The following is a 48,081-nucleotide window of genomic DNA, read 5'->3' on the forward strand; positions in this document are numbered from 1 at the left end:
AAAGTAATCTATTTGTTTTCTCGAGACCTTCCTCAGGGAGGCCTTTGGTCCTACTTTCATTTCAACGGCAGCATCTTGATAAATCAGGGGTGGCTTTGGTTTCTGCCGGTGCTGTTTTTGTTCGACATGGTTTATCTGGCAATGTCTAAAATCAATCTGCCCGTGCGGAACATCGGCCTGAAAGCTGTTGTTCCGGCCATGTTACTGATTGGATTTGTATACAGTTTTATAATGAGCAGGTATGGCCTTTACGGCTGGACCAAAACAGTTCTTTTGGATTTTCAGAATGAGAGACTTTTGATCTATTTCATGACCTTTCTGCTCGGAGCCTTATGCTATGAACTGGGCATTTTCAATGGAAAGCCCGCCGGTAAAAAACTCTACTACACTCTATGCGCGACCATCTGGATCCCAATGAACGTGTACATCATTTTCCTGTTGAATCTGATATTCAATCCGGGACAGTTTATCCTTTCAGGAACCATGGATGTATCTTTGACCTGGTTGGGTTTCCATCTGTCAATGCTTGGAATGATGTATATCGTCATCAATACATTCAGGTATTATTTGAATCGAAGCGTAAATTTTTTAGCTTGGTTGAACAAATGCTCTTTCGGTGTTTATGTTGTCCACTTTATCGTAATGGGTGTTGCCGCAACCATGCTGCTCAACGCCGCCGTACCGTCGCTGGTAAAGTATAGTCTTTTAGCCCTAATCACCTATGGAGCCAGTAGCTTGATGGTTTATTTTTATCATATGAGTATTCAAGGTTTGGGGCTCCTGAAGACGGACAGAGCATAGCCTGGGAACAGGACTAATATACCGCTAAATAAAGGGTAAAAAATGTTTGAAAAATTAGAGAAAATCAACGAAAGACCCGAACCGTTCCAATTTTACACCGCAAGCGACCTATGGACCGATGAGCATACGTCAAAACAGATGCTCGCATTTCACCTCAATGAGGTCATCGATGTTTCTTCGCGAAACGCGGAATTCATCACTCGATCGGTGGATTGGATCACAAACGAGATTAACATCGGCAGGGGCAATAAAATAATCGATTTTGGCTGTGGCCCTGGATTATACGCAGCACGTTTGGCGAAACATGGGGCGAATGTGACCGGCATCGATTTCTCGGGCAGTTCCATCGAGTACGCAAAGAATGTTGCAGCCCGGGAGCACTTGAACATTCGCTACGTGCATCAGAATTACATGGAGTTTGAAACCGAGGAACGTTTTGACCTTGTGTTAATGATCATGTGCGATTTCTGCGCTCTCAGCCAGATGCAAAGAAAGGGGCTTCTGCGAAAATTCCATGAGATCTTAAAACCGAGTGGGTCGGTTCTCCTTGATGTGTATTCCTTATCGGCATTTGAACAAAGGGAAGAGGTTGCGACATACGAGATAAATCAGCTCAACGGATTCTGGGCAGCAAACAAGTATTACGGGTTTCTAAATACTTTCAAATATCGAGAAGAAAAGGTTGTGCTGGACAAGTACACAATTATTGAACTGGGTCGCACCAGAACGGTATACAACTGGCTGCAATATTTTGCTCCCGAAGACCTTGAGAAGGAGTTTGTAGACGCTGGCTTTTCGCTTGATGGGTTTTATTCGGACGTGGCAGGAACCCCGTATGATCAAAATTCGAGCGAATTTGCAGTCATCGCCAACGCTTGATGTTAAGATCTACCATTATGATAACAATACCTAACCAGAATGTCTAGGGTGCTTTGTGAAAAATCATGCAAAGTTTTCTTAACTAATTGGAAATACGAAATAAAAATTGAAATCAGACTTGTTAAGAATTGCGTAGAAGGTAACGAGATTAGACGGGTTTCTGGAGCAACTTGAAGCGGATACGCAGGACACCATCCTCAAAGCTGGTGGTTGTTATCCGGAAAGAACCGATATCGCCGGTCGAGGATACATGCTCACCGATACAAGGGCAGGCATCGTAATCACCGACATGGACAATCCGGATGTGGTCATCACTAACATCCTCAGGCAGCTTGTCGGTGTTGTATAGACGGTCGGCATCTGCCCCTGTAACGAAGGACTCGGTCACCGGCATGTTAGACTCAATTACACTGTTCACAGCGGACTGAATTTCCCGAATCTCATCCACGGTCAGTTGATGATCAAAGCGATAATCGCACTTGGATTTCTTGCGTTCAATATGGGCAGAGAAACATCGTCCGCAGTCGTACATGCGCACCATTGTCTGGTTCAGGATGTGCTCTGCTGTGTGCATTCGAGAATCGGTTTGTCTCTTCATTGCCTATCCATTTCTATTATTTGCCCCCGGGGGGAGATACCTATGGGGGTAGGGGGGTGGCTCTCAGCGGCCGCATATGGGGACAAATACGGTACCTCGCATACAGGTTTTCCAGATTTTTTTTCACTTTCGCCTAAAATAAGCTCCTCTCACCTTTTTTTACATTACAGAGCCATACGCTATTCTATAAATCCTCGTTCCTGCATCAAATCGCTTTTAATAAATCGACCCATGCCCGTTTTCATCTTTCTGAATCCAAGTTTCTTATAGAACCCCTCCTTACCAGGAGATGCGTAGAGAATGATATTGCAGTGGGATAAATGAGCTAACACGCTCTTCATGATGATTTTTCCGATCCCCTTTCCCTGAAATTCAGGGAGAACTGCACAGTCATAAATCGCCGCTTGATAGCTGCCATCTGATATTGCTCTACCAATACCAATGAGTTGTTCAGAATTATAGACAAACACAGTTGTATGGCTCGCTTCAAACGCCTTTTTATGGATGCCAGAGCTATGGTAAGCCATGCCCGCAGATTTCAACAATTTCTGTACATCTTTCCAATCTACATCAGCACAGTCATATCGTATATCAAATTCCATATTGATCATTGCCTCCTTACTTCACCACCCACTTGCTGTCCTTGAGGTGCGAGAGATCAAGAGGGTAGGTAATCTTAGAGACAACCTCATCCAGTAGAACTTGAGGCTCAAACTGTTTACCATATAGATCCCAAGTGATATCCCCACGACCCTTGTGACCAAAAAATTCTTTCACGTATTGCCTATGCGCACCATTTTCTTGGAGGTAATTGATGCACGTTTGTCGTAAGCTATGAAAAGTCATTTTTTGTCGTTCTGCTTCAATATCACACCTTTTCCTAAACTTGGTGAACCATTGACCGGGTCCATGTCCCCAACGGTGTTTTATCGAACCAGTCTGGAGACTATAGCGCAATTCTTTCTTGCCGACAACGTCATGGAGATCTTTCGGTACAAACATGCTGAAACAGAAAGAATGGGCGCTTCGAATGAGGTAAGAGGGGGAGGTTCGTCCGGAATATTTCATGGTCAATCCTTTCACTTGGTGTAACGGATTAGTGTAAGTGATTGGTTTTGACCGTGGTGCCGAATATCCAAACAAAAAAGCCTCTTTAATAACAGAGGCTTAGCTTTATGATGGTGCCGAAGGCGGGATTTGAACCCGCACGACCGTAGGTCACTACCCCCTCAAGATAGCGTGTCTACCAAATTCCACCACTTCGGCATGATATGTTAATTTGTTCCGGCCTAATGCATCGAGGGACGCGGCCGTAGCCCTTTATTCGGTTTTCTCCTGATTGGCGTCAGGTTGCGCCGCCGGTTCGGCCGCCGGTGCCGGTGATGATTCTTCGACGGGCGCGGTGTTTTCCATTACCACGGATTTTCCACCGCCATGGTTGCCGGCGACGTAGGCTAGCGAAAGGGAGGTCAGCATGAAAACAATGGCGGCAACCGTGGTTGCCTTGCTCAAAAAAGTGGAAGCACCTGTGCTTCCGAAAAGCGTCTGGCTGGAGCCTCCGCCGAAAGCGGCCCCCATGTCGGCACCCTTGCCGGTCTGGAGCAAAACGATCATGATAAGCGCGATCGATACGATGACATGAATGATGATTACCAGTAATGACATATTATATCCCTTCCTAAGTTGAGCGTTTCAAATTTTAAAAATCACCCAAGTTAGGCTGCTGTTTAAAACTTTACGATCTGGCTGAACGAATCCGCATCCAGGCTTGCGCCGCCCACCAGCGCACCGTCTATGTCCGGCATGGACATCAGTTCGGCGATGTTTCCCGGTTTAACGCTGCCGCCGTACAGAATTCTGATGCGTTGCGCCAGGGCGTCGTCGAATTGCTTGGCAATGGACGCCCTTAAAAACGTATGAACCTCTTGAGCCTGCTCAGCAGTGGCTGTTTTGCCGGTTCCTATGGCCCAGATCGGCTCATAGGCGAGGACCAGGTCCTCCAGGTCACTTGAAACAAAACCCTTTAACCCAGCTTGAACCTGTTTGTCAAGCACAGAAAAGGTTAAATTTTCATCGCGTTCCGTTTCGGATTCCCCGATACAGAACACCGGTTTCAGCTGACAGGATAGGGCGGTGCGAATTTTCAGGTTGACGGTTTTGTCGGTTTCCCCAAAAAATTGGCGCCTTTCGGAGTGTCCGATGATGACGAACCGGCAGCCTGCGGACAGGAGCATGTCGCCCGATATTTCCCCTGTGAAGGCACCCTCCTTTTCCCAGTAGAGGTTCTGCCCACCCACCGCAATGGGTGAGCCCTTGACGACGTTGGCCACCGGGAACAGAGCCGTATAGGTCGGAGCGATCATGATGTCCGTCGACGTTACGTCGCCCACGAGGCTTTTCAGTTTCTGTGCGGTTTCCACTGACTCATCACAGGTTTTGTACATTTTCCAATTGCCGGCGATCAACGGTCTGCGATTTGGCATAGGTGACACTCCTGTTTTGACGTGTTGATATTTTAGCGTCTATTTTGCAGCTGCATGCACCGCAACGTCGCATGAACGGAGCCCGAGTGTGGAGCGGGAACCGCAGGCCCTATTTGTAGGAATAGCGGCGAAGCTGCGTTCAAAAAAGCATTGAACCGTTTCGGGAAACGGTTCGGTTCTTTTTTATAGCATGGAGCCGATCATGGCCGCCAGGTCCACCATTCGGCTGGAGTAGCCTGATTCGTTGTCATACCACGAAAGCACCTTGACCATGTCCCCGATGACGTAGGTCGTTTCGGCGTCGAAAATAGACGAAAGCGTATCGCCGTTGTAGTCCGATGACACCAGGGGCAGTTCGGAATACCCCAGTATGCCGGAGAGCGCGTTTTCGGAGGCTTCTTTCATGGCCTGATTCACATCGGAGCCGGTCACCCCGGATTTTTCAATGGTGGCGACCAGGTCAACGATCGAAACATTGGGCGTGGGCACCCTGATCGCAAGCCCGTTCAGTTTGCCGGACAACTCCGGCAGAACCAGGGACACGGCCTTGGCCGCACCGGTGGTCGTCGGTATCATGGAAAGGCCGGCCGCCCTGGCGCGCCGGAGATCCTTGTGCGGGAAGTCCAACAGGCGCTGGTCTCCGGTGTAGGCATGAATGGTGGTCATCAGGCCGGCTTTGATACCGAAGTTCTCCAGCAGCACCTTGGCCACGGGGGCCAGACAATTGGTGGTGCAGGAGGCATTGGAGACGATGTGGTGCTGACGGGGATCGTAGGTGTTGGCGTTGACCCCCATGACGATGGTCGTGTCGGGGTCCTTGGCCGGGGCCGAGATAATGACTTTGCGCGCGCCGGCGGCTAAATGCTTGGCCGCGTTGTCGCGGTCACGGAAAAGCCCCGTGCATTCGGCGACGATATCGACACCGTAGGACTTCCAGTCCAGCTTTTCCGGGTCCCGCACCGCCGTGTAGGCGATGGAGCGTCCGTCCACTTCAATGGCGCTGTCCCCGGCGACGACGTCATGGTCCAGCCTGCCGTGAACCGAATCATAAGCCAGAAGATGAGCCATGGTGGCGGCGTCGGTAAGGTCGTTGACAGCGACAACCTCCACGTCCGAATGCCGCAGCGCCGCCCTGAATACGAGCCTTCCAATTCTTCCGAAACCGTTGATACCAATTTTTATAGTCATGTCGTTTCCTCCCGGTTCGTTGTCTGCTTCCTAACGCTTTTATTTGTTTTTTTTGTTGCCCTTGAGTATGCCGCTGGCTGCCGAGATGCTTTTTTTCCCGTATGTTTCAAGGTGAGCGGCCAGTTCGGAAAGACCCATTTTTTCCCGCGAACCGACGGCCTTGATCAATACAGGCAGATTGACACCGGATATCACTTCCACTTTTCCCTCTTCGAGAAATGAATAACTCAGGTTGGAAGGGGTTCCGCCGAACATGTCGGTCAAGATCAGCACGCCCTTGTTTCGATTGACTTTTTTTATCGATTTGGCGATTTCCGACCGCAGAGCATCGACTTTTTCGTTGATGTCGATGGAAACGGATGTAACCGCTTCCGGCTCATACCCCAAGATAAACCCGGCCGCATCGATAAGCGCGTCACCGAGTTTTCTGTGCGTGATAATGGTTATGCCTATCATATTTACTTCTTACCTCTACTTCAGCTCTTAACTACTTGTTTATGCTTTAAATATGAAATACGAAATTTAGGTTAGCGTTTGTGATTCCTGATCGATATCCCTGTGCGAAAGGCTTATGTCCCTTTCATGCTTTTGGATATGGTTGTACAAGCTTTCGGCGATGGCGACTGAGCGGTGGCGTCCCCCGGTACATCCGACGGCTATCGTCAGGTACGCTTTTCCCTCATTTTCATATCTGGGTACCAGGAAATCGATCAGATCCAGATATTTTTGCATGAAAATCCCGGTTACCTGCCGGTCGAGAACAAAAGACCTGACCTCACTATCGCGCCCGTCCAACGGTTTCAACGACGGGATGAAATATGGATTTGGAAGAAACCGGACATCCATGACCATATCCGCGTGAAGCGGGATACCGTACTTGAAGCCAAATGACAACACATTAATGCGAAAGTTATTCAGCTTCGTGTTTTTTTTAACAATTTCAAATATCGCCGATTTCAGGTCGTGTACGGTAAAGGCCGAGGTGTCTACGACCAGGTCGGCATCCCTTTTTAATTCTGCGTACAGGCTTTTTTCGGTCCTCACGCCGGCAAGCAAGTCGCCGTTCGATGCCAAAGGGTGTTGCCGCCTGGTTTGCGAGTAACGCCGCACAAGCGTTTTTTCATCCGCCTCGAGGAAGATGATTTCAAACGGGTATTTCTTCGAGGCAAGTTCAGTAAAAACGGGTTTGCAACTGTCGAGAAAACCTTTCTCCCGCAGGTCCATAACAAAGGCAAAACCCGGTCGTTCCGCATTGACGGCTACGTATCGCTCCAGAAAAATCGGCAGGAGCGCCACGGGCATATTGTCGACGCAGTAAAAACCGGCATCTTCGAACGTGTCCAGAGCCGTACTCTTACCCGAACCCGCCCGTCCGGTGATGATGAATATTTTCTTGTTTTTCACGATTGCCCAATATTCCAGACCCGACCGGGTGCAGGGGGAATGGCAGTGGAGTCGTTGGCTGTGTGACGCAACTAACGGAGGACTGCAGCCTTTTACGCCCGGGTGACTTCACGGGCCGCACGTTAAAACTCTTCGTCCTCCTGCTGGATGATATTATAGATGTCGTCCCTGTCGGATGCGTTGAGCAGCTGCTCTTTGAAAGATTCATCCTTGAGCAGTCTCGATATGCGCGCCAGCATTTTGAGGTGCAGTCCGGTCGAGTTTTCGGGTGTCACCAGCAGAAAAAAGATGTGGGTCGGCTTGCCGTCCATGGATTCGAAGTTAACCCCTTTGCGGCTCAGTCCAAAACCCAGTACAATGTTTTCGAGATTTTTCAGTTTGCCGTGCGGAATCCCGACGCCGCCGCCAATTCCCGTACTGCCTAGCCGTTCGCGGTCCAACAGCACCCTGATGAGGCCGTCGACACCGACACCGGCCACCTTGGCCACCGGTGCGAGCAGTTCTTCCAGAACCCCCTTTTTATCAGTGGATTCTAGGTTTTCCAGAATGGCTTCCTTGTTCAGTACATCCAGAATCTTCATCTCGATTCACCATGTTGTCAATCAGGAGCTAGGCTGAATGAGTCCTAAGTGGCCGTCTTTACGGCGGTAGAGAACGTTTATGCGATCCGTGTGCGCGTTGGTAAAAACGAGAAAGCTGTCGTCGACAAGCTCCATTTGCATGACGGCTTCGTCGACGTCCATGGGTTTATACTCGATATTCTTGATTTTGATCTGTCTTTCGACATCGTCTTCCACCGGGAACCGGTCTTCTTCCTTTCTGCCCTTGTCCCTGAACTTGGCGCCGGTTCTTCTTTCGCGTACTTTTTCCTTGCTCTTTTTTATCTGCGATTCGAGTTTGTCCAAAACCATGTCGATGGCGGAATACATGTCTTCGGTTTCTTCCTTGCCGATGATGTTCATGCGGTCGCCGATGATATTGATTTCCGCTATGTGCCGAAACTTTTCAACGGCCAGAACGACATTGGCTTCTGCGGGATTGTATAGATATTTGTCTAATCTATCCAGCTTATCAGAAACATAGGTTTTTAAATTGTCGGAGGAATCCAGGTTTTTGAACGTCACCGATGTCTGCATAAAGACCTCCTTTATAGTTGTTTGCGTTTATTCGATGATAACACACCCAGCATTTCGCGGTATTTGGCCACCGTCCTGCGGGCGATGTTGATGTTTTGCTTTTTGAGCAACTCGGCCATCTTGCTGTCACTGTGCGGCTTGTGCGGGTTCTCGCTTTCTATTAATTTTTTTATTTTTTCCTGCACGCTTGCCGATGCAATGGCCTCGCCGTGGACACGCTTAATAGAACTGTTGAAAAAATATTTCAACTCAAAAATACCCTGTGGCGTGTAGGCATATTTGTTGGTCGTAACCCTGCTGATGGTCGACTCGTGCATGTTGATGTCTTCGGCGACATCCCTGAGCACCATGGGCTTTAAATGGGTGATGCCGTGATCGAAGAACGGCCGCTGGAACTTGAGGATGCTTTCCATGACTTTGTAGATCGTCTTCTGGCGCTGGTGGATGCTCCTGATCAACCAGGCGGCGGAACGCAGCTTTTCCTGAAGGTATTCCTTTGTGTTTTCGGAAACGGTTTCCCCGGTGGAAATGGCCTTCCGGTAATAGGGGTTGACCCTGAGTTTAGGCATGCCGTCATCGTTGAGAACGATGATGAAATCCCCCTCGGATTTGTACACGTAAATGTCCGGGGTGATGTACTGCGGCTCCTCCTCGCTGAACTGCCTTCCGGGCCGTGGTTCCAGCGTTTTGATGAGGTTGACGACGGCGACGACGTCGTCCATGCGCACTTTCAGGGTCTTGCAAATGATCTTGTAATTTTTGTTCTCCAGATGGTTGAGGTGGTTGGTAACGATTTCCGTCATCAACGGATCGTCGATGCCGAGATGCCGCGCCTGGATCAGCAGGCATTCGCCGAGGTTGCGCGAACAGACGCCGATGGGATCGAACGTTTGAAGAACCGCCAGCACTTCTTCCACCATTGACAGCGGGTATCCGGTGTTTTCGGCGATTTCTTCCAGCGCTGCATCCAGATAACCGTCCCTGTTGAGATTTCCAATGATCAGGCTGCCGACTTTCTCTTCCTCGGGCGTGGGAAAGGTCATGAGAAACTGCCAGAGCAGATGGTCGACGAGCGACTCCTTCTTGGAAATGAAAGCGTCGAAACGCGGCGAATCTCTGCCCTCGGTTTCGAAATTGACCCTGCCGGGAGAGTTGTATTCGTCCAGGTAATTGTTCCAGTCGATTTCGTCGGGGATTTTTTCATCGATGGTGACCTCTTTTTCCGACGCTGCCCCGTCATCGCCCGATTCGGCCCTGTCCGTTTTCTGATCCTGGGTGATATCCTCCTGCACTTCCTCCAGCGCCGGGTTCTCCTCCAGTTCCTGGCTGATTTTGTCCATCAGTTCCAGCCTTGAAAGCTGAAGAAGCTTGATCGCCATCTGCAGCTGAGGCGTCATGATGAGCTGCTGGGTCAGTTTTAGCTGCTGCCGAAGTTCTATAGCCATCTTACAACCTGAATTCGTCCCCCAAGTAGATTCGACGGGCGATTTCGCTGGAAGCGATTTTATTGGGCGATCCCGACTCTATGACCTGCCCATCATTTAATATATACGCCTTATCGCAGGCTTCAAGGGTTTCCCGTACGTTATGGTCTGAAATGAGAATGCCGATTTTTTTATTTTTCAAGTGGCCGATAATCTTCTTGATGTCAATGACAGCCAGTGGGTCTATACCAGCAAAGGGTTCATCAAGCAAAATAAAAGATGGATTGGTTACCAGGCATCTGGCAATTTCGAGCCGGCGTCTCTCACCGCCTGAAAGTACCCCGGCCTTCTGGTCCGACAGACGATGGATCCCCAGTTCCTCGATGAGCTTTGTCGCCCGTTCTTCCCTTTCCTTTCTTGAAAACGACATGGTTTCCAGGATAGCCATGACGTTCTGTCTGACCGTCAGCTTACGGAATACGGAAGATTCCTGCGGCAGATACCCGACGCCGCGTCGTGCCCGCTGGTACATGGGCAGGTCGGTTATCTCCATGTCATCCAGGTATACATGCCCCTCGTCCGGTTTTACCATGCCGACGGTCATGTAAAACGTCGTCGTTTTCCCGGCACCGTTCGGCCCGAGCAGCCCGATCACGTCTCCGGAATCGACCTCGAGGTCCACGGAATTGACGACCCTGCGGCCGCGATAGATTTTTACCAGCTTGCGGACAGATAATGTGGACATAATTTCTCCCGGCTATTGATCAAAAGACAGCCCTTTTTCACCTGAGAAGAACTGGGCCTCCACGCGCTCGTCGTCGTCGCCTTCGACCCTGATGCGGTTGTCCGCCTGATGAAGGGTGATCTTCGAGCCGGTGATGGTGTTTTTTCCACTGACTATCCTGGAACCCTTTCCGGTAAGCACGATCGTCTGTTCGCCGGGCGACCACTCGGCCCGATCCGTCGTCGCCAGCATTTCTTTGACGGTGATTTTCACGTTTCCTTCGGCCACGATTCGCCGAATGGATTCCACGCCCGGTTTGGCCTCCTTATTCCGGTCGCCGGAATCGGCATACAAAACTTTCAGCCGGTCCGACACAATGGTCATGTCGCCGCGTACGACCCGGACGCTCCCTATAAACTCCGCGGTTTGGGTTTGCGTATCCGTTAGCAAACGGTCCGCCGTGACATGGATCGCATTGTCGCCTGCGGATGCCGGGTTTGCGGCACGGAGGCATACCGGCAGGCACAAGATCACGGCCAGACACACGATGACTGCAAACATTGCCGGGTATACTCGATTGCTATAAGTTGAAGGCTTCACTGAGAACCCCCCTCACATTTCCCAGGAATTCGGATCTCCTGCTTTTCAGATCGACCGAAACGTTGTCGGCGCTCAATGTAAACATATCGCCCCACACCTTGACCGCTTGGTGCGTGTAAAGGCGCCGGGCCGTGTGGTTGTACGAGAGGGTCGAGGTTTCAAGGCGGTAGACGCCGTTGTCGACCACGACATTGCCCTCTACTTTGATGTCCTTGGTGTCCGTTTTCAGGTAACCCCGGTCGGCATGCACCGTGATCGCGTCACCGTCTTTCATGTAGAAAACCACTTCCAAGTTATTCAAAAAAGCCTGGTTTTCGCTGTCCATGTAGTCGGCGGAATCCGCCGTCAACGTCCATTCTCTGACGCCGTCCCTGGTGGCCGTGTGGTGTACTTTGCCGATGGAAATGGTGGCCTTGCCCCGATCACCGTGCAGGGTCTCCTCGCCGCCCTTCGTGTGTCGGCGGTACCTTACGAAGATCGTGACCACGGTGGCGATGGTAATGGCGATGGCCAGTATAAGTGCGAATTTCAGCAATCGCTTTTGTTTGTTTATGCCGACCAAAGAATCAGCGCTTCCTTCCGCCGGCAGCCCACTTTTCAATTATCTCATCGTAAAGGCCTCTGGCCTTCAGGATCGCGTCACATATCTCGCGAACCGCACCATGGCCTCCGGGGGCTTGGGTAACCCAATCGACTCTTGGTATGACCGACTCATGGGCGTCCGCCACCGCAATGGAAACGCCCACCAGCCTCAAAAGCGGAAGATCCACCAGGTCATCGCCGGCAAATGCCATCTCGAGCGGATCGACGCCCGTTTTTGCACGGATCTGCTTAAAAACGGACGCCTTGTCGACAACGCCGTCGAACAAAAGATCGATTTTCAGGTTTTCACAGCGGTGGCGCAGAACGCCGGACGTTCTGCCCGTGACGATGCCCACCTCTATACCCGCGTCCTTCAGCAGGCGGATACCGAGGCCGTCGCGGGAATTGAACACCTTTACCTGCTCGCCGCTGTCCGTGTAAATGATGCCGCCGTCGGTCAGCACACCGTCAACGTCCAGGAGGAGCAGTTTAATTTTCTTGAGTTTTTCCGGGTTCATGATCTAAGGGAAACCTTTATGGAGCAAAAAAACACGAAACTGTGAAACCACGAAAAAGGCATTCAAACGATTTCACGGATACGTTTCAAGGTGGTCAGCAATTCCTCCAGGCTGTCCAGATACAGGGAGTTCGGTCCGTCGCAAAGGGCGTTGTCGGGGTCGGGGTGGACTTCCATAAAAACACCGTCCACACCAACGGCGACGGCCGCCTTTGCCAGGGCAGGAGCATACTCGCGTTGCCCTCCGGAGCGTTCGCCGCTTCCGCCGGGGAGCTGCACGCTGTGAGTTGCATCGAAAACAACCGGGCATCCGGTTTGCTGCATCATTCCGATCCCGCGAAAATCGACCACCAGGTTGTTGTACCCGAACGTGGTGCCCCTTTCGGTCAATAAGATATCGGCGTTGCCCGTGGATTTCACCTTGTTGACGACATTGTGCATATCCATTGGAGCAAGAAATTGTCCCTTCTTGATATTGATCGGCCGGCCGGTTCGGGATATCTCGAGGATGAAGTCCGTCTGCCTGCACAAAAAGGCCGGCACCTGGATGATGTCGAGAACTTCCGCCGCCTGGGATATCTCGCTGATACGGTGAACGTCCGATAAGATGCTGATGCCCAACTCCGATTTGATACGGGACAGAATGGCGAGGCCCTCGTCGATTCCCGGCCCCCTGTAGGAATTGATGGACGTGCGGTTGGCCTTGTCAAAGGACGCCTTGAAAACAAAATTGAGCCCCATGCTCCCTGTCAGCGCTTTTAGAAAAGAGGCGATGCGGAAGGTTGTCTCATAATCCTCGATCACGCACGGCCCCGATATAACGAGAAGCGGATGGGACTTGCCTATTTGTATGCCGTTAATTTTCATTTTGCCTTTGTATATCGGTGGCCCGAATATTGCAAGAGCAAATCACCATCCGCCATAGGTGGGCAAGCCTCGAAAATCGTTCAGTTCAGGCCAGGGAAAAGCGCTTTCCGCGACCACCGGGGTTTTTTCACGACACACCATTTAGCCTTGATTCCGGGATGCGTAGCTGTTATTGTTTCTGTTCTATTTCGAAAAAGAAAGGACAAGGGTAACTCATTGAAAGAAAAAAGCAAAAAAGGAAAGGGCTGGCTGCTTATCCTGCTGACGGCGGTTGTTATGGTAACGGTTGCGGGGGTACTGGTCGTCCGCATGGAGGGGGAAGCCCCCCAGGTTGAACTGACTCTCGGCACCACTGCATTCGGGCTGACGAAGGAAGTGAAGATAACCGTCGCCGACGGAAAAAGCGGGCTGCAGAAAATTTGGGCCGGCATTATCAAGGACGGCCGGGAAGTCGAACTTCTGAAAAAGACCTACGCTTCGTCGGGAATTTTAAGAAAGGGGAAGGTAAGTCGGGATTCCTTCGATTTCAGCGTAAAACCCAAGGAACTGGGGCTCACGGACGGGAGCGGGATGCTGCGGCTCGTGGTGACGGACTATTCCTGGAGAGGTTGGGGCAAGGGCAATCGGACCTATATTGAAAAACCAATTAGCATAGATACGCAAGCGCCCCGCATCGACGTGCTGACCCACGCCCACAACATCAGCCCGGGAGGGTCCGCCCTCGTTGTCTACAAATTGTCGGAACCGTGTGAAACCAGCGGGGTTGCGGTGGGGGAGCACTTTTATCCGGGGTATGCCGCCGGTGAAACGGAAAAAGATCTGTACATAGCATTTTTCGCTCTGGCCCAGGACCAGGCCAAGGGTACGCCCATCAGTCTCGAAGCGACGGACCCGGCCGGCAACCTGTCCAGGGCCGGGTTTTATCACTACATCAAGAAAAAAAATTTCAGAAAGGATGTCATCAGAATAAGCGATGGTTTTCTGGATGCCAAACTGCCGGAGTTCGAACCGCTGCTTGCCGGGCAGACCGGCAAAGAGCCCATCGAGAAATTTCTGTATGTCAATCGCGAGATCAGGAAGCAGAATAAAATCGTCATCGACAAGATAACCGCCAGCAGTGACCGGCAAGTCCACTGGAAAGGCACTTTCATCCGGCTGCCCGGCTCCGCATCCCGGGCCCAGTTCGCCGACCGGAGGAGCTACCTTTACAAAGGCAAAACCATCGACCACCAGGTGCACCTCGGGCAGGACCTGGCGTCGCATTCCATGGCGCCGGTTCCGGCTGGCAACAGCGGGAAAATCGTATTCAACGAGTATTTGGGAATTTACGGCAACACGATCATCATCGACCACGGGTATGGATTGTTCAGCCTGTATGGCCATCTCAGCAGTTCAAACGTCCGGAAGGGACAGATGGTGACCAAGGGGGACATCATCGGGCACACGGGAAAATCGGGTATGGCCGGAGGCGACCACCTCCATTTCAGCATGCTGGTACACAACACCTTTGTAACGCCGCTGGAGTGGTGGGACGCAGATTGGATCAGGAACAATGTTACGGACAAATTGACGGAATTCGCAAAGAACTAGCTCAGGGGACGGGCCATGAAAAAATTCAAAGTTGAAAAGACCTACCGGGAGATCAATACCAGAATCAAAGCGGGAGAGGCCGTTGTCGTGACAGCGGAGGAAATGATCGGCATGGTCCGGGAGGCTGGGCCGGTCGAGACCGCCAGACACGTCGATGTGGTAACCACCGGGACATTTGCACCCATGTGCTCGTCCGGCGCGTTTATCAATTTCGGGCACACCAAGCCTGGCATCAAAGCCTCGAAGGTCTGGTTGAACAACGTGCCCGCCTATGGAGGCATCGCCGCCGTGGATTGTTACATCGGGGCCACCGAGCCGTGTGAGGACGATCCCCTGAACAAGGTCTATCCCGGCGAGTTCCGGTACGGCGGCGGACACGTCATCCAGGACCTCGTGGCCGGTGAAAAAGTGCATCTGAAGGCCACGGCATACGGCACCGACTGCTACCCGAATCAAGGCATTGAAAAAGAGATAACCCTGCGGGAATTGAACAATGCCGTCCTGTGCAACCCGCGGAACGGTTACCAGAATTACAACTGCGCCGTGAGCCTGAAAAAGCACACGGTGTACACCTACATGGGGGCCCTGCGGCCGAACATGGGGAATGCCAACTTTTGCTCGGCCGGGCAGTTGAGCCCCCTGTTAAACGATCCCTACTACCTGACCATCGGACTGGGAACGCGCATTTTCCTTGGGGGTGCCGAAGGGTATGTCACCTGGAGCGGCACCCAGCACAAACCGGTTGTGAAACGCACGTCCAAAGGGGTGCCGGTCAGCCCGGCCGGAACGCTGTTCGTAATGGGCGACCTCAAGAAAATGAAACCCAAATGGCTCACAGGGGTCAGCATTCAAGGGTACGGCTGTTCGCTGGCGGTTGGCCTGGGCATCCCCATCCCCATCCTGAATGAAAAGATGGCCCAATACACGGCCGTGTCCGACGAGGAAATCTTCACCCAGGTCATCGACTACGGCAACGACTACCCCAAAGGGGAGGCCCGGAGCCTGGGGCAGGTGAGCTACGCGGAACTGAGGAGCGGCTCCATCAAGGTGAAGGGTAAAACCGTCCCGACGGTCCCGCTCTCGAGCATGGTGCGCGCAAGGGAGATTGCCGACCTGCTGAAGCGCAGGATCGAGAGCGGCAATTTCCTGCTGGGAGAACCGCAGTTTACCCTGGGGCGCGGCTCGTTATAGCGGCCGCTTTGGGTTAGCGAGTTTGTTGAGTTGGCTGGTCATTGGGTTGCTTGAACTCGTTGGGTTCACCGGTTCATCGGGTTGCCCGCATTTTCCGATAACGCAATGAACGCAACAAACGCAATTAACAAACAACCCATCAAATTTGAATTTGTTTCGAATTTCGATATCGGGATTTAGGATTTACCTGGAAGCGGGGGGCACAGCGGCCTGATGCGTGCATTCATTGCGTTCAAACTTCCTGAGGGGGTCACTGCGTCGCTGGGTTCCCTTCAGTCCCGTTTGAGACAATACGGTTTGAACCTGCGCTGGGTGCGACCGGAGAACATCCACCTGACGTTGAAGTTTCTGGGAAACGTCGACCCCGACCGGCGGGAAAGCCTGGCGGCGGTCCTCAGACAGGTTTCAGGAAACCATCAGGGACTCTCCCTGCAAGCCAAGGGACTGGGCGTTTTCCCCACGATCAGGAAAGCGCGGGTGTTGTGGAGCGGCGTGCACGGCGATACCGACCGCCTGCATGACTTTCATGACGATTTGGAGCATGCCCTGGCGGCGGAGGGGTTCGAGCCCGAGAAACGAAGCTTCCGGGGGCATCTCACGCTCGGCCGCGTCAAAGGCCGCATACGGCCGCAGCAACTTGCAGGTGCCATCGAGTCGAACGGCTCTTTTTCTTCATCGCCGTTTTCCGCCGAAAGGGTGACGCTGTTCAGGAGCGAGCTGAAACCCTCGGGGGCGGAATATACGGAGATAGCCGGGGCAGACCTGACGGGGATGCCGCCGGGTGTTGGAAATGACTTAAATTGAGCGATTTTCGGGTCTGCCGCTGAAAATAGTTTCATTTTGATCATTTTTATAATTTGAAGCGCTCAACATAGGAATGAATATTTTAAGGAGGGTTATACATGAGCATCTCACCTGAAAAAGAAAAGGCGGTGGACAACGCCATGTTGCAGATCGAACGCCAGTTCGGCAAGGGGTCCATCATGAAATTGGGAAGTCGGCCGATCATCGAGGTGCCCGTGATATCGACGGGTTCCATCGCGCTCGACAAGGCCCTGGGAGTGGGGGGGCTCCCGCGGGGAAGAATTATAGAGATTTACGGACCGGAATCTTCCGGCAAGACAACCTTGGCGCTCCATGGCGTGGCCAACGCCCAGAAACAGGGAGGCATCGCCGCCTTTGTGGACGCGGAGCACGCCCTGGACATCGGTTACGCCAAAAAACTGGGCGTAAATTGCGACGAGCTGCTGGTTTCCCAGCCGGATACCGGCGAACAGGCGCTGGAGATCGCGGACATGCTGGTCCGCAGCGGCGCGATCGACGTGCTGGTGATCGACTCGGTGGCCGCTCTCGTTCCCCGGGCCGAGATCGAAGGCGAGATGGGGGATTCGCACATGGGGCTTCAAGCCCGGCTCATGTCCCAGGCCCTCAGGAAACTGACCGGAACCATCAGCAAAACCATGACGTCCATCATCTTCATCAATCAGATTCGCATGAAAATCGGCGTCGTTTTCGGGAACCCCGAGACGACCACGGGCGGCAACGCCCTCAAATTTTACTCTTCGGTACGCATGGACATCCGCCGGTCCACCGCCATCAAGGACGGGCAGGAGGTTACCGGCAACCGGACGCGCGTAAAGGTTGTGAAAAACAAGATGGCGCCGCCTTTCAAGAATGCCGAATTCGACATCATGTACGGTGAGGGCATATCCAAAACGGGCGACCTACTGGATGTCGGCGTCGAGGAGGGCATCATCGAAAAGAGCGGTTCCTGGTATTCCTACAACGGTGAACGGATCGGCCAGGGACGCGAAAACGTCAAAGTCTTTCTGGCCGACAACCCGGATATTTTCGAGGACGCCTACAGACGGGTAAGGGAATCCGTGGGGCTGGTTCCCAAGAAAACGCCGGATGAAGAGCAGGACGGGGAAAAATAGTGGCATGCCACGCACCAAGGTACGTGGCCTCCTCATATCCGTATGCCAAAAAAATCACATGACCATTGCAATTAACGTTGGGGGTACGCATGACCGGCAACGAAGTACGCAGCACGTTTCTAAAATATTTTCACAAACACAATCATCAGATTGTCAGGAGCTCCTCCCTGGTTCCGCAGGACGACCCGACCCTGCTTTTCACCAATGCGGGCATGGTACAGTTCAAACGAACCTTTCTGGGAGAAGAGAAGCGGGGGTATGCACGGGCGACCACCTCGCAGAAATGTGTCCGCGCCGGGGGCAAGCACAACGATCTGGAAAACGTGGGCTACACGGCAAGGCACCACACATTTTTCGAAATGCTGGGCAATTTTTCGTTCGGCGACTACTTTAAGGAAGGGGCGATCGAATTTGCCTGGGACCTTCTGGTCAACGGGTATGGACTGCCGGCCGAAAAGCTGTACGCATCGGTGTACCTGGACGATGACGAAGCCTACGACTTGTGGCATGAAAAGATCGGCCTGCCCACAGATCGTATCGTCCGGTTCGGCGAGGAGGACAATTTCTGGGCCATGGGCGACACCGGTCCCTGCGGCCCCTGCTCCGAACTGTTGCTCGACAGGGGAGAACCGTACGGCTGCGGCCGCCCCGACTGCAAGGTGGGCTGCGAATGCGACCGCTATCTGGAAATATGGAACCTGGTTTTCATGCAGTTCAACCGCAATGCCGCCGGTGAAATGACGCCGCTGCCTAAACCGAGCATCGACACGGGGCTGGGCCTCGAGCGCATGGTGACCCTGCTTCAGGACTTGCCCACCAATTACGAAACAGACCTCATCATGCCGATTATAAAAAAAGCCGAAGACCTGGCCGAGAGAAAGATGGGGGACAGCGGGGAAGACGACGTGGCCATGAAGGTGATTGCGGACCACAGCCGGGCGGCCGCCTTTCTTATCGGCGACGGCGTCCTGCCGTCCAACGAAGGTCGCGGGTATGTACTGCGCCGGATTATGCGGCGGGCAATCCGCTACGGGCGCAACCTGGGGCTCGTGAAACCCTTTCTGCACAAGACCGCCAGCGTCGTGTTCGATATCATGGAGGATGCCTATCCGGAACTCAAGGAATCCCAGGCGTTCATTACCAAGGTCATCCAGAACGAAGAGGCGCGTTTTTCGGAAACCCTGGATTTCGGGCTGAGGCTGCTCAATGACACGCTGGCGGATATCAGGGCCAAAGGGCGGAATCAGGTCCCCGGAGATGTGATTTTCAAGCTGTACGACACCTACGGCTTTCCGGTGGACATCGTGAGGGACGTGGTCCGCGACAGGGCCATGGAACTCGACATGGACGGGTTCGAGTCGGCCATGGAGGGGCAACGCAAAAGGTCGAGATCCGTCACCGCCTTTTCAGGGGTCGGTGACGCCTATCGCGATCTGTCGGCAGAGGGGTTCGTCCCCGAGTTTTTGGGCTATGATCGAATCGAAGCCGTATCGAAAATAAAACTGATCGTCGCAGACGGCAAGGAGATTCCTTGGGCGGAGAAAGGGCAGACCGTCGAGGTGCTCACGGCGGCGACGCCGTTTTACGGTGAATCCGGCGGGCAGGTCGGCGATACGGGCAGCATCGTTGCCGCCGACGGCACGGCCTTCGAAGTGGCGGTGGCGGACACCGTCAAGGACCCCAACGGCCTGATCATTCATAAGGGAACGGTTGTTTACGGCACCGTGCGCAAAGGCGACGACGCCCTCCTTACGGTGGATGCCCAAAAGAGGGCCGCCACCGCCCTGAACCACACCGCTACCCATATACTGCACTATGCCCTGCGGAAGGTGCTGGGGGAGCATGTCAAACAGGCCGGGTCTGCGGTTGGGCCCGACAGATTCCGTTTCGACTTTACCCATTTTTCGCGGGTGGAGCATGACGCGCTGGATGAGATCGAGCGGTTGGTAAACGACCGTGTCCGCGAAAATGTTGCCGTGCAGAAAGAGGAGATGGACGCCGAAACGGCTCTCAAGTCCGGCGCTACGGCTCTTTTCGAAGAAAAGTACGGTGACAGGGTGCGGGTGATTTCCCTCTCCAATTTCAGCAGGGAGCTGTGCGGTGGAACGCACACCGACCGGACCGGCGACATCGGCCTGTTTAAAATAATCGGTGAGTCGAGCGTGGCCTCGGGTGTACGGCGCATCGAAGCCCTGACCGGTTCGGCCGCCCTTACATTCGTACAGCAGTCGGTCGGCGTCTTGCAGGAAGCGGCGATGCTGCTGCGCGACAAGCCCGAAAGTGTCGCCCAGCGGATCGAGAAAATGATGGCCCAGCAGAAAAGCGCTGAAAAAGAGATCCAGCAGCTGAAAGCCAGGATTTCCACCATTTCGGCAGGCGAAACCGAGGATGCCTTCAAGAATGTGAACGGCGTCAAGGTGCTGGTGAAGAAAGTCGAGGTCGAATCCCCGGCAGCCCTGCGGGAACTGGCGGACCGGTTCAAGGACAGAATTGCGTCGGGGGTCGTCGTGCTTGGAGGGGTTGCGGGGGGCAAGGTGCTGCTGATCGCCGTGGTCACGAAGGACCTGGTCGATAAATTTCATGCCGGCAACATCGTCAAGCATGCGGCCGGGCTTGTCGGCGGCGGCGGCGGCGGAAGGCCGGACATGGCCCAGGCAGGCGGAACCCAGCCGGAGAATCTTGAAAAGGCGCTGGTTGCCGTTCTGGAGATGATAGAAAAGGCGTAAATATGTTAGTGCTAAGTGTTAAACTTTATGTTCTAACGCATTTAAAATATAGATTAATATCAAATTTAAAGACGTATTGAAATGCTGGCCACTTGAGCCTGGCCGCAGATATTTTGATACGCCGGTAACAGAGGCAATAAAATTCCAAGCACCAAATCCGAAATCCTAAACAATAGCGTATAAACCACATTCGACGTTGGATGTTGGACGCTGGATGTTCGATTTAGGTTGGAAATTGCCTTGGGCCTTGCGCCATAGGTTTTACGTTTCACCTCTCACGTTTCACGGTTTTTTATTTTCCCTTCAGCACATCGATCATGCTGAACACCTCGCCCTGGCTGCCGGCGCGCACTTTCGCGGCGAGGTAGACGATGGCATCCATGGTGCCCCGGGCGTATATCTCCCGGCCGTTGACGTTGTGGGTGAATGCAAACCTCACCGTCCGGTCGTCGGAATCAAGCGTGTAGGTATGCCACCCGTGGCCTTCGAGAAAGGCCTCGGGAATGCCCCACTCTTTGGACTGCACTTCCGGATTTCGCTCCATTTGAATCCTGCCGGCGTCGAATTCGATTCCGAGGTCGTTGAAGTAGCCGACCATCGCCTTGGCCGTCCCGCTGGTGTCGGCCTTGCCCTGCTGGTGGCTTTCGCGAACCGTCAGGGAGTATCCCTTGAAAAGGCCCGGGAAGGTTTGTGACGCCCACTCCATCATGGCCTGAAAGCCGACGATCTGCTTGGCCATGTTGGGCGCGATGACCGCGGAAGCCAGCGACCCTTTGACTGCGTCCACCAGGGCCTCCCGGTCTCCCCCGGTGGTTCCCATGACGAACGGCAGGCCGTTTCCGGCGTAAAAAAGGGCGTTTTCGTTGACGGCCGAGGGGTGGGTGTAATCCACGGCGATAAACGGCTTCAGCTTCCCGAAATGATCCGCTGCCGCGGCTTCCCGTTCCGACGGATGGATCAGTTTTATCTCCAAATCTCCGATGCAGCAGGACGACGCCTCTATTTCGGCGCCGGTCAGCGACCAGGAAAGCAAATTGAAACGGTGGTCTTCGAAGATATGCCGGGCGATAACCGTGGCGACGTTGCCGGGCAGGCCGTTGACCATGACGTTGATAGGGTTCATAGGCACCTCCTGTGTAATAATCAATAATTTCTGATCTTCTGTCCCACCTCCTCCGACCTCTGAGCTTTTCCCTACTACCTGCGTCTTATGCCCTACCATTCAAATCCGACTCTTGATGTCCTTTGTGCCTTTGTGGTTCACCCTCCCTCACGTGCGGCGCTCAACTTGTGGGAAGCCTGCTGCACCGCCTGTTTGAGCCGCTCCAATTTTTCACCGGGAAAGTATTTTTCCAGATTGTGCTTCAGCGTGTCAAGGGCCGTGGGAATGTAGGTCGCGAAATCCGATTTCCCCCTGTTTTTCGACAGGTGCCCGAAGGCGCCCAGGGCCTGGAGGTTGCGCGTAATGCAGCAGCAGGCATAGCCTTGCATGAAGCGTCCGGGTTCCATGTCTCGGTCACGGGAGAGGCGTTGCATGGCGAAGGAAAGGAGCGTCTCCTGGATCCTGGGGGGTAGGGCGGTATAGGGATCGATGAGCAGCGACGCCAGATCGTACTGCAGAGGGCCCAGACGACCTCCCTGGAAGTCGATGAAAAGCGGTTCGCCGGCACGGAGCATGATGTTGCGCGACTGGAAATCACGGTGCATGAACCCGGTAAAGGCGTTGTTCACGGTTTCTTTTGCCAGGCAGTCGAAATCCTCCGCCAAAGCAACATAGGCCACATCCATGCCCAGATAGAGATTAAGGAAGCATTCCACGAAATAGCGGCACTCCCTGTCCAGGATCAGTTGACGGTCGTAGGACGGCGTCTGCCAGGCCCACGATGGATCGAATCCCTCCCCGCCCGAAACCGACATGCGGATCAATGCCGTGACGACTTTCCGGTAGAGGCAGATGACGGCCTTGTCGGAGGCGGCGCGGTGCACGGCTTCCTGCAGGTGCAGATCTCCCAGGTCCTCCAGGCACACCAGTCCGGCAAAGGTGTCGGCATAATAAATCTCCGGAACCGCGACGTTGTTGTTGCGAAGGTGACGCCCGATGAAGACGAAAGCGTCCGCTTCGCTGGTGTGGCCGCCGCACCGGAGGCCGTGATCCACCATGATCATGGTGCGGTTTTCACAGGCGATGCGGTACCATTTGCGATCGGAACCATCGCCTGACAGCCGCGTCATGTATCCGTTTTGCGTGGGTGTGCCGGGATAAACAAGACGGAAGGCCTTTTTCCACATTTCCCGGCGGGCGACCCGCGAGTAGCGGTCGAGCGTGCCCACGTCGTCCCACTGCACGTGGCCGGGAATGTAGGTGTGCACCGCCTCGCCCCGTTCAATCAGCAGGCGGTAGGTGTCGATGATGCTCGTAAAGCACCCGGAGGGGATCAGATCCAGTACACGCGGGTCGATGACATGGATGCCGGTGAATGTCCAGGTGTCGGCTCCCGGTTCCCTTTTTTGAAAATCGAAAACCGTGCCGTTTTCATGCAGGGCTACCTGATTGAAAGCGGGGTCGTCGCAGAGGACCAGGGTGACTGGACCGGTGTGGTTGCAGTGAAATCGGTAAACGGCCCGCAGGTCGATGTCGGTGTAAATGTCGCCGTTGACCACCATGAAGGGAGCGTCATCCCAGAAATGGGATACGTTTTTCAAAGCGCCCCCGGTTCCGAGAATCCGCCGTTCATGGCTGGTTACAACGGGGATGCCATAGTCCGCGGCAGCCAGGTAATTTTCGACCATGGCGTGCAGATGGTGTGTGTTGACGACCACGGCGGAAGCGCCAGCCCGCACCAGACGTCGGATCGTCGTGTCGAGAACGGTTTTTCCGGCTATGGTGAAGAGCGGTTTGGGGGTGTGCTTGGTGTAGGGCATGAGCCGCGAGCCAAAGCCTGCGGCCAACACCATGGCTTTCATCGGTGGTTCATCCTGTCCTGGTAGCGCTTGATGGTGTCTGTGTAAAAAGCTATTTTTTCCTCATCTTCCGCTCCCTTGACACCATGCGTCGTAAAAAAGTTGCTCCCGTTCTCGAAATAGACCTTGGAGATGGCTTCAATGCAGTCCACTTCCCTGGCTTTGTACATCCTGTTGCCCAGTTTCTGTATATTTTTCAAACGATCATTGGCGGAGGTCGTATTTCTTGGATGTTTTTTAAAGTACTTGAGCACGACCCAGTAGGCTTCGAAGTAGGTTTTCAGAAATCTGGCGTGCAGTTTCAGTTTCCGAAATCCGGCCGACGTGATGTTATACGTTTCCGGAATGGTGGGGTGGGGGATGATGATGGCGTCGTCGATGAAGGCTTTGACGGTCTTGCGTACGTAATAGCCCGGCGTCAGATCCACATCAAAGGCAAACTCGTATTTGAAAAAGTCCTGGAGAAAGGCGTAATCGGCATGCAGGTCGGATGCGGAAAACTGGAAGGCATCCTTGTCGAGGATGATCAGGGCGGTAAAAGCCGCCGGAACGAAAAAGGCGATGCAATTGTTTTTGTAAAACTCCAGCACGGGTCTTTTATCCTGATTGACCTTGAATTCACACCGTTCGAAGGGTGTCGTCCGGTCTTCGGCCACCCGTTCCACGAGTTTGCGGTCGACGTATGATTCCAGGGCATTGTTCACGGCGTGCACATGGTTCATCAACAGGGTGTCGGCAATCTCCACCTTCTGCATGTTGAGGTGGTTGAGATAGATTTCCACATCCTCCAGCAATTCCCGGTAGGGCAGTCGTTTTTTCGTTCTGTTCAAAAGGGCGCCTGCCACCAGCGCATGGGGGGTTACGACCGTCACGGTGTTGATGGAATTGATGATGCGGTGTCCCAGATTGCGGCAAAGAGCGTTTTGCTCCTTTTGGGACATTTCGGCCAGGATGAGGTTTTCACGGGCGAGGATGGCGTTCAGCGATATGGGCTCGTTGAATTTGATGTAAATTTTTCCGTATCGGTTCTTGAGGAATTTTCTCGCATTGATAACCTGCAGAAAATTCTCATCCTTTTTCTGGCCGCCTTCGACTTCATGAAGATAGGAATTTTCTTCGAGAACACGGTCGTAGCCGATATACACAGGCGCAAACACGAGATCTTCGCAGGCACCGTTCTTGTAGGCGTTCATCAGGATGGATATGAAGCCGAGTTTGGGCATGATCAGCTTTCCGGTTCTGCTGCGCGTGCCCTCAATAAACACCTTCAGGTTGAACCCCTCCTCCAGCAGTTTGTGGATATATTCGCCGAAAACCTTGGCGTAAAGCACGTTGCCCTTGAATGTCCGGCGCAGGAAAAAAGCGCCCAGAGACCTGAACACCGGCCCTATCGGCCAGAAGGAGAGATTCTTGCCGGCAGCAACCAGGGGAACGGGCATATTTTTAATGTACATCAGGTATGGCAGCATCAGGTAGTCCACATGGCTTTTGTGGCAGGGTACGAAAACCAAAGGGCCTTTCTGAGCCATGGTTTTGACCCGATTCAATCCCTCCTCGTTGTAGTTGACGCCCTGGAACATGGCGTTGAGGATCCAGCCGACAGACACTTCGCCGAACCTGAGAAGGCCCGGGTTTTGTTTGGCCGCGATTTCGTCGAGATAGCCGTCGGCCTTCTTTCTGACCTTCCAAAGCGGGATGCCGCGTTTTTCGGCATGATGGTCCATAAACGCTTTCACGCGTTGGTTAGTGAGAATGCTTTCTTTGACTTCCTCGATCGACTTCCGCATGGGGCCGGTAATGCTTTGCCGGTGGCGATTGATTTGTAGCAGCAGGTTGCGCCGCAGCATCAGCGCCTGCTGTTCGTCGGACAGGTCACGGATGTCGGGGGCGGCGAGAAACTGTTTGAGGTTGAGCGGTATGGAGACTTCGTAAAAAATTTTTTCCGGTGTTTTGAACAGAATGGCCAGACGGCGCAACCGCCCGGGTCGGGATATCGAACCGAAAAGAATGTCCTTGATGGAAGGGATGGAACGGGCGGGCCTTTTACCGAAAGACATGATTTGCGGGACGATGTACACGGCTTTTGCTGTGGATTTCTGGTGTGTTATGAGAAATCTGATCGAATCGGTCTGCGCCTTCACGAAGCGGCGGTAAAACCCCCGCTTTTCCACCAGGGACATGAAGGCGCATTTTCCCTGCAGCAATTCCCGGGAGAAGTAGCCGTCCCGGTACGGATCCGGCAGCTTGTGATAGAGGAAAAGGGCATCCAGGGAAGAAAGGATGATTTTCAGCACGCGGGTTATCGGCTGCAGAATGAAAAAGCGGTAACCAAGGCCGATTTCGGGGACCGGGAGATGCCTGTGCCGATACCGCGTGTGAAAAAACAGGAAGTCGAATTTACTTTTGAATTTGTTCAGGTAAACGACGGTGGCATCATCGGGCAGCTTGTCGATGACAGCCAGCTGTTCTTCGTTGTCCTTGATGCCGCGGTAGAAAAGCGTGAGGAGCCAGGTTGTGGTGGCGCCTTTTTTCGAGGGCAGGTAGTAAAAAAAATGATCGTGCGTCTGCGATAAAAGCCTGTTGATCGCCGCCCTCAATCGTTGCCGTATGCCGCCGGCATTTGATTTTTTATTTGTATCCATAACGGGATTAGGGAAATATCAGATGGGATCTTTGTTTGCAATATTTTAAATTTAGACTTGCGTTACGAAAATGGCTATGATATTCCCAAAATCATTGAGAGAGAGTAAAAAAATAGATGGATAACTCATTGAAATAATAATGTAATTCCCTAAGGAGGTTGGTTTATGAAGACGTTGATTGGTGGAGCGGTGGCAGCTGTATTGGGCCTGATCGGCCTTTCCGTTTGGTTTGGAGCGTTTCTGCAGCTTCTGGCGGGTGCCCTGCCTCCTATGCTGCTTCTCGGTGGCGGCCTGGCCCTTTATCTGGGGTTTGACGAACTGAAGGACTCCTGGAAAAAGGACGATTCATCCTTTGAAGCGGCCGACGCATCCGATAACACCGAACAATATAAGCAAGAGATCGATGATCTGAAAAAAGAGATTGAAACCCTGAAAAAATAAGACGATTAAAAAGCATCGCGAGCCTGTTGCAACGGGGCCTGCACACCGCCGGTGTGCAGGCTTTTTTTGTGACTTATCCGGGGGACGCGCATGGCTGCATCCATCCCAGGCTGAAAGGCGTCTTTGAATGGGTACCTGTAAGGATCCGAGGGGCGAAGGATTCCAGGGGCCGAGGGTAAGACCTTGGAGAGGTCAGAGGCCAGATATCGGAAGTCAGAAATCAGAGGATTAACGCCCAATCAGCGCGCAGAACTCGAGGTGCATGCCGCTCAGCGCATGATGCTTTGAAATTGCCTTGCGCCATACGTTTTACTTTTCACATTTCACCTCTCGCATTTCACGATTTTTTTAATGGCTGTTGTCGCCGGTTTCAGTCGTAAAGATAATAGGAGCGGCTCATGCGTTCGAAGGCTTCGGTTTCATCCGTCCAGGATGCGACGACATCTTCAATATCGTCCAGGTTTTCGATGCGCTCACGGATATTTTTTCCCCCGAGAATGAGATCGATGGGCATTTTGTCGAATTCGTACTCATAGGGGGGCTGCTTCCATGCAAAGGCACCGGCGTGACAGGCGATCACTGCCTGAACCAGCAGCAGTGTCGTGGCATAGGGTCGGTACAGCGTCGTGTCCTGGGGGTGCAGCTGGAAGCCGTGGCAGAGGGCGCCCTTCCATTTATTGGCCGTGGGTTCAAAGGCGGTGCTCCTCAAGACGACGCCCGCAAGAACGGCATCACGGAGGAAGGCTTCGATGGCAACCGGGTCGATATAGGGGGCGCCGAACAGCTCAAACGGTTGGGTGGTCCCCCTGCCTTCTGACACATTGGTGCCCTCCCAAATAACCTGGCCGGGATAGACCACGGTCGAGGCGGGGGTAGGCAGGTTCGGGGACGGGGCGACCCAGGGGAGTCCGGTGGCCGGGAAGAGCATATCGCGTTTCCATCCGTTCATGGGCACAACCGTGAGGTCACATCCAATACCGTATTCGCGGTTGAACAGCCGGGCCAGTTCCCCCATGGTGAGTCCATGGCGCATGGGTATGGGGTAGCGCCCCACAAAGGAGCTGTATGCCGGCGACAGGCAGTTGCCCTCGACGGCAACCCCTCCGATGGGATTCGGGCGATCCAGCAGCAGCACTTTCAGCTTGTGTTCGCGCGCCTTTTCCAGACAATACGAAACGGTGTACATGAAGGTATAAACCCGGGTCCCCACATCCTGCAGATCCACAATCAAAACGTCGAGTCCGTCCATCATGCGCAGTTCCGGGACCCGTGTTTTACCGTAGAGGCTGAATACGGGAATCTTGAGGATTGGATCCGAAGTGTCTGCGGATTCGATCATGTTGTCCTGTTTCTCGGAGAAAAATCCGTGCTGCGGGGAAAAAAGCGACTTCAGGCGGCAGGGCAGCTGCGCGTCAATCAACAGGCGAGCATGCCGCAGGCGGCTGTCCACGGACGCCGGGTTGCACAGAAGTCCGACATTTTTTCCTTTCAGCCACGCCGGCGGAGATGCGATCAGATTGTCCAGGCCGGTACGCACACCTCTCATGATTCATCCACTCCCATAGACCGAGCGTTTGAGTTAGTGCCTATTTGCGAAATCCCATCATGTTTGCAAGAGATTTTGGTTTCGGATTGATGTTCGATATTATGATTTTTAGGTTTATCCGTGTTAGGTATCACAAAAACAGCACCGATGCCACATCCGCATGCATCTATACCCATTGACATGATTCTGTTCCGATTGAAACGTGTCACAGATAATCCTATTCGAAACGTTATTCTGGCAACGATTTTATTTGGGGTTGACACCCTAATAAATAGAAAATACAAAACAAGTTTATTCGAAGGAAGGGAAATTATTGATTTCGTTTGTCGGCGCGGCGTTCACCGCGAACCGGGCAAGCGGGAGGGACGCATTCGCGGCATGAATATCGATCTGAACGGCATCGTCGTCGTCACGGGGAACTATGGGAGCGGAAAGACAGAGGTCTCCGTGAACCTTGCGTTGGAGCGTCGCGCCAAGGGGATCGACGTGCGCCTGGCAGACCTGGACCTGGTCAATCCCTATTTCAGGACGCGGGAAGCCCGGCACCAACTGCGCCGTCACGGGATAGAGGTCATTCTGCCGCGGGAGCAGTACATGGCGGCCGATCTGCCGATTCTGGTTCGCGAAGTGGCCGGTGCCCTTCGCGAGCAGTCCGGCCTGGTGATCCTCGATGCCGGTGGTGACGATGCCGGTGCAACGGTGCTGGCTTCTCTGGCGGACCGGTTGCGGGACCTGCCGGTCAACATGCTTCAGGTTGTCAATCCGTTCCGACCCTTCACGGAATCAATAGCAGGATGCATTGCCATCAAGAAACAGATAGAAGCCGCGTCCAAAATGAAGATGACCGGTGTTGTCGGCAATGCCAATCTCATTGACGAAACCCTGCCGGAGCATATATACGACGGATACGAATTCGCCGCCGCATTCGCGTGCGAGTGCCACCTGAAGCTCGAGTTCATAACCGCGCCCGACAGCCTGGCGGCAGAGGTGGAAACCGGGCGCATGGCGTGCCCGGTGCTGAATATTAAAAGACAGCTTGTGCCGCCCTGGAAAGCGGCGGCAGCATTAACGTAAGGAGAGAAGACGATGGCCTATGATTACGCAATCGATATCGAGTACTGCAAGGGGTGCGGTTTATGCGTTGCCGTTTGCCCGAAAAATGTGTTGGAGCTATCCGAAAAGGTCAGTCCCAAAGGATATTTCCCGGCTTATCAGGCGCGGCCCGACGACTGCATTTACTGCGCGACCTGCTGCCGGATGTGTCCCGATGTGGCCATCACCATAGCAGAGAAAGAGGAGGTGTGAGCCGTTTTGCGCCGGCGACCGTCATCTTCATGCAACCTTATTTCAAAAGATCAACTGTCGATGGTCGACCCTAGCGGGACTCATCGACGGTGTTATCAACCTGGGAGGGAACCATGGCTAAAGTATTGATGAAAGGCAACGAGGCAATCGGGGAGGCGGCCATCCGGTCGGGATGCCTCAACTATTTCGCTTATCCCATAACACCGCAGTCCGAGGTCGCGGAATACCTGTCCAAAAGAATGCCCGAGGTTGGCGGCGTCTTTCTTCAGGGTGAAAGCGAAGTTGCGGTTTCCTATATGATATTTGGTGCTTCTGCGGCCGGAGCCAGAATTTTCACCACCTCCTCGAGTCCCGGTATCAGCCTGATGAGCGAGGGGATCAGTTACATAGCCGGCGCACAGTGTCCCGCCGTGTTCGTCAATATTATGCGGGGCGGACCCGGATTGGGCGGCATTCTCCCATCTCAGGCCGATTACTTCCAGGCCACCAAAAGTATCGGCCACGGCGATTTCAGGCTGCTGGTGATGGCCCCCGCCAGTGTCCAGGAGGCTGTGGAAATGGTTATGGATGCCTTCCCGCTGGCGGAAAAGTACCGTAATCCGGTGATGATCCTCGGCGACGGGCTCATCGGCCAAATGATGGAACCGGTGGAATTTCCCGAAACGCTTAAAAAAGAACCTCTGAACAACGACGCCTGGGCCACAAGCGGTATGGACACCCGCAAAAGCGATCAGCGCAACCTGGTAAAATCCCTTTTTCTGGACCCGAAGCAGTTGAACGACAACAACCTGGTGCTCAAAGCGAAATATGAAAAAATGAAGCGGGAAGAGGTGCGCTTCGAGGCCTACAACACCGACGTTCCCTACAAGGCGCTAATCGTCAGTTACGGCACCATGAGCAGGGTGTGCCGCACCGCCATCGACCACATGAAAGAAGCCGGCGTCGAGGTGGGCATGATTCGGCCGCAGACACTGTTTCCCTTTCCCGAGGAGGAGATCAGGAAAGCCGCGGATGTCGATCACTGCAGTGTCGTAGCCAGCATAGAAATGAGCATGGGGCAGATGATAGAGGACATCGAACGATCCGTTCGCGGAACCAAGCCGGTCAAGTGGTTCGGCAAGTGCGGCGGCGATGTCCCCACCCCGGAAGAAGTCATCGATTTCATGCACACGCTGCTGTGAGAGGCGGCCCGTTGACGCTTTTGTCATCATGCGCTTAAAAACACCTCACCTTAGGAAACAATAAAAGGCTGTAAGCCTTTGAAGGAGACGACAAATGGGAAAAACATTCGCTAGACCGGAGGCATTGTCCACACAGGTGACCCACTATTGCCCCGGGTGCACCCACGGGGTGATTCACAGGCTCGTGGCCGAAGTGATCGACGAACTCGGCATACGGGGGCGCACGGTAGGCATTGCACCCGTGGGATGTGCCGTTTTGGCATACAACTATTTCACCTTCGATTTCCAGGAGGCGGCTCACGGCCGGGCACCGGCGATGGCCACTGGCATTAAGCGTGTGCGCCCCGACCTGATGGTGTTCACGTACCAGGGTGACGGGGATCTGGCCAGTATCGGCATGGGAGAAATCATCCACGCAGCCAACCGGGGTGAAAAGTTCACGACGGTTTTCGTCAACAACGCCGTTTATGGAATGACCGGCGGACAAATGGCGCCGACCACCATGCCGGGGCAGCGAACCACCACCTCGCCATTCGGCAGGAAGGTCGAAGAGGTGGGCATGCCGATCAAGGTCGCCGAGCTTCTGGCAGCCTTGCAAACGCCCGCCTACATCGCCAGGCAGGCCGTTCTCAAGCCCAAGTACATCGTCAAGGCCAAGAAGGCCATCAAGAAGGCTTTTCAGTATCAGTTGGAAGGAAAGTGTTTCAGCCTGGTGGAAATCGTCAGCACCTGCCCGACCAATTGGGGGATGACGCCCCTGGAAGCCACTCAGTGGGCGGAAGAGAACATGTTGCCCTACTATCAACTCGGGGAACTCAAGACACCGGAGGACGAATAATGCAGAATGAAGTTCAATTTGCCGGCTTTGGCGGACAGGGCATCATGCTGATCGGTAAAATTCTCGCCCACGCCGCAATGGAGGAGGGTTTCGAAGTGTCATGGGTGCCTTCCTACGGACCCGAGATGCGTGGAGGGACGGCTTATTGTACCGTCGTGATCAGTGACCAACCCATCGGCTCCCCGGTCATCAGAAATCCGCGGCATCTGGTGGCGATGAACCGTCCGTCTCTGGAGAAGTTCGCTCCCGCCGTGAAGCCGGGCGGGACCGTGTTTATCAATGGGTCTTTGATCTCCGTGGACAGCGGCAGAGACGATGTCGACGAGCTGATTGTGCCGGTGGTGGAGATCGCCAAAGAGCTGGGAAATGTGAAGGCGGCCAACATTATCGCCCTGGCGGCTTTTGTGGCCAGAAGCGGCGTCGTCAGTATCGAAGCGCTCAAAGCGTCCGTGGCGGAGGAATTCGCCCATAAGCAAAAACTCATCCCGCTGAACATGAAAGCCATCGAGGCGGGGATCGAAGCTGCCAAAAAGGATTAATCCGGTCTCATGGTGAAATTGAAGGTTTCGGATTCCGTTTTGTCCATTGCCCCCTATGTTCCGGGTAAGCCCATGGCTGAGTTGGAACGTGAGCTCGGCATTTCGGAATCGATCAAACTGGCCTCCAACGAAAATCCGATGGGACCGTCTCCCCTGGTAAAAAAGGCGCTTCAGGATGCCATCGAAGCCCTCAACCGGTACCCGGACGGCGGCGGATGGGATCTGGTGCAGAAACTGTCGGTTAAATTGAGCGTTGCAGCGGATCAGATCGTTCTGGGAGCCGGTTCCGACGATATCATCGGGATGCTGACGCGCGCACTGCTGATGCCCGGTGACGAGGTCATCATTCCCAAGCCGTCATTCCTGATGTACGATATCATGGTGCGCAGTGCATCCGCGAAACCCGTCTACGTCCCTTTGAAAGATCTGGCAATAGATCTTGAGGGCATGGCCGCCGGGATCAGCAAAGAAACCCGCATGGTTTTTTTGACCAACCCCAACAACCCCACCGGAACCTGCATCGACAAGGATGCGTTCGAACGCTTTGTCAACGCCCTGCCCGCGGACGTGGTGATCGTTGTCGACGAGGCCTATGTCGAATTCGTGCGTGACTCAACCTGCGTGGAAAGCCTCCGGTATGTCGACGACGACAGGGCTCTGGTGGTGTTGAGAACCTTCTCCAAAGCGTACGGATTGGCCGGCCTGCGCATCGGTTACGGCATTATGCCGACGTACCTTGCATCGCTGCTGCACCGGGTGCGGCAGCCCTTCAATGTCAACTCATTGGCCCAGGCTGCCGCCTCGACGGCGCTTGATGACACCGCTTTTCTGGAAAAAACGGTGAAGCTGGTGCACACGGGGATAGACACCATTGCCGCCCGGATGGAAAAGATCGCTGTCAGGCATTTCCCTTCACAGGCCAACTTCCTGCTCATCGATGTGGGTCGGCGTGCCGACGAGGTTTACGAGCGCCTGCTGCGGGAAGGTGTCATCGTCCGATCGATGACGTCGTACGGCTTCCCCACGTACATAAGGGTAACGGCCGGGCTGCCGGAAGAAAATGAACGCTTTGTCGAAGCGCTCGAAGCGGTGCTGAAGGAATAAAGAGGTGCATCCCATGATCGTGACCATAGACGGTCCCGCAGGCGCCGGCAAAACAACTGTCAGCAGGATTCTTGCACGGCGCCTGGGATACCGCTATGTGGACACCGGAGCGCTTTACCGGGGCATTGCATTTGCCGCCACAAATGCCGGGATAGACCCGGCGGACGACAAAGGGCTGGAAAAGATGCTCGCCGGCATGAAAATCGGTTTCACGGTGCGGGAGGGAAGCACCCGGCTGATGCTGAATGAAAAAGACATCACCGATAGGATCAGAACACCGCGGATCGCCATGGCCGCATCGGCTGTATCGGCAAGGCCGGTTGTGAGAAAGTTTCTGCTGGACATCCAGCGTGAACTGGGAAAAGAAAAAAAGGCCGTGTTCGAGGGACGTGACATGGGTACGGTGGTCTTCCCCCAGGCCGACGTCAAGTTTTATCTGGACGCTTCGGTTCAGATGAGGGCGGCGAGACGTTTCAGGGAATTCGAGGGAGAAAGCGGCCAGAGTATGGAGGCGGTGGAAAACGACATCCGGCGTAGAGACGAAAACGACAGCAACCGGTCCCTAGCCCCGCTACGCAAGGCTGACGACGCCATCGCCATCGATTCCACCGACATGACCATCGATCGCGTGGTGGAAGCGATGTACCGCCATGTGTCGAAGCTGTCGGGGGGTGATTGAGGGCTTTTAGGGACAGAAAGCAGGTTCTCAAGCCTGGCGGGTCAGGTTCCCTGCATCGGTGTCGAATCCGAAAATCGTTCAATTTAGTAAATTATAGCTTGAATTATGTTCAATGGACTGTTATCATTCCTAGGTTAAGGTATGTATTAGAAGAGTTCAAAATCGGCTAAGGGGGTATTTTTTTTAATGGAAGAATTTGTGGAAAACGACTCTACCAAGGAAGTCATGAATGAAGAGCCTGCCGAGGTATCACAGGATGCGCAGGGCGTGGAAAAGGATGCGGGGGCATCACTTGAAAGCCTGGACGAGGACCAGAGCATGGAAGAGATGATGGACATATATGAGGAGAGCTTTAAAAGGTTCGCCGAGGGCGAAGTCGTCATCGGAAAAATCATATCTGTCGATAAGGATCATGTTCTCGTCGATATCGGATACAAATCCGAAGGGCAGATAAACATTCATGAATTCAAGGACGAGCATGGAGACATAAAAGCCGGGGTGGGCGATCCGGTAGAAGTTATGGTGGAGTGGTGGGACGACGAAAACGAAGTCGTCATGCTTTCCAAGGAAAAAGCAGCCAAGGTCAAGGTGTGGGAAGACATCAAGAAAACCCATGATGCCGATGGAACTGTCGAGGGCGTCATCACGAATCGGGTCAAGGGGGGCTTTTCCGTCGACATCGGTGTGCAGGCTTTTCTGCCCGGCTCCCAGGCGGATCTCAGACCCATCCGTAATCTTGACGACATGGTCGGCAACACCTATGAATTCAAGATACTCAAGTACAACCGCAAAAGAAGTAACATCGTTCTGTCCCGAAGGGTCATCCTGGAAAAAGAGCGCGAGGAGAAACGCGCCGCTACGCTTGCCTCCATTCAAGAAGGCAGCGTCGTGGACGGGATCATCAAGAACATCACCGAGTACGGTGTGTTCGTCGACCTGGGGGGCGTGGACGGTCTGCTGCACATTACCGATATCAGCTGGGGGCGCGTGAAACATCCTTCCGAGATGTTTTCCATCGGCGATGAGATCAAGGTCAAGGTTCTCAATCTCGATCTGGAAAAGGAGCGTGTTTCCCTCGGTATGAAACAACTCACCGAGGATCCCTGGCTTTCGGCCGCCGAACACTACCCGGTGGGCGCCCGCGTCACCGGAAGGGTGGTCAGCCTCACGGACTACGGCGCATTCGTCGAATTGGAAGAGGGGATCGAAGGGCTGATACACGTATCGGAGATGTCCTGGACGCGTAAGGTCCGCCATCCTTCGAAGCTGGTTTCCGCCGGGGAATCGATCGACGCCGTCGTTCTGGACATCAAGCCTGACAACCGCCGCATCTCTCTTGGTATGAAACAGGTGGTCCCCAATCCGTGGGACGTCATCAGCGAGAAATATCCGGTGGGCACGACCATCGAAGGTAAAATCAAGAACATCACCGATTTTGGACTGTTTATCGGCATTGACGAAGGCATAGACGGACTCGTTCACATATCCGACATTTCCTGGACGAAGCGCATCAAGCATCCCTCCGAGCTTTATAAAAAAGGCGATGTGATCCAGGCGATCGTTCTGGAAATCGACAAGGATAACGAGCGGTTTTCACTCGGCATCAAGCAGCTGCAGGCCGATCCGTGGGAGACGGTCGGCGAGCGGTATGAAGTCGGCAAAGAGATCACCGGAACCGTCACCAACGTCACCGATTTCGGGATTTTCATCGAACTCGAGGAAGGCATCGAAGGACTGGTTCACGTATCGGAAATCAGCAAGGAAAAAATCAAAACGCCTGTTGGGATGTTCAACATCGGCGATGTGATTACCTCCAGGGTGATGAACATCAACAGTGACGAAAGAAGAATCGGCCTTTCCATCAAGCGCATGGAGATCGAGGATGACCAGGAGCTGCTGACGGAATACGTCAACAACATGGGACCGGCCACCTCTTCATTCGGTGAAATCCTTCGGGAAAATCTACAGGAAAAACTGAACGACGAATAACATCGCCTTGGGGCAATGTTATGTGACGCGGCTGCGCCGCTATGAATAAAAGAGCTCCGGCGGCGACACCCGCCGGAGCTCTTTTGTTATGTTCACCAGAAGACATCCCTACCTGTTTTTTTTGATGATATGCTGCACCATGTTGAGTGCGGCGGTCATCATTGTATCCTTCCTGGTGGTAAAAGGTTTGGAAAAGACCGATTTTTCAGATCTCATCGTCGAGAACGAAGGCGGCCAGGTCGGTGTCGTGGAAATAAAAGGGGTTATCGCCGATTCCGCCGAAACCATCCGCTTGATCAAACGGTTCCGCGAGGATGACGCCATCAGGGCCATCGTGCTGCGGGTTGAATCCCCCGGAGGGGTCGTGGGGCCTTCGCAGGAGATCTATCGCGAGATCGAAAAAACGGTCCTCGTGAAGAAAGTGATTGCCTCCATGGGATCGGTGGCCGCTTCCGGAGGATACTACGTATCCGCCGCCGCTGACGGTATCATCGCCAACCCCGGTACGATTACGGGAAGCATCGGGGTTATCATGGGTTACACCAATTTCGAAGGCTTGCTCGATAAAATCGGCCTTACCCCGGTGGTCATCAAAAGCGGCGAATTCAAGGACATGGGGTCTCCCACCCGCAAGATGACTCCCCAGGAAAGGAAAACCCTGCAATACTTCGTCGATCAGACCCACCGGCAATTCGTAGCGGCGATCGCCAAGGGGCGTGACATGGAACTGTCCGCGGTGGAGAAACTGGCCGATGGACGCATATACACCGGTGAGGAAGCCCTGAAACAGGGCCTCATAGATCGCCTGGGCAACCTGGAAGACGCTATCGAGTGGGCGGGAAGACTGGCCGGGGTCGAAGGAAAGATATCCGCCGTCTACAAACGAGAAGAGAAGTTCTCCTTTTTGAAATACCTCTCTGAATCCGTTCTCAACGACCTTATCTCAAAAATCGCGGGAAACGGCCTGCAGGGGGGCTACATTTACAGGCCCGGCGGCGAATAATTCAGTAACTGCGGGCCGAATAACCAATTATCAATATCCAATTTTCAATAATCAAGTTTGCCGTCGGCTGGATATTGATCATTCGTTATTGGTTATTGGAAATTCGAATGTTCAGCCAGAAAAGAGAAAAGATGCAGGTGCATTACCCAGCTTGATTTGAAGTGTACTAGTAGAAGACACTCACATCCCCCAATCCCTCCCGCAGCACTTCCGGTTCGTCCATGATCAGCGAAATCACGCTCGAGGGGCTGCCCGGTACCGGCCCGCCGTCGATCACCAAATCCAGCTGGTTACCGAGATGATCCTGAATCAGGGAAGGGTCGTGCAGGATGCCGTGTTCGGGAAGACTCGCACTGGTGGAAAGGATGGGATTGCCGAGCTGTTGAATGAGCGCAATGCATATCCGGTTGTCGGGGACACGAATGCCGGCGGTTTTACGCTTGGTCAGCATCATTTTGGGGACCATTTTGGATCCCTCCAGGATAAAGGTGTACGGCCCGGGCAAAAGACGCTTCATGGTCCGGTATGCATAATTCGAAACCTTGGCGTAGCGACTGATATTTTTCAATCCCGAACAGATAAAACTGAAGGGCTTGTTCTTGTTGCGCTTTTTTATCCGGTAAATTTTTTCGATGGCCTTTTTATTCATGATGTCGCAGCCGATGCCGTAATAGGTGTCGGTCGGGTAGGTGATGATGCCGCCCTGCTTGAGAACTTCCGCCACGTTGCGGATGAGTCTTTCTTGCGGATTTATGGGATTGATGTTGATCAGCATGAGAATTTGGCGTTTACTATGGCGGTGGGTGCATGTCAAGAAATGATTGCCAATCACCACGACATCTGGTATTGGGTGGGCAACTTTACACCCAATATGGTATGCTTCGAAACGGTTTAGACGGTATGGCCCGCAAGCCAACGCCGGCGCCCGGGCGGTGTCGAGGCTCCATTACCATCGAGACAGGAGGACATAATGCTGGAGAACGCCCCCGAAGAGGCATATTCGTTCGATGATGTTTTGCTGATACCGAGTTATTCCGCTGTATTACCCAGAGATGTGGGGGTTAGCACCCGCCTCACAAAGAATATCGATTTGAGCATTCCTATTGTCAGCGCGGCAATGGACACCGTTACCGAAGCGCGCGCCGCCATCAGCATGGCGCGGGCCGGCGGCATCGGATTCATCCACAGGAATATGAGCATCGAGACCCAGACTCTGGAGGTGGATCGCGTCAAGAAGTCGGAAAGCGGAATGATTGTCGATCCGGTCACGATACACCCCGAAAAAAAGGTCAAAGCCGTTCTCGAATTGATGAAAAAATACAGAATTTCGGGGGTACCGGTTACGGAAGGCGACAAACTGGTGGGCATCGTGACCAACCGGGACCTGCGTTTCGAATCCGACACCGAAAAGAAAATCTCCGAGGTCATGACCAGCAACAACCTAGTCACCGTTTCGGAGGGCATCCCCCTGGAAGAATCCAAGAAGCTTCTCCACAAGCACCGCATTGAAAAGCTCCTGGTGGTCGACAAAAACGGAAAGCTTACCGGGATGATTACGATCAAGGACATCGAGAAAATCAAGAAGTACCCCAACGCGTGCAAGGACAGCATGGGGCGTTTGCGCGTGGGCGCCGCCGTCGGCGTGGGCGAAGACATGCAGGAAAGGGCGGAAAATCTGCTGCGCGCAGGTGCGGACGTCATCGCCATCGACACCTCCCACGGCCATTCTGAAAATGTCATCCGCGCCGTAAAGATTCTCAAAGGCGATTTCAAGGATATCGAGATTGTGGCCGGGAACGTGGCCACGGGCAAAGGCGCGCAGGATCTCATCGAGGCCGGCGTCGATGCGGTCAAGATCGGTATCGGCCCCGGGTCCATCTGCACCACACGCATCGTGGCCGGGGTCGGCGTTCCTCAGATGACGGCCATCATGAACTGCCGGGAGGCCTCGGAAAAAAGCGGTGTGCCGTTGATTGCGGACGGCGGCATTAAATTTTCCGGTGATATTGCCAAAGCCATCGGCGCCGGCGCGCACACCGTTATGGTCGGCGGCCTGTTTGCCGGCACCGAGGAAAGTCCCGGGGAATCCATCTTCTATCAGGGCAGAAGCTACAAGGTCTACCGGGGAATGGGATCTCTGGAGGCTATGAAGAAGGGCAGCAAGGACAGGTACTACCAAGGCGAGGATGAGGATGACGAAAAACTGGTTCCCGAGGGAATCGTCGGGCGCGTGCCCTACCGGGGGACACTCGCTTCCAACATCCATCAGCTGGTGGGGGGACTCAAGGCCGGCATGGGCTACCTGGGATGTGTCACGATCGAAGAACTGCGGCAGAAAGCCCGCTTCATAAAAATCAGTGCCGCCGGCCTCCGCGAGAGTCATGTGCACGACGTGATCATCACCAAGGAAGCGCCTAACTACCGGCTGGATTAATATGCCCTACGGAAAGAGGGTTCGAGGGCTCCATGGAAAAGCTCATAGCTGATAGTAAGTAGGTCATAGCCTGCTATCAGCAATTAGCTATGACCTGTAAGCTTATTTTCACTTGACCCCCTGAGGCCCTTGGATCCTTGGCTCCAAGCCTTCGGTCTTGACCGAAGGCGCATGGCTTTCCTTTCTCAAATCAGACGTATGATTAGATGTCGACCATGAATAACAAAAACACAAATTTCGTTCACCTCCACGTCCACACCCAGTACAGCCTTCTGGACGGCGCCATCAGGCTGGACCAGCTGTTCGACCGCACCAGGGAGCTGGGAATGGAGTCCGTGGCCATTACCGACCACGGGACCATGTTCGGCACCATCGAATTTTATGAAAAGGCCTTGAAGGCCGGCGTCAAGCCCATTATCGGTTGTGAATGCTATGTCGCCCCCCGCACGATCGACGACAAAACCCCCGAGGATCACCGTGGACTGACGCACCTGATCCTGCTCTGTGAGAATCAGGAGGGCTACCGGAATTTATGTAAGCTGGCGTCCATCGCCCGCATCAGGGGATTCTACCACAAACCGCGCATCGACCACTCGCTGTTGAAGGCGCACAGCTCGGGGCTGATCGCCCTGACGGCCTGCCTGCAGGGTGAAATTCCGCGACTGCTCCGCAAGGGCGACAGCGAAGCCGCGGATGCGGCGGCCCACCGGTTTCTGAACATTTTCGGGGAGGGCAACTTTTTTCTGGAGGTGCAGAACAATGGCATCGACGTCCAGGAGACGGTCAACAGGTCCCTGTTCGAGATGAGCGACCGGTTGTCGATCCCGCTCGTCGCCACCAACGACTGCCATTATCTGAATGCCACCGACGTGAAGGCCCACGATGCGCTGCTGTGCATTCAGACCGGTAAGACGATTCAGATGTCGGAGCGTTTGAAATTCGGTACGGACCAGCTCTACTTCAAGGCCGGGGAAGATATGGCCGCTTACTTTGCCGATCGGCCTGAAGCGCTCGCCAACACGGTCGCCATCGCCGGACGCTGCCAGGTGGAATTCGATTTCAACACCTACCACTTCCCCAGGTTCGACACACCACCGGGACAGGACGAAGCCGTGCTTTTCGAAGAGAAGACGCGCAAGGGGTTCCAGCGTATTCTCGAGCAGGCCCGCCGGCGGAATCCGGACCTCGACGAGCGCGTCTATCTGGAACGGATCGAAAAGGAAATCGCTCTGATCAAGGAGATGGGTTTCCCCGGGTATTTCCTGATCGTGGCCGACTTCATCGGTTACGCCAAGGAAAACGACGTCCCCGTGGGGCCCGGCAGGGGCTCGGCCGCCGGAAGCCTGGTCGCCTATTCGCTCGGCATCACCAATCTCGATCCCATCGAACACGGCCTGATTTTCGAGCGCTTCCTGAACCCGGCCCGCCAGAGCATGCCGGATATCGACGTGGACTTTTGCATCAACGGCAGGGAGCGGGTGTTCAAATACGTGGTTGAAAAGTATGGTGGCGGTGAAAAGGTCGCCCAGATCATCACCTTTGGAAAACTGAAAACCCGGGCGGTCATCCGTGACGTGGGCCGCGCCCTCGACATACCGCTGAGCGAAGTCGACGCCATTGCCAAAATGGTTCCCGATGTTCTGAATATCAGCCTCGACGATGCCCTCGAGCAGGAACCCAAGATCATGGCTTTGGCGGAGCAGAAACCGGAGATCGCGGAGTTGATCCAGATTTCGCGTGTGCTGGAAGGCTTGCCGCGCCATGCATCGACGCACGCCGCCGGCGTGGTTATATCCGACAAACCGCTGGTGGAGTATCTTCCGCTTTATACCGGAAAAAAAGAAGAGGTGGTCACCCAGTTCGATATGAAGGTCGTGGAGAAAATCGGCCTGGTCAAGTTCGATTTTCTGGGCCTGCGCAACCTGACCGTCATCGACAACACTTTGAAACTGATTGCGAGCCAGAAGAAGAAGGTGCCGGATCTGGAGACGCTGGACTTCACCGACGCGGCCACCTATCGGCTGCTGGCTTCGGGCGACACCACCGGCGTTTTTCAACTGGAAAGCTCGGGAATGAAGGATCTCTTGATCCGTATGCGGCCGGAATGCTTCGACGATGTCATCGCCCTTGTGGCGCTCTACCGACCGGGGCCCCTCGACAGCGGCATGGTGGACGATTTCGTTTTACGCAAACACGGCAAAAAGAAGGTCGAATACCTGGTGCCCGAACTTGAGCCCCTGCTGAAGGAAACCTACGGTGTCATCGTGTACCAGGAACAGGTCATGAAGATCGCCGGCGTGCTCGCCAGCTACGAAATGAGCGAGGCCGATGACCTGCGCAAGGCCATGGGAAAGAAGATCCACGAAATCATGGCCAAGCATCGCGAACGCTTCATTGACGGCGCCGAAAAAAACGGTATCGATGTCCAGAAAGCCGCACAGATATTCGACCTCATCGCCAAATTCGGCGGATACGGGTTCAACAAGTCGCACAGCGCCGCCTATGCGCTCATCGCCTTCCAAACGGCCTATCTCAAAACGCACTACCCGGTGGAATTCATGGCGTCGCTGTTGACCAGCGAGATGCACTCCTCGGACGGCGTCGTCAAATACATCTCCGAATGCCGCAACCACGACATCGAGGTGCTGCCGCCCGACATCAACGAAAGCGACATTGCTTTCACCGTATCCGCAGGAAAGATCAGGTTCGGGCTCGTGGCCGTTAAAAACGTCGGCGAGGCAGCCATCGAATCGATTCTCGCCAGCCGAAAGGAGGGCCGCTTCGAGTCCCTGTATGACTTCTGCCAGCGGGTGGACCCCGCCAAGGTCAACAAGGGCGTTCTAGTGAGCCTGATCAAGTGCGGCGCTTTCGACTGCACCGGGGCGGCGCGCTCCTGTCTCCATTCCGCCCTCGAAGACATAATGGATTACGGACAGACCATTCAGCAGGAAAAGGCGGATCCCCAGATGGGACTTTTCGACGTCTGCACAGAATCCCAGGGCATCAATCGCCCGCCGCTTCCCAACGCCGATGAGTGGGATGAAAAACAGCTGTTGTCCATGGAAAAAGAAGCGCTGGGATTCTACATAACCGGGCACCCGCTGAATCGCTATGGTGCCATTATCGAAAAATTCACCAATGCGGACATCCTGGGAATCAAGGACCTCGACGATGCCGCCGTGGTGCGCATTGCCGGCATCGTGACCAACAGCAAAGTGATCAGAACCAAAAAGGGCGACCTCATGGCTTTCGTGACAATGGAGGACATGAACGCTTCAACCGAAATTGTCGTCTTCTCCTCCGTGTATGCCGAGGCCAACCAGCTGCTGACCGACGACAACCCTGTCCTGGTGGAGGGCCGGGTCCAAAAGGATGAAAATTCGGTGAAAATCATTGCCGACAAAATCGTGTCCATCGAAAAGGCCGAGGAGACCTGGACGGCCAGTATCCACCTGAATCTTGAAGTGACGAGAATCGACCGGGGGGTGCTGGAGGCCCTGCAGGGCATCCTGAAGGCGCATGCCGGTCCGTGCGCCGCCTATCTGCATTTGAGGAACCCCGAGAATGCCGAGGCGGTGATCGCGTTGCCTGAATCCCTGAAACTGAAGGCCGGCGGCGCCCTGAAAAAGGATGTCGCCGCGCTGCTGGGCTATCAGGCGCTCGAGACGCTGTGCGACAAGGCCGGCAGTTCCATAAAACGCAACCATGCAAAAGCGAAATGGAGGGCTGCGCGTGCATGAAAAAAAAGACCATATTTTCCCGGTACTGCTTGCCGGCGGTTCGGGAACGCGCCTGTGGCCGGTATCCAGGGAACTGTACCCGAAACAGCTGGTCAACTTCATCGATGAGGACTCACTGGTCCAGGGGACCATCCGGCGCCTTGCCCCGGTGCTGGACCGGGAAAACGTGCGCATTGTCTGCGGGCAGGAGCACTTCAGCGAAACGGGGAAACAGCTGTCCGAACTGGGCATGAGACCGGAAGACAAAATCATACCGGAACCATGCGGACGCAACACGGCGCCCGCCATTTTGCTGGCACTGCTGAACATACTGCGGGAAGATGCGGACGCAACCCTGTTCGTTTTTCCCGCCGACCATGTCATTCGCGATGTCGACCGGTTTCACGACCACTTAAACAGGGCGGCATCGCTGGCCGACCAGGGGTTTATCGTTACCTTTGGCATCAAACCGACCTATCCCGAAACCGGCTACGGATACATCGAAGGCAGGGACGCTGTTGACCGGCGTGCGTTATCCATCGAACGCTTCGTCGAAAAACCGGACCGCGACACTGCCGCGGCCTATATCCGGGCGGGCAATTTTTTCTGGAACAGCGGCATGTTTGCTTTCAAGGGTAGGGTGATGGCCGATGAGTACAGACGCCTGGCGCCGGACATGCTGCAGACAATGAAGGCGCTTCTCGACAAAGGCCGGCCGATAAAAGAGGCCGAATACCAAAGACTGCCGAATATTTCCTTCGATTGCGCCATCATGGAGAATACGTCGCAAGGGGTGGTGCTGCCTTCCGATTTCGGGTGGAGTGACATCGGGTCCTGGAAATCGCTCTACGATTTTTTACCCAAGGATGCAGACAACAACGTGATCGGCGGTGATGTGGTGGTGCAGCATGCGACCAACTGCTTCATCCTGGGGCATGACCGATTGATAGCCGCCAACCACATCGATGGGGTAGTCATCGTGGAAACATCGGATTCCGTTTTTGTCTCAGACCTTGAACACAGCCGCGACGTCAAGGAGATTGTCGGCACTCTCAAACATCAGCGGCGCCGGGAGTACCAGAAGCACAACGCCGAAAACCACCCCTGGGGGCGCAGCACGCTGCTTGAAGACAAGGACGATCTGAAAATCGTCAAAAGGTATATCACGCCGGGATCGACCTATCGCGAGTCGTTCCGAGGAGACCTGCTGTGGCATGTCCTGGTGGTCGAGGGCCGGGGCGTGTTCATGCTGAACGGCAGGCGTGTTTCCGTGGAACGGGGATATTCCGAATCGGTGGTGAACCCGGTGCGCATGTCTTTGGAAAACACCTCCCAGGCTCCCCTTTTGATTCTAGAGACCAGGGTTTTAACTGCAACTCAGGAAGGTGAGAAGATCAGACGGTGAGAAAGGGCTGTTGCCTGTGGTCGGTGGCCGGTAATGGATCGAAAGCCACGGACTACATACCACGGGCGACAGGTTTTAGCCGGGAATGAACTTCTTGACCTGCTGGTTGATGCAGAAATAGATCTCCTCGTCAGATCCGTATATGTCCACGGTGTCCTTGTGATTGATAACCTGCTCGATGACGAAGGCGGTGACATAGATGCTGACAACGTGAGGGTTGTTGATGAGGCCTCTGAAAGGCGCTATCTGGTAATCGATATCGAAGTCTTCCGCACGGGTTAGTTTGTCGAGGCAACCGTTGATCTGTTTTTCAAGACCGTTCTTGTTGGTGGTCTCGACGAGTTTGCTCTCAACAAGCTTCATGGCGATGGCGTTGCTCAAGGGATCGATACATTCGATGACCGCCTTGATGGCAAACCGCCGGGCGCGCTCCTTTGATGACTCTATCCGCGAAAGTATGCTCGCTTCACGACTACTGGGTCGAAAAACCTTGGACATGGTTTCCACCTATAATTTCAGGAGAGTGCGAATGGACACCGGTACTCTCATTTTCGAATGTAGCGCATCATAATGTCCGTCCGTTCCAATTGCAAGAAAATAATGCATTGTTGAGAACAATTGGGTCCAAGGATTCGAGCGAAATAGAGATGAGCCCATAGCCGAAAGATCATAGCTCATGGCTTGTGCTATTAGAGTGGTTGTGAGAAAAACGCTTCGAATGGCGTGCAGGGCCTTCCCTGATATTTTCAAGGCGGTTGAATGCCACGCGGTGCATGGTTTGATTAATTTTTCGTGAAAATCCATATTAATGAGGCAAGGGTATTTACAACAAAAATGGGATCTACTATAATTGAACCCTGGGCGCCGGGTTTATTGCATCCTAAAATGTAAGCCTTTGTATTTTCAAACGGTTATGACAAGAATTGCGTGGCTGAATTATGCCTGTTTACGAATATACCGCTCTCGACTCGAAGGGCAAATCGGTAACCGGGATCATCGACGCCGACAGCGCGACGGCCGCCCGCCAGAAGCTCAGGACTTCCAAGACCTTTCCCACCGCCATCAAAGAGAGCGCCGACACCGGTGCCAGGGTGGAAAAAGAGAGGCCCGCCGTTTTTTCTCTGTTCTCACGCGTAAAGCAGTCCGACCTGTCCATGATGACGCGTCAGATGGCTACCCTGCTGGGGGCCGGTTTCCCTCTGGTTTCGGCCCTGGACGCTCTCATTTCCCAGACGCGCCACAAACCGTTTAAAAAAATCATGGTCCAGATCAAGGATTCAATCGTGGAGGGCAACAGCTTTGCCGGCGCTCTGTCGAAATTTCCTCATGTCTTTTCCGGGCTCTACACCAACATGGTGCGGGCCGGAGAAACATCGGGGACCCTGGAGATCGTCCTGGATCAGCTGGCGGACATAACGGAGAAACAGCAGGCGCTCAAGAGCAAAATCCGGACTGCTCTTGCCTATCCGGTGCTCATGCTGTGCATCGGGATCATCGTGCTTTTCCTTCTGCTGACGTTTATCGTACCGACCATAACGTCCATTTTTACGGACATGAATCAGGTGTTGCCGGCCCCCACCAGGGTGTTGATCGTTGTCAGCGCTTTCTTAAAAAAATTCTGGTGGCTGGTCCTGATCGCCTGCGGGCTGGTCGCCTTCGGTATCAGGAGTGCCAGGAAAACAAGCAGGGGGCGCTACGTCTTCGACAAGACGGTGTTGCGCCTGCCCCTGTTTGGGCCGGTGTCGCGGAAATTGTCGGTGGCAAGATTCTCCCGGACCCTTTCCTCTTTGCTGAGAAACGGCGTCACCATGCTGGCATCCATGGAAATCGTAAAAAATATCACCGGCAACAGCTTGATATCCAGGGCCATCGAAGATGCCACCGAGGATATAAGCAAAGGGCAGGGGCTGGGTATTTCTCTGAACCGATCGGAGGTGTTCCCCGATCTTGCCATTCAGATGATCCAGGTGGGTGAGCAGAGCGGAGAACTGGAGGCGATGCTGGATAAAATGTCCACGGTATACGAAAACGAGGCCGAAGCCAGCATCCTCAGCATGACTTCCCTGCTGGAACCTCTCATGATTTTAGGCATGGGGGTGATCATGGGGTTTATCGTTCTGTCCATCTGTCTTCCGATATTCGAAATGAATCAGCTGGTCGGATAAATGCGCGTGCCACGCATTTATTGAAGCTAGGAAATGCCTTTATACCATATGGAGGATTAATGAATTCAACAATAAATCATAGGGTTAGCAGCAACCTCGGTTTTACGCTAATCGAATTGATGGTGGTGATCGTCATTCTGGGAATTTTGGCCGGCCTCATCGTTCCCAGGATCATGGGAAGGCCGGAGGAGGCCAGACAGATGAAAGCCAAAATGACCATCGAAAGTCTGGAGACCAGTCTGCGTCTCTACAAGTTGGACAACGGCTCCTATCCCACCACGGAGCAGGGACTGCAGGCGCTCATCGAAAAGCCCGATACGGGCAACATACCCAAGCGGTGGCGGGAAGGCGGCTACCTGGAAAAAGGCAGGGTTCCCAAAGACCCCTGGGACAACGAGTTCGTTTATCTGAGTCCGGGGGTGAACGGGGATTTCGACATCGTATCCTACGGTGCCGACGGCGTTGCCGGAGGGGAGGGCAAGGATAAAGATATCAGCAACTGGGAACTGGAGTGACCAGTCCAATCGAGAGGGTCGTGCAAACGGTCGAAAAGGGCCACGAAACGCTTCGGGAGGACGGGTACACACTGATAGAGCTTGTAGTGGTCATTGCCCTTATTTCCATTGTCTTCTCTGTGGCCATGCCCCGCTTCAGGGACAATGTTCTCGTCGACCAGAGAAAAAAAACGGCACGCTGGCTCATTACCCAGGCGCACCATCTTAAGCAGCAGTCCGCCCGCGAAAAGAAGACCTACATCCTGCATGTCGACGTGGATGCCGGCAAACTGTGGGTTTCGACTCCGGATATGGAGGATGCGGCGCTCGAGAAGGCCGAAAAAGAAGCCTTTTTGTTGAAGGGAGACGTGTCCGTCGTGGATGTGGAATATCCGGTGAGGGGCAAGGTCAGCACGGGACGGGCCGACATCTATTTTTATGCCAAGGGCTATTCCGACAAAGCCCTGATCCACATGCAGCAAGGCACCGACCGACAATTTTCGTTTCTTTTCGAGCCCTTTCTGCCGTATGTCGAGTATGTTGAAGACTATGCTGAATTTGATGACTGAACCGACGGTCTGTTTCCGGAAAGGGCCCCTTTCTATACCCCCGCGACGCGCCACAGACAGGCGCCACGGCTTCACCCTGCTCGAAGTGATGGTGTCCCTTGCAATTATCGCCATCGCTCTCCTGGCGATCTACGGTAATTTCTCCCGCACGCTTTCCATGAACATCGAGCAGAAATTTAACGCCATGGCGCCTTTGCTGGCCGCTCAGGTTATCGCCGATTTCGAGAGCCGGCCTGCCGATGAAATGACGGATGACAGCGGTGATTTCGGAGTTAAATTCGACGGGTATACCTGGAAGGCGTCGGTCGAGAGTGTCGAAACGCAAACCCTGGGAAGCATCGCCGACGACTTGCGCACCATTGACGTGATCGTCTCTTTTGGGGAAGACCAAAGGGCTTTTGAGTGCAAAACGTTGCGATT

At 54.0% G+C, this 48,081-nt stretch carries 46 protein-coding genes and 1 tRNA gene; 24 read left to right on the plus strand and 23 right to left on the minus strand.

Annotated features, from left to right (window positions below; genetic code table 11):
- Both LJE94_11665 and LJE94_11670 read left to right on the plus strand, forming a co-directional pair.
- Positions 1 to 801, plus strand: an 801-nt coding sequence (locus LJE94_11665; protein ID MCG6910766.1) for a hypothetical protein, incomplete at its 5' end; no start/stop codon positions are given.
- A gap of 42 nt (positions 802 to 843) precedes the next feature.
- A complete protein-coding gene (locus tag LJE94_11670) occupies positions 844 to 1,680 on the plus strand; it encodes a methyltransferase domain-containing protein (GenBank protein ID MCG6910767.1) in 837 nt (278 codons plus the stop codon).
- A 148-nt stretch (positions 1,681 to 1,828) separates the two neighbouring features.
- Here the strand turns inward: LJE94_11670 and LJE94_11675 are convergent, their stop codons facing one another.
- From LJE94_11675 to kdsA, 17 genes are all read right to left on the minus strand, one after another.
- Complete coding sequence (locus LJE94_11675; GenBank protein ID MCG6910768.1) at positions 1,829 to 2,278, minus strand: hypothetical protein; 450 nt, start codon at positions 2,276 to 2,278, stop codon at positions 1,829 to 1,831.
- Between the two features lie 179 nt (positions 2,279 to 2,457).
- Entirely contained in the window at positions 2,458 to 2,880 is a 423-nt protein-coding gene (locus LJE94_11680; GenBank protein ID MCG6910769.1) for a GNAT family N-acetyltransferase, read from the minus strand.
- A gap of 16 nt (positions 2,881 to 2,896) precedes the next feature.
- Entirely contained in the window at positions 2,897 to 3,346 is a 450-nt protein-coding gene (locus tag LJE94_11685) for a hypothetical protein (GenBank protein ID MCG6910770.1), read from the minus strand.
- Between the two features lie 111 nt (positions 3,347 to 3,457).
- Positions 3,458 to 3,544, minus strand: a tRNA-Leu gene (locus LJE94_11690).
- A 54-nt stretch (positions 3,545 to 3,598) separates the two neighbouring features.
- Positions 3,599 to 3,943, minus strand: a complete 345-nt coding sequence (secG, locus tag LJE94_11695) for a preprotein translocase subunit SecG (GenBank protein MCG6910771.1) — start codon at positions 3,941 to 3,943, stop codon at positions 3,599 to 3,601.
- A 62-nt stretch (positions 3,944 to 4,005) separates the two neighbouring features.
- Positions 4,006 to 4,761 carry a triose-phosphate isomerase gene (gene tpiA / locus LJE94_11700; GenBank protein ID MCG6910772.1) on the minus strand — a complete coding sequence of 252 codons (756 nt, stop codon included), beginning with the start codon at positions 4,759 to 4,761 and terminating at the stop codon, positions 4,006 to 4,008.
- A 183-nt stretch (positions 4,762 to 4,944) separates the two neighbouring features.
- The gene (gap, locus tag LJE94_11705; GenBank protein ID MCG6910773.1) at positions 4,945 to 5,949 is read right to left on the minus strand and encodes a type I glyceraldehyde-3-phosphate dehydrogenase; all 1,005 of its coding nucleotides are present in this window, start codon (positions 5,947 to 5,949) and stop codon (positions 4,945 to 4,947) included.
- Positions 5,950 to 5,988: 39 nt separating this feature from the next.
- Positions 5,989 to 6,405 carry a PTS fructose transporter subunit IIA gene (locus LJE94_11710; GenBank protein ID MCG6910774.1) on the minus strand — a complete coding sequence of 139 codons (417 nt, stop codon included), beginning with the start codon at positions 6,403 to 6,405 and terminating at the stop codon, positions 5,989 to 5,991.
- Positions 6,406 to 6,471: 66 nt separating this feature from the next.
- A complete protein-coding gene (gene rapZ, locus LJE94_11715; protein ID MCG6910775.1) occupies positions 6,472 to 7,353 on the minus strand; it encodes an RNase adapter RapZ in 882 nt (293 codons plus the stop codon).
- A 122-nt stretch (positions 7,354 to 7,475) separates the two neighbouring features.
- Positions 7,476 to 7,934: a PTS sugar transporter subunit IIA gene (locus tag LJE94_11720; protein MCG6910776.1), complete on the minus strand. Its 459-nt coding sequence runs from the start codon at positions 7,932 to 7,934 to the stop codon at positions 7,476 to 7,478.
- A gap of 21 nt (positions 7,935 to 7,955) precedes the next feature.
- Complete coding sequence (gene raiA, locus LJE94_11725) at positions 7,956 to 8,489, minus strand: ribosome-associated translation inhibitor RaiA (protein MCG6910777.1); 534 nt, start codon at positions 8,487 to 8,489, stop codon at positions 7,956 to 7,958.
- An 11-nt stretch (positions 8,490 to 8,500) separates the two neighbouring features.
- Positions 8,501 to 9,934, minus strand: a complete 1,434-nt coding sequence (gene rpoN / locus LJE94_11730; protein MCG6910778.1) for an RNA polymerase factor sigma-54 — start codon at positions 9,932 to 9,934, stop codon at positions 8,501 to 8,503.
- A 1-nt stretch (position 9,935) separates the two neighbouring features.
- Complete coding sequence (gene lptB, locus LJE94_11735; GenBank protein MCG6910779.1) at positions 9,936 to 10,658, minus strand: LPS export ABC transporter ATP-binding protein; 723 nt, start codon at positions 10,656 to 10,658, stop codon at positions 9,936 to 9,938.
- Between the two features lie 12 nt (positions 10,659 to 10,670).
- The gene (locus tag LJE94_11740; protein ID MCG6910780.1) at positions 10,671 to 11,198 is read right to left on the minus strand and encodes a hypothetical protein; all 528 of its coding nucleotides are present in this window, start codon (positions 11,196 to 11,198) and stop codon (positions 10,671 to 10,673) included.
- A 19-nt stretch (positions 11,199 to 11,217) separates the two neighbouring features.
- Entirely contained in the window at positions 11,218 to 11,799 is a 582-nt protein-coding gene (lptC, locus tag LJE94_11745; GenBank protein MCG6910781.1) for an LPS export ABC transporter periplasmic protein LptC, read from the minus strand.
- Between the two features lie 4 nt (positions 11,800 to 11,803).
- Entirely contained in the window at positions 11,804 to 12,337 is a 534-nt protein-coding gene (locus tag LJE94_11750) for an HAD hydrolase family protein (GenBank protein MCG6910782.1), read from the minus strand.
- Positions 12,338 to 12,399: 62 nt separating this feature from the next.
- Positions 12,400 to 13,203 (minus strand): 3-deoxy-8-phosphooctulonate synthase, encoded by an 804-nt coding sequence (kdsA, locus tag LJE94_11755; GenBank protein MCG6910783.1) that lies wholly within the window; start codon positions 13,201 to 13,203, stop codon positions 12,400 to 12,402.
- Positions 13,204 to 13,419: 216 nt separating this feature from the next.
- Between kdsA and LJE94_11760 the strand changes: the two genes are divergently transcribed.
- From LJE94_11760 to alaS, 5 genes are all read left to right on the plus strand, one after another.
- Positions 13,420 to 14,793, plus strand: a complete 1,374-nt coding sequence (locus LJE94_11760) for a M23 family metallopeptidase (protein MCG6910784.1) — start codon at positions 13,420 to 13,422, stop codon at positions 14,791 to 14,793.
- 15 nt (positions 14,794 to 14,808) lie between these two features.
- Entirely contained in the window at positions 14,809 to 15,984 is a 1,176-nt protein-coding gene (locus LJE94_11765; GenBank protein ID MCG6910785.1) for a homocysteine biosynthesis protein, read from the plus strand.
- A gap of 213 nt (positions 15,985 to 16,197) precedes the next feature.
- A complete protein-coding gene (gene thpR, locus LJE94_11770; protein MCG6910786.1) occupies positions 16,198 to 16,788 on the plus strand; it encodes an RNA 2',3'-cyclic phosphodiesterase in 591 nt (196 codons plus the stop codon).
- Positions 16,789 to 16,886: 98 nt separating this feature from the next.
- On the plus strand, positions 16,887 to 17,921 hold the full coding sequence (gene recA / locus LJE94_11775) for a recombinase RecA (GenBank protein MCG6910787.1): 1,035 nt from the start codon (positions 16,887 to 16,889) through the stop codon (positions 17,919 to 17,921).
- Between the two features lie 89 nt (positions 17,922 to 18,010).
- On the plus strand, positions 18,011 to 20,647 hold the full coding sequence (gene alaS, locus LJE94_11780; GenBank protein ID MCG6910788.1) for an alanine--tRNA ligase: 2,637 nt from the start codon (positions 18,011 to 18,013) through the stop codon (positions 20,645 to 20,647).
- Between the two features lie 292 nt (positions 20,648 to 20,939).
- Here alaS and dapB read toward each other — a convergent pair whose 3' ends face one another.
- The 3 genes from dapB to LJE94_11795 form a co-directional block, all read right to left on the minus strand.
- The gene (gene dapB, locus LJE94_11785; GenBank protein ID MCG6910789.1) at positions 20,940 to 21,770 is read right to left on the minus strand and encodes a dihydrodipicolinate reductase; all 831 of its coding nucleotides are present in this window, start codon (positions 21,768 to 21,770) and stop codon (positions 20,940 to 20,942) included.
- Positions 21,771 to 21,907: 137 nt separating this feature from the next.
- Complete coding sequence (locus tag LJE94_11790) at positions 21,908 to 23,611, minus strand: phosphotransferase (protein MCG6910790.1); 1,704 nt, start codon at positions 23,609 to 23,611, stop codon at positions 21,908 to 21,910.
- Positions 23,608 to 26,250, minus strand: a complete 2,643-nt coding sequence (locus LJE94_11795) for a 1-acyl-sn-glycerol-3-phosphate acyltransferase (GenBank protein MCG6910791.1) — start codon at positions 26,248 to 26,250, stop codon at positions 23,608 to 23,610. Before LJE94_11795 ends, LJE94_11790 begins: the two co-directional genes overlap by 4 nt.
- A gap of 165 nt (positions 26,251 to 26,415) precedes the next feature.
- Between LJE94_11795 and LJE94_11800 the strand changes: the two genes are divergently transcribed.
- A complete protein-coding gene (locus tag LJE94_11800; GenBank protein MCG6910792.1) occupies positions 26,416 to 26,691 on the plus strand; it encodes a hypothetical protein in 276 nt (91 codons plus the stop codon).
- Between the two features lie 370 nt (positions 26,692 to 27,061).
- Here the strand turns inward: LJE94_11800 and LJE94_11805 are convergent, their stop codons facing one another.
- Positions 27,062 to 28,237: a DUF1343 domain-containing protein gene (locus tag LJE94_11805; protein MCG6910793.1), complete on the minus strand. Its 1,176-nt coding sequence runs from the start codon at positions 28,235 to 28,237 to the stop codon at positions 27,062 to 27,064.
- Between the two features lie 378 nt (positions 28,238 to 28,615).
- On the opposite strand from LJE94_11805, the gene LJE94_11810 reads away from it, so the two are divergent.
- The 9 genes from LJE94_11810 to sppA all read left to right on the plus strand — a co-directional run bounded on the left by LJE94_11810 (position 28,616) and on the right by sppA (position 36,875).
- Positions 28,616 to 29,311: a cobalamin biosynthesis protein CbiA gene (locus LJE94_11810; GenBank protein ID MCG6910794.1), complete on the plus strand. Its 696-nt coding sequence runs from the start codon at positions 28,616 to 28,618 to the stop codon at positions 29,309 to 29,311.
- 12 nt (positions 29,312 to 29,323) lie between these two features.
- Positions 29,324 to 29,542 (plus strand): ferredoxin family protein, encoded by a 219-nt coding sequence (locus tag LJE94_11815; GenBank protein MCG6910795.1) that lies wholly within the window; start codon positions 29,324 to 29,326, stop codon positions 29,540 to 29,542.
- A 113-nt stretch (positions 29,543 to 29,655) separates the two neighbouring features.
- Complete coding sequence (gene vorB, locus LJE94_11820; GenBank protein MCG6910796.1) at positions 29,656 to 30,723, plus strand: 3-methyl-2-oxobutanoate dehydrogenase subunit VorB; 1,068 nt, start codon at positions 29,656 to 29,658, stop codon at positions 30,721 to 30,723.
- 94 nt (positions 30,724 to 30,817) lie between these two features.
- On the plus strand, positions 30,818 to 31,561 hold the full coding sequence (locus LJE94_11825) for a thiamine pyrophosphate-dependent enzyme (GenBank protein ID MCG6910797.1): 744 nt from the start codon (positions 30,818 to 30,820) through the stop codon (positions 31,559 to 31,561).
- Positions 31,561 to 32,100 carry a 2-oxoacid:acceptor oxidoreductase family protein gene (locus LJE94_11830; protein ID MCG6910798.1) on the plus strand — a complete coding sequence of 180 codons (540 nt, stop codon included), beginning with the start codon at positions 31,561 to 31,563 and terminating at the stop codon, positions 32,098 to 32,100. Before LJE94_11825 ends, LJE94_11830 begins: the two co-directional genes overlap by 1 nt.
- A gap of 12 nt (positions 32,101 to 32,112) precedes the next feature.
- A complete protein-coding gene (gene hisC / locus LJE94_11835; GenBank protein ID MCG6910799.1) occupies positions 32,113 to 33,204 on the plus strand; it encodes a histidinol-phosphate transaminase in 1,092 nt (363 codons plus the stop codon).
- A 4-nt stretch (positions 33,205 to 33,208) separates the two neighbouring features.
- Positions 33,209 to 33,883 carry a (d)CMP kinase gene (gene cmk, locus LJE94_11840; GenBank protein MCG6910800.1) on the plus strand — a complete coding sequence of 225 codons (675 nt, stop codon included), beginning with the start codon at positions 33,209 to 33,211 and terminating at the stop codon, positions 33,881 to 33,883.
- A gap of 186 nt (positions 33,884 to 34,069) precedes the next feature.
- Complete coding sequence (locus tag LJE94_11845; GenBank protein ID MCG6910801.1) at positions 34,070 to 35,872, plus strand: 30S ribosomal protein S1; 1,803 nt, start codon at positions 34,070 to 34,072, stop codon at positions 35,870 to 35,872.
- Positions 35,873 to 35,960: 88 nt separating this feature from the next.
- Positions 35,961 to 36,875, plus strand: a complete 915-nt coding sequence (gene sppA, locus LJE94_11850) for a signal peptide peptidase SppA (GenBank protein MCG6910802.1) — start codon at positions 35,961 to 35,963, stop codon at positions 36,873 to 36,875.
- 166 nt (positions 36,876 to 37,041) lie between these two features.
- Here sppA and LJE94_11855 read toward each other — a convergent pair whose 3' ends face one another.
- Positions 37,042 to 37,650, minus strand: coding sequence for a threonylcarbamoyl-AMP synthase (locus LJE94_11855; protein ID MCG6910803.1), 609 nt, complete (start codon positions 37,648 to 37,650; stop codon positions 37,042 to 37,044).
- A gap of 195 nt (positions 37,651 to 37,845) precedes the next feature.
- Between LJE94_11855 and guaB the strand changes: the two genes are divergently transcribed.
- The 3 genes from guaB to LJE94_11870 all read left to right on the plus strand — a co-directional run bounded on the left by guaB (position 37,846) and on the right by LJE94_11870 (position 44,433).
- Positions 37,846 to 39,309, plus strand: coding sequence for an IMP dehydrogenase (gene guaB / locus LJE94_11860; GenBank protein MCG6910804.1), 1,464 nt, complete (start codon positions 37,846 to 37,848; stop codon positions 39,307 to 39,309).
- A 215-nt stretch (positions 39,310 to 39,524) separates the two neighbouring features.
- Positions 39,525 to 43,049, plus strand: coding sequence for a DNA polymerase III subunit alpha (gene dnaE / locus LJE94_11865; GenBank protein ID MCG6910805.1), 3,525 nt, complete (start codon positions 39,525 to 39,527; stop codon positions 43,047 to 43,049).
- Entirely contained in the window at positions 43,042 to 44,433 is a 1,392-nt protein-coding gene (locus tag LJE94_11870; protein MCG6910806.1) for a mannose-1-phosphate guanylyltransferase/mannose-6-phosphate isomerase, read from the plus strand. The genes dnaE and LJE94_11870 overlap by 8 nt, the downstream gene beginning before the upstream one ends.
- 75 nt (positions 44,434 to 44,508) lie before the next feature.
- On the opposite strand, the gene LJE94_11875 is transcribed toward LJE94_11870, so the two are convergent.
- Positions 44,509 to 44,931, minus strand: coding sequence for a hypothetical protein (locus tag LJE94_11875; protein MCG6910807.1), 423 nt, complete (start codon positions 44,929 to 44,931; stop codon positions 44,509 to 44,511).
- 440 nt (positions 44,932 to 45,371) lie between these two features.
- Here LJE94_11875 and gspF point away from each other — a divergent pair, with 440 nt between their 5' ends.
- From gspF to LJE94_11895, 4 genes are all read left to right on the plus strand, one after another.
- The gene (gene gspF / locus LJE94_11880) at positions 45,372 to 46,598 is read left to right on the plus strand and encodes a type II secretion system inner membrane protein GspF (protein ID MCG6910808.1); all 1,227 of its coding nucleotides are present in this window, start codon (positions 45,372 to 45,374) and stop codon (positions 46,596 to 46,598) included.
- 59 nt (positions 46,599 to 46,657) lie between these two features.
- A complete protein-coding gene (gene gspG, locus LJE94_11885; GenBank protein MCG6910809.1) occupies positions 46,658 to 47,113 on the plus strand; it encodes a type II secretion system major pseudopilin GspG in 456 nt (151 codons plus the stop codon).
- Positions 47,110 to 47,661, plus strand: a complete 552-nt coding sequence (locus LJE94_11890; protein MCG6910810.1) for a type II secretion system GspH family protein — start codon at positions 47,110 to 47,112, stop codon at positions 47,659 to 47,661. The genes gspG and LJE94_11890 overlap by 4 nt, the downstream gene beginning before the upstream one ends.
- The coding region (locus tag LJE94_11895) for a prepilin-type N-terminal cleavage/methylation domain-containing protein (protein ID MCG6910811.1) at positions 47,654 to 48,081 on the plus strand (428 nt) is incomplete at its 3' end. The genes LJE94_11890 and LJE94_11895, both read left to right, overlap by 8 nt.

This window comes from Deltaproteobacteria bacterium (assembly GCA_022340465.1).
Classification (GTDB): Bacteria; Desulfobacterota; Desulfobacteria; order Desulfobacterales; family B30-G6; genus JAJDNW01.

What these genes read in the sequence shown, in the direction of transcription:
- dnaE (MCG6910805.1), top strand. Translation starts at nt 39,525, where the DNA reads ATGAATAACAAAAACACAAATTTCGTTCACCTCCACGTCCACACCCAG.
- alaS (MCG6910788.1), top strand. Translation starts at nt 18,011, where the DNA reads ATGACCGGCAACGAAGTACGCAGCACGTTTCTAAAATATTTTCACAAA.
- LJE94_11795 (MCG6910791.1), bottom strand. Translation starts at nt 26,250, where the DNA reads ATGGATACAAATAAAAAATCAAATGCCGGCGGCATACGGCAACGATTG.
- LJE94_11830 (MCG6910798.1), top strand. Translation starts at nt 31,561, where the DNA reads ATGCAGAATGAAGTTCAATTTGCCGGCTTTGGCGGACAGGGCATCATG.
- LJE94_11675 (MCG6910768.1), bottom strand. Translation starts at nt 2,278, where the DNA reads ATGAAGAGACAAACCGATTCTCGAATGCACACAGCAGAGCACATCCTG.
- LJE94_11670 (MCG6910767.1), top strand. Translation starts at nt 844, where the DNA reads ATGTTTGAAAAATTAGAGAAAATCAACGAAAGACCCGAACCGTTCCAA.
- raiA (MCG6910777.1), bottom strand. Translation starts at nt 8,489, where the DNA reads ATGCAGACATCGGTGACGTTCAAAAACCTGGATTCCTCCGACAATTTA.
- LJE94_11720 (MCG6910776.1), bottom strand. Translation starts at nt 7,934, where the DNA reads ATGAAGATTCTGGATGTACTGAACAAGGAAGCCATTCTGGAAAACCTA.
- dapB (MCG6910789.1), bottom strand. Translation starts at nt 21,770, where the DNA reads ATGAACCCTATCAACGTCATGGTCAACGGCCTGCCCGGCAACGTCGCC.
- LJE94_11805 (MCG6910793.1), bottom strand. Translation starts at nt 28,237, where the DNA reads ATGAGAGGTGTGCGTACCGGCCTGGACAATCTGATCGCATCTCCGCCG.
- LJE94_11740 (MCG6910780.1), bottom strand. Translation starts at nt 11,198, where the DNA reads ATGTTTGCAGTCATCGTGTGTCTGGCCGTGATCTTGTGCCTGCCGGTA.
- kdsA (MCG6910783.1), bottom strand. Translation starts at nt 13,203, where the DNA reads ATGAAAATTAACGGCATACAAATAGGCAAGTCCCATCCGCTTCTCGTT.
- LJE94_11800 (MCG6910792.1), top strand. Translation starts at nt 26,416, where the DNA reads ATGAAGACGTTGATTGGTGGAGCGGTGGCAGCTGTATTGGGCCTGATC.
- gap (MCG6910773.1), bottom strand. Translation starts at nt 5,949, where the DNA reads ATGACTATAAAAATTGGTATCAACGGTTTCGGAAGAATTGGAAGGCTC.
- LJE94_11845 (MCG6910801.1), top strand. Translation starts at nt 34,070, where the DNA reads ATGGAAGAATTTGTGGAAAACGACTCTACCAAGGAAGTCATGAATGAA.
- gspG (MCG6910809.1), top strand. Translation starts at nt 46,658, where the DNA reads ATGAATTCAACAATAAATCATAGGGTTAGCAGCAACCTCGGTTTTACG.
- lptB (MCG6910779.1), bottom strand. Translation starts at nt 10,658, where the DNA reads ATGTCCACATTATCTGTCCGCAAGCTGGTAAAAATCTATCGCGGCCGC.
- LJE94_11790 (MCG6910790.1), bottom strand. Translation starts at nt 23,611, where the DNA reads ATGAAAGCCATGGTGTTGGCCGCAGGCTTTGGCTCGCGGCTCATGCCC.
- LJE94_11815 (MCG6910795.1), top strand. Translation starts at nt 29,324, where the DNA reads ATGGCCTATGATTACGCAATCGATATCGAGTACTGCAAGGGGTGCGGT.
- LJE94_11680 (MCG6910769.1), bottom strand. Translation starts at nt 2,880, where the DNA reads ATGGAATTTGATATACGATATGACTGTGCTGATGTAGATTGGAAAGAT.
- LJE94_11855 (MCG6910803.1), bottom strand. Translation starts at nt 37,650, where the DNA reads ATGCTGATCAACATCAATCCCATAAATCCGCAAGAAAGACTCATCCGC.
- guaB (MCG6910804.1), top strand. Translation starts at nt 37,846, where the DNA reads ATGCTGGAGAACGCCCCCGAAGAGGCATATTCGTTCGATGATGTTTTG.
- rpoN (MCG6910778.1), bottom strand. Translation starts at nt 9,934, where the DNA reads ATGGCTATAGAACTTCGGCAGCAGCTAAAACTGACCCAGCAGCTCATC.
- thpR (MCG6910786.1), top strand. Translation starts at nt 16,198, where the DNA reads ATGCGTGCATTCATTGCGTTCAAACTTCCTGAGGGGGTCACTGCGTCG.
- secG (MCG6910771.1), bottom strand. Translation starts at nt 3,943, where the DNA reads ATGTCATTACTGGTAATCATCATTCATGTCATCGTATCGATCGCGCTT.
- LJE94_11685 (MCG6910770.1), bottom strand. Translation starts at nt 3,346, where the DNA reads ATGAAATATTCCGGACGAACCTCCCCCTCTTACCTCATTCGAAGCGCC.
- sppA (MCG6910802.1), top strand. Translation starts at nt 35,961, where the DNA reads ATGTTCACCAGAAGACATCCCTACCTGTTTTTTTTGATGATATGCTGC.
- LJE94_11710 (MCG6910774.1), bottom strand. Translation starts at nt 6,405, where the DNA reads ATGATAGGCATAACCATTATCACGCACAGAAAACTCGGTGACGCGCTT.
- recA (MCG6910787.1), top strand. Translation starts at nt 16,887, where the DNA reads ATGAGCATCTCACCTGAAAAAGAAAAGGCGGTGGACAACGCCATGTTG.
- gspF (MCG6910808.1), top strand. Translation starts at nt 45,372, where the DNA reads ATGCCTGTTTACGAATATACCGCTCTCGACTCGAAGGGCAAATCGGTA.
- LJE94_11750 (MCG6910782.1), bottom strand. Translation starts at nt 12,337, where the DNA reads ATGAACCCGGAAAAACTCAAGAAAATTAAACTGCTCCTCCTGGACGTT.
- LJE94_11875 (MCG6910807.1), bottom strand. Translation starts at nt 44,931, where the DNA reads ATGTCCAAGGTTTTTCGACCCAGTAGTCGTGAAGCGAGCATACTTTCG.
- LJE94_11810 (MCG6910794.1), top strand. Translation starts at nt 28,616, where the DNA reads ATGAATATCGATCTGAACGGCATCGTCGTCGTCACGGGGAACTATGGG.
- vorB (MCG6910796.1), top strand. Translation starts at nt 29,656, where the DNA reads ATGGCTAAAGTATTGATGAAAGGCAACGAGGCAATCGGGGAGGCGGCC.
- LJE94_11825 (MCG6910797.1), top strand. Translation starts at nt 30,818, where the DNA reads ATGGGAAAAACATTCGCTAGACCGGAGGCATTGTCCACACAGGTGACC.
- tpiA (MCG6910772.1), bottom strand. Translation starts at nt 4,761, where the DNA reads ATGCCAAATCGCAGACCGTTGATCGCCGGCAATTGGAAAATGTACAAA.
- LJE94_11765 (MCG6910785.1), top strand. Translation starts at nt 14,809, where the DNA reads ATGAAAAAATTCAAAGTTGAAAAGACCTACCGGGAGATCAATACCAGA.